We start from the raw sequence: 57,671 nt of genomic DNA, 5'->3' as shown, positions 1-57,671 counted from the left end.
GCCGTACAGCATGACGCCGCGCAGCTCGGCGTAGTCGTCGCCGTCCTCGATCAGGCAGGTCACCCGCGGGTCGCGTTCGATGTTGCGGGTCTTCTGGGCCTTGCCGTACGTCCAGAACGCGATTTTCCCGCCGACCAGGCCGTAGAACATGGTCACCATGTGGGGGGTGCCGTCGGGGTTGATGGTGCCGAGCTGGAGCTTGCGGGCTTCGCCGAGGAGTCCCGCGACCTCCTCGTCGGACATCGCGATCCGGGAGCGCTGGTTCACGCTGCAAAGTAGAACACGTTCCATCATGCCGGACAAGGGGACTCCCGAACCTTGTTCCGGTCGTTGTGGGCTAGGCTCCCTGGCTTGCAGGCGACAGCCGTACATGAAGGACGAACCATGCGGAAGGTGGCCGACCGGTGAACACCGTCACGATGCCCGCGGATATGCGATACGCGGCAGAGCGCGCCAAGGGGTTCATGCCGCCGGAGGAGGGTCTCGTTCTCTTCGAGCTCGCCCACGCGTACGGCTCGCGCGGCCCCATCTGCGAGATCGGGACGTACTGCGGCAAGTCGGCGGTCTATCTCGGCGCCGGCGCTCGCGCGGCCGGGTCGGTCGTCTTCACGGTGGACCACCACCGTGGCTCCGAGGAGATCCAGCCGGGCTGGGCCCACCACGACCCCACGCTGATGGACCCATGCTTCGGGAAGATGGACTCGCTGCCGTTCTTCCGCCGCACCATCGCCACGGCCGGCCTGGAGGACGAGGTCGTCGCCGTCGTGGGCGCCTCCGAGACCGTGGCCCGGCACTGGAACACCCCGCTGGCCATGCTCTTCATCGACGGCGGCCACTCCGAAGAGCCCGTGACCCGGGACTACGAGGGATGGGCGCCGCATGTGATCGAAGGCGGCGCGCTGGTCTTCCACGACATCTATCCCGACCCCGCGGCCGGAGGGCAGGCGCCGTACCGGGTCTATCTGCGCGCCCTCGCCTCGGGCGCCTTCACCGAGGTCCGCGCCGAAGGCTCGCTGCGCGTCCTCGAACGCGTCGCCCCGGGCATCTGACGCCCGGACACGACCCTAGGCGCGGGCGTGCTCGCAGCCGCAGTCGCCGGTGAGGTGGACGTCGTACGCGCCCGCGTCGCGGAAGATCGAGGCCCCCGCCGTGGCTTCGGACAGCGCGTCGGCCGCGAGGATCACCGCGGCCGCCGTGTAGGCGGAGCGCTCGTGCGGGAAGTGCCTCTCGTTCACGAACTGCCAGCCCGTCCAGTACGAGCCGTCCTCGTGGCGCAGGTGCTGCATGTCCGCGAAGACGCGCAGGGCCCGCTCACGGTCGCCCATCGCGTCCAGGGCCAGCACCAGCTCGCAGGACTCGGCGCCGGTCACCCAGGGCTGGTCGGAGACGCAGCGCACGCCCAGCCCCGGCACGACGAAGGTGTCCCACTCCTCGGCGAGGCGCTTGTCGCCACCCGGTCCCCGTACGGCGCCGCCGAGGACCGGGTAGTACCAGTCCATCGAGAAGCGGCTCTTGTCGGCGAACGCCTCGGGATGCGTGGCGAGCGCGTGCCCCAGCTGGTCGGCGGCCAGCTCCCAGTCGGGCTGCGGGTCGCCGAGCCGCTCGCCCAGCAGGACGCCGCAGCGCAGCCCCTGGTAGATCGACGACGAGCCGGTGAGCAGCGCGTACGCCGCGGGAACGCCGTGCGCGTCGCGTTCCCACACGATCTCGCCGCGGGCCGTCTGCAGCTCGACGACGAAGGTGAGCGCCCGGCTGACCATCGGCCACGCGGAGGCCGCGAACGCCTCGTCGCCGGTCACGAGCAGGTCGTGCCAGACCCCGACGGCGACGTAGGCCGCGTGGTTGGACTCGCCGCCCCTCTCGACCGCCTCTCCGTTCACGACCTTCATCGGCCAGGAGCCGTCCCGCCGCTGGTGGCGGGCGAGCCAGCCGTACCCCCGGCGGGCCTCGTCGCGCAGCCCGGCCGCCGTCATGGCCATCAGGCACTCGACGTGGTTCCACGCGTCGATGTGGCCCTCGGGCCACGGCACGCCGCCCTCGTCGTCCTGGACCGCCGCGATGCTGCGCGCGGTGGCCACCACCTGATCCGCCGATATCACTCCCGGGACGGCGGGGACGCTCATACGGGCTTCCGGACGTAGACGACCACGCTCTTGCCGATCAGCGGATTGAGCAGGGACTCCGCGATCCGGGTGGCGGCGGGACGCTTCATGATGTCCCACACGAGAAGCTCGTGGTACGCCTTCGCCAGCGGGTGGTCGTCGTTGTTCACCCCCACCGCGCATTTGATCCACCAGTACGGCGAGTGCAGGCCGTGCGCGTGGTGGTGGGAGCCGACCTCCAGCCCGGACGCCTTGAGCTTGGCCTGCAGCTCCGCCAGCGTGTAGATCCTGATGTGCCCGCCGGGCGCGGTGTGGTAGTCCTCCGACAGCGCCCAGCAGATGCGCTCGGGCAGGAAGCTCGGTACGGTGATGGCGGCCTGTCCGCCGGGCTTGAGCACGCGGACGATCTCCCGCATGGCGGCCGTGTCGTCCGGGATGTGCTCCAGCACCTCGGCCGCGATGACCCGGTCGAAGGACGCGTCGGGGAACGGCATGGCGAGCGCGTCGCCGACCACGGTCTCGCCGGAGGCACCCGGGGGGATCTGCCCCTCCTTGTCCATCGCGGAGAACATCGCGGCGACGCTTTCGAGCTCGGCCGCGTCCATGTCGAACGCCACCACGTCGGCGCCCCGGCGGAGCACCTCGAAGGCGTGCCGGCCGCCGCCGGCGCCGAGGTCGAGAACGCGGTCGCCAGGCCCGACGGGCAGCCGGTCGAAGTCGACGGTCAGCACTCCTGCCTACCTTTCCTGATCATGGGGGCATCCGGTCCGGCTTCGGGAACAGGCGCGGGCACGGAACGGGGGACGGGGACGGTTGCGCGCGGCGTGGTCCTAGGACGCGACGGCCGTACGGGCGGCGATGGCCTCGCGGTAGGCGTCGACGGTGCGCTGGGCGACGACCGGCCACGCGTAGCGCTCCATCACGCGGTCGTAGCCCTTGTGGCCGACCTCGGCGCGTTCCTCCGGCGAGTCGAGCAGGCGGCGCAGCACGGCGGCCAGCTCCTCGGGGTCGCCCGGTGTCACCTGGACGGCGGCGTCCCCGACGACCTCGGGCAGCGCTCCGGTCCTGGAGGCGACCAGGGGCGTGCCGCAGGCCATGTGCTCCACCGCCGGGAGGGAGAAGCCCTCGTACAGCGAGGGCACGACCGCGACCTCGGAGGTGGCGATCAGCTCGGCCAGCTCCTCGTCCGAGATGCCGTGCAGGAACCGGACCCGGTCGTGCAGGGAGAGCTCGGCGACCAGCTTCTCGGTCGGCCCGCCGGGGGTGGGCTTGCTGACCACGGTCAGGTTCACCTCGCGCTCGGTGGCGAGCTTGGCGACCGCGCGCAGCAGCGTCGAGACGCCCTTCATGGGGGAGTCGGCGCTGGCGACGGCCACGATCGAGCCGGGCCGCTTCGGCAGGTGGGGGCGGGGGTGGAAGAAGCGGGTGTCCACGCCGAGCGGGATCAGCCGCATGTTGGACTGCGGCACGTTGAAGTCGCGGTGGATGTCCGCGAGGGACGACTCGCTGACGGTGAGGATCGGGCTGAGCCGGGGGGCGACGATGCTCTGCATACGGACGAATCCGTACCAGCGGCGCATGGAGAGCTTCTTCCAGCCTTTGGCGGCCTGCAGCTCGATGCGCCGGTCCACGCTGATCGGGTGGTGGATGGTGCCGACGACGGGGAAGAGCTTCTGGATCCCGAGCAGGCCGTAGCCGAGGGTCTGGTTGTCCTGGACGACGTCGAAGTCGCCCTGGCGCTTCTTGAGCTCGCGGTAGGCCCGCAGGGTGAAGGTGAGCGGCTCGGGGAAGCCGGCCGTCCACATCGTGGCCACTTCGAGCGCGTCGATCCAGTCGCGGTACTCGTGGAGCTTCGGCGTGCGGAACGGGTCGGCGTCGTCGTAGAGGTCGAGGCTGGGGACCTTGTTGAGGATGACGCCCTCGTCGAGCTCGGGATACGGCTGACCGGAGAAGACCTCGACGTGGTGCCCGAGGGCGACCAGCTCGCGGCTGATGTGGCGCAGGTACACCCCCTGACCGCCGCAGGTGGGCTTGCTGCGGTAGGACAGCAGCGCGACTCGCAGGCTCTCCGCCAAGGGGCACCCCTCTCCAGCTGTGCCCCCCTTGGGGCTGCCATAAAGATGACCTTAACCTCCGGACCCTACCAAGGGGGAGTGGAGGTGAAATTGGTCTCTCTTCGCGACTTCACCGGGCGCGAAGTGCGCAGTTAGCTTACCCGAATGCGGTTCGGTGGAACAGGTTCTAGTCTGCTGTCCGTGTCGCGACTGCGCTCAGATGGGGTCAGAGCGGTACATTCGCCTCTCATAGCTGCTTTCTCCGCTATCTCTGCGGACTTCGGAGAATTCGGGTGCCCCCCGATGCGAGGAGGATCCTTGGCCAGGCGTGCGCTGATCACTGGCATCACCGGCCAGGACGGCTCTTATCTCGCTGAACACCTGCTGCATGAGGGATACGAGGTCTGGGGGCTGGTGCGCGGCCAGGCGAACCCGAGGGTCTCGCGGGTGCGCCAGCTGCTGCAGGACGTCAAGCTCGTACGCGGTGACCTGCTGGACCAGGGGTCGTTGATCTCGGCCGTGGAGAAGGTCCGGCCCGACGAGGTGTACAACCTGGGCGCGATCTCGTTCGTCCCGATGTCATGGGAGCAGGCGGAGCTGACCGCCGAGGTCACCGGGATGGGCGTGCTCCGCGTGCTGGAGGCCATCCGGGTCTGCTCGGGGATCACCGCGGCCCGTGGCGCCGGATCCGGCCAGATCCGCTTTTATCAGGCTTCGTCCTCAGAGATGTTCGGCCAGGTGCGCGAGACTCCACAGAACGAGCGCACCCCGTTCCATCCCCGCTCGCCGTACGGCGTGGCCAAGGCGTACGGGCACTTCCTCACCCAGAACTACCGCGAGTCGTACGGCATGTACGCCGTGTCGGGCATCCTGTTCAACCACGAGTCGCCGAGGCGCGGAGCCGAGTTCGTGACCCGCAAGGTCAGCCTCGGCGTCGCGCGGATCAAGCTCGGCCTGGCCGGCGAACTGCGGCTCGGCAACATGGAGGCGCGCCGCGACTGGGGATTCGCCGGCGACTACGCCCGCGCCATGCACATGATGCTCCAGGCGGCCGAGCCCGAGGACTACGTGATCGGCACCGGCCGTACGCACTCGGTGCGGGAGCTGGTCGAGGCGGCCTTCGGCGCGGCGGGCCTGGACTGGGAGCAGTACGTCGTGTGCGACCAGGCCCTGCACCGCCCGGCCGAGGTGGACCTGCTCTGTGCCGACCCGAAGAAGGCCAGGACGCAGCTCGGCTGGGAGCCGACGGTCTCGTTCGAGGAGCTCGTGGCCATGATGGTGGAGGCCGACGTCGCCCTCCTCGCCGGAGGCGGCGACCCCCACCAGGACTCCTCCTGGCCCTGATCTCGGGGGATGACCCGGCGCTCCCGCCCCTGAGGAGCGCCGGGCCCGCTGTCAGCGCAGGTGGACCGGCAGCGACTTGATGCCGTTGATGAAGTTGGACCTGAGCCGGGCCGCCTCGCCCGCCTGGCCGATCTTCGGGAGTCGCTCGGACAGGACCTCGAACAGCACCCGGAGTTCCAGCTTGGCCAGGTGGTTGCCGAGACAGAAGTGCGCTCCGCCGCCGCCGAACCCGATCTGCGGGTTGGGGTCCCGCCCGATGTCGAAGACGTCCGGGTCGGCGAAGACGCCGGCGTCGCGGTTGGCCGAGGCGTAGAAGATCACCACCTTGTCGCCCTCGGCGATCCTCTGCCCGCGGATCTCGGTGTCCGCGGTGGCCGTACGGCGGAACAGGTTCACGGGGGACACCCAGCGGACGATCTCGTCGGCCGCGGTCCGGGCCATCGCCCGGTCGGCCACCAGCCGGGCCCACTGCTCCGGATGCTGGAAGAACGTGAGCATCCCGCCGGTCGCCGCGTTGCGGGTCGTCTCGTTGCCCGCGACGATGAGCAGCAGGACGAACAGGTTGAACTCGTCCTCGGTCAGCACCTCGCCGCCCTCGTTCGGCTGGATGAGCCGGGTGACGATGTCGTCGCGCGGATCCTCCCTGCGGGCCGCCGCCAGGCTCCCGGCGTACGCGTAGACCTCGGCCGCGGCGGCCTGCCCCTCCTCGGGCGTGGTCGCGTAGTCGGGGTCCTCGGCCCCGATGAGCCGGTTGGACCACTCGAAGATCTTGTCCCGGTCCTCGACCGGCGCGCCGAGGAGCTCGCAGATCACGTACAGCGGCAGCGGTGCGGAGATGTCCGTGACGAAGTCCAGGTCGGACTTGCCCTCGGCCTCGTCGACCAGACGGTGGCAGATGTCGCGGATGTGCTCTTCCAGCAGGGAGATCACGCGGGGCGTGAAGCCGCGGTTGACGAGGGAGCGCCGGCGAGTGTGCTCCGGCGGGTCCTGGTTGAGCATCATCATCCGCTGGAGTTCCCGCTCCTCCTCCGGCAGCTCGTTGAAGAGCGCCAGGCGGCGTGCCGAGGAGAAGAGGTCGGAGTGCCGGGAGACGTGCACGACATCCTCGTGCTTGGTCACCGCCCAGAAGCCCGGCCAGCCGAGTTCGGCGTCACCCTCGTGCCAGAACACCGGGGCGTTGTCCCGCAGCCATTTGAGCTGCTCGTGCGGCACGCCGTGCCGCGCGTAGTAGTCCTGGTCGACGACGTTGATTTGCACAGGAGTCACCTACTGGGGAGATATGGCCTGGAGGTCGGGGGCCGTGTCGGCGGGGGTGCGATCGGCCGCGCGCATCATGGGAGTTCACTCCCAATCAAACGCTTGGCAGATTTCCTTTCTGGAACGTGTTCTATTACGCGGTGCTCTGCCCGTCAAGGAAGGGCGCCAACCGCGACGCCCGTACCGGCAGGCCGTACGGCTACGGAGATCTGATGGTTCGGCAAGGCGGGCCGGAGTGGGAAGGGCGAGCTGAACGCTTCCGCGTGGTGATCGGACGCGCGATCGCCTGGCGGCGCTATGTGATCTCCACCGTATATACGGCTTCGGTTAAGCCGGGTGTAAACGGCAGGGAACTTCGGGTCGGGTATCCCAAAATCGCCGCCGGTCGAGGTGTGTCCGGACGATATCGCACCCGTTCCCCGTGGTCCGATGCTCGCGGTCGGCGGCGGCATCGGCACGCCGACCGGTCTCATGCCGATCACCGCTTCCCGTGGTCGCGCGTCGGCGCGCCGGAGAAGCGGTCCCACCTTCTGGGAGACATTCTGTGATCAAACGTCCTGTTCGCGCCATCATGGCCGCGGCAGGGGTCTTCGTCGCCACCGCGGTGACCCCGCCCCTGCTCGAAGGGCAAGCCGAAGCCGCCCGCCAGGCCGTTCTATTCGAGGAGCCCTTCACCGGCGCGACCGCCGATCCGCGTTTCGTCGCCTTCGGGTCGGCATGTCTGACCGGGGCACCGCGTAACGGGGTTCCTCCCATCGGCGCGCACGACCTGGTCGGTTGCCGTTCCGACCCGCATGGACCGGTGCCACCGGGCAACGCGGCGCCGTTCGGGTTCCTGCAACTGACCGACGCGCACCTCGACCAGCGCGGTGGCGTCATCTTCGATGCGCCCATCCCGTCCAGGGACGGGCTGGACCTGACCTTCGAGCAGTGGCAGTACGGGAGCGACACCCTCGTGCCGGCCGACGGCATCGGGTTCTTCCTGGCCGAGGCCGGGCGGCAGATCGCGCCCGGTGGCTTCGGCGGCAGCCTCGGATACGCGCAGCTTCTCCCGGACGACAATCCCGCCAACCCGTTCCTTCCGGGGGTGCCCGGGGGATACCTCGGCGTCGGGCTCGATGTGCTGGGCAACTATTTCGGAGACTGGGAGCATCGCGGGAACGGATGCCCCCCCGGGGAACGCTCACCGGCCGGCACGATCTTCCGAGTCCCCGCGCCCGGCCTGAACATGGTCACGGTGCGCGGCCCCGGCGAGGGAGTCGAAGGATACTGCTTCCTGACCGCCACGACCTCGAACTTCTCCGACGTCGGACCGTGGCCGTCCACCCTGCCCGGTAACCTGCAGGGGCCGACGACCGCGGTCTCGAACAACCCGCAGCAGGCGGTGGAGGATCTGGAGCCGAGCCGGCGTACGGTGCACATCCGCATCACCCCGTCGCCCGACCCGGTCGTGACGGTGGCCATCGACTTCAACGACGGCAACGGCTTCCAGCCGGTCCTCGCCTTCGACGCTCCGGAGCCGGTTCCCGCGAACTACTCCTTCGGCTTCACCGCCTCCACCGGGCTGTTCAACGACGTGCATCTGATCAGGAACCTCCGGATCGCCACCGTGGTGCCGCCGGAGCCCGAGCCGGAGCCCGAGCCCGAGCCGGAGCCAACGCGGCCGCCGAGGCCGCCGCTGACGCCGGAGGAGAAGGCAGCGGCCGCCGCCGCTGCCGCTGCCGCTGCCGCGGCAAATCGTCCGAGGCACAGGCCGGTTCAGACCCGGGCCAAGCAGTCCCAGCACCAGTCGCACCGGGCATCCGGGCGACAGAACCAGCACAACCGGAACTCCTCCAGGAGCCGGTCACGCGGCTGAGGTAGACACCGAGGTCATAGGGCGGACGCGGCCGGTATCCGGCGGCGTTCGCCCGCGCCGTCTCTCCCCGCGCCTCGTGAGGGAGAAGGCCGACCGGGCGGGTTTTCCACATCCCTCTGGATATCCCCAGAACCACTTTCGGTCTCCTGCGGCCGGGCCGTCGGCTCCGATGCTGGGTCTCGATGTCGATCGGACCCAGGAGGAGCACATGATCCCCGTCATGCTCGCCGTCAAGCTCGGCACCGCGGCCATCGCTGGAGTGACCGTCACCGGCCCGGCGACGGAGACCGCGAAGGTTTCTGCGCGTGACACGGCGGTCCCGAGCCTCTGCGGTCCACCCGGGCTGCCACGTGGGCCCGAGAGCGGCGCCCGGTCGCCGGAGGGCGCGACCGGCCGATCGCGGTCCGGCGCTCGCGGGCGACGGCCGGAAGAAACCGACGGCCGGCGCGGAGGCGACATCCGGACGGAGACCGCTTGGGCGGCAGGCGCCGGGGTCGCGGGCGTGGTCGGCATACGAACCGCGGTGCCGATCTGGCGCTCAACCGGCGACGGGCCTCTCGTCGGCGGTTGGCCCCCGATCGGAGCGAGCGGTGAAGCCCTTGTTCGTTGGATCGAGCGCTGGGTGGCCCTGGCCCACACGGAGGTGTGGACACGGCAGGCGCAGCACTCCGCGGCTCTGCCCGCAGACGCGAGGACGGCCGTCGGGGAACAGCGGGCGGAGGGGGAGGGGGCGCTCCTCGGTGTCGCCGGCTCCCCCCGTCCGGACCAGTTCGAGGACTGTGTGGAGACCGCCGGTGAGGCAGCGGCAGACGGCACGGCGGCATCGGGAGCTCCGCCCGTGAAGGCCGGAGAGCTCGGTCCGAAGGCGACCGGCACCCAGGGCGAACCGGCGTTGGCGACACGTGGTGACGTCGCGGTCAAGGCGGCGGAGAGCTGGCTCGGCACGCCATACACGTGGGGTGGCGGAGCGGCCGGTGGCCCGAGCAAGGGAGTCGGCAGAGGTGCGGCGCGGGTCGGGTTCGACTGCTCCGGCCTTGTGATGGCGGCATGGGCCAAAGCAGGGGTCGAACTCGGCCACTACACGGGCACGCAGTTCCGGCAGGGCCACAGGGTCGCTCTCGATGAGGTGCGCCCGGGCGATCTCATGTTCTTCGGAGGGAGCCGGGGCGACCCGACTCACGTGGGCTTGTACGCCGGGGGCGGCGCGATGATCCACGCCCCGAAGACGGGTGACGTCGTCAAGAAGGTGGACGTTCTCGGCTCCCGTCACTACATGACGACTTTTCGCGGCGCGGTCCGCCCCGTCTGACGCCCTGCCCGGGAAGCCGGTGCCCTGAGCGGAACGAGAGCCAGGGCACCGGAAACCCGGACCAGGAGTCAGGAACCGGGGGTGGGGAGGAAGGGGGCCGGAAGCGTGGAGGTCGAGGTCGGAAATGGAGCGGCGAGGGCCGGAAGCGGAGACGTTGGGGATGTCACAGACGTTCGATGATCGTGGCGGTGGCGAGCGCGCCTCCGGCGCACATGGAGACCAACGCGGTGGACGAGTCGGACCGCTCCAGCTCGTGCAGCGCGGTGGTGATCAGTCGGGAGCCGGTGGCGCCGACCGGATGCCCCAGCGCGATCGCACCGCCGTTGACGTTGACGCGGTCCATGTCGGGTCCGTGTACGGACGCCCACGACAGGACGACGGAGGCGAACGCCTCGTTCACCTCGAACAGGTCGATGTCGCTCGCCGTCATCCCCGTCTGCGCGAACACCTTGGCTGTCGCGTCCACCGGCCCGTCCAGGTGGTAGTAGGGCTCGCTGCCGACGAGTGCCTGGGCCAGGATCCGCGCCCGCGGACGCAGGCCCTGCCGTGCGGCGGCCTCCTCGCTCATGAGCAGCACGGCCGCCGCGCCGTCGGAGATCTGCGACGACGTGCCGGCCGTGTGCAGCCCCTCCTCGCCCAACACCGGGCGGAGCCGGGCGAGCCCCTCGACCGTGGTCTCGCGCAGCCCCTGGTCCCTGATGACGGTCTGGTTCTCGCCGGTCGGCTGGCCGTCCCCGTCGAGCACGGGCGCGACCACCGGGAGGATTTCGCGCTCGAACCGGTTGTCGGCCCATGCCTTGGCGGCCAGCCGCTGCGACCGGGCGCCGAAGGCGTCCAGACGTTCACGGGTGATGCCGCGCCGCTGCGCGATCCGCTCCGCGGCCTGGAACTGGTTGGGAAGGTCGACCGACCAGTCGTCGGGCCGGGGCCGGGCGGGCTGCACGTTGCTCATCAACGGCTGCCGGCTCATCACCTCGACGCCGCAGGCGATGCCCACCTCGATGACGCCGGCCTGGATCATCGCGGCCACGAGGTGAACCGCCTGCTGGGACGATCCGCACTGGGCGTCGATCGTCGTCACGCCGGTCTGGTACGGCAGGCCGGCGTAGAGCCAGGCGTGTCGGCCGATGTGCCCGCCCTGCTCGCCCGCCTGGGTCACACAGCCCGCGAAGACCTGGCCGACGATCGCGGGGTCGATGCCGGACTTCTCGACCAGCCCCTTGAGAGTGGTCGCCAGCACGGCCTGCGGTTTCAGGCCGGCGAGCCAACCGTTCCGCTTCCCGATCGGAGTGCGTACCGCCTCGACAATCACCGGCGTGCCCACGGGGACCTCCTCCGTTTCAGAACCTTGTTCCAGTTCGGGACTGTAACTGGTTCCACATTTCGGTGGAAGGTCGGGGCCGGTTCGGTGGGCGGCCCGTGCCGAGCGGCGGACGTACGGCGCCGGCCGCGGAACGATCTCCGCGGGTCACCGGCCGTTTCGGGCGGGAGGGGGAGTGGGCTAGAAGTCCATCAGCAGGCGAGCGGAGACGATTTCGAGCCGATGCTGGATCTGCTCGTAGGTCCGAAGCCCCCGGAGCATTTCGAGCAGCTCGTGGACCCACACGCTGGCGAGCGAGTTCGCGAGGGTGAGCTGGTCCTCCGTGGCCAGCTCGACGGTAAGTCCCTCTCCGGCGACGCGGAGCAGGAGTCTGGCCATCCGGTCGCCGAACGGCGTCTCCACCTCGGTCATGATCAGCGACCGGAGCAGCGCGTCGGCGAGCTCCGGCTCGCGCATCAGTCCCCGGGTGGCGCGCATCAGGACGTCGACGGCGCGCCCCGAGGCGGTCGGCGCGCTTGGCGGTCGGCGCTGGATGCTCGACTCCAGCAGATCGATCTCCTCGCCCACGACGGCCACGACGAGATCCATCTTGGACGGGAAGTAGCGATAGAGCGTGCCAAGCGCGACGCCCGCCCGCTCGGCGACGGTCCGCATCTGCATGGCCTCGACGCCGCCGCGTGATGCGAGGGCGGCCGCGGCCTGCACGATGCGCTTGCGCCGCTGGAGCTGACTACGGGTGCGGGCGCCGGGGGTGGTCGCGGCGGACGGGTGGTTCTCCACGCTGGCTGCCCCTTCCGGGACCGGCGTCGCGGCCTCGATGACGGCATGCGGACTACGCATAAGAACACGTTATCTGACTTCTTCCCCCTCCTGGACGGTTACTCACCAGTCACAACGAAGCTCGGTCTTGCATGCCTTTCTTGGCTCCGTCGGATGCCCTGACAGATCAGAAAGAGTGTGCTCTGGACACGGATTAGAGCGTGTTCTACTTTGCGGGGGAGTGGCTGTGGAGGAGGCGGCGGCCGGAGAGGTCCAGACAACCGCGCTCGGACAGCACCACCCACCATGATCCGGTTCGCTGACACGTTCGCCATCCGACGACCCCTGGAGATCCGATGGACTTCAATCTGGACGAGACGCAGACGGAGTTGCGCACCCTCGCGGCGGACGTCCTCGACCGCGCCGCGACCCACGCCGAAATCGAGGCGCACGAGGCGTCCGGCCTGCCGTACGACTCGAAGATCTGGGCGGCGATGGCGCAGGCCGGACTGCTGGGCGTGTGTCTGCCGGAGGAGGCGGGCGGCGCGGGGCTCGGCCCGATCGAGATGGCGGTGATCCTCCGGGAGGTCGGCGCGCACGTCGCTCCGGTGCCGGCGCTGTCCAGCCTGGTCGCCGCGCTCACCATCGGCCGGTACGGAACCGCCGCGCAGAAGGAGGCCCTCGCCCCCTTGGCCGAGGGAACGGCGGTGCTGACGGTCGGGCTGCGCGAACCCGGCGCGGGCTTCGCGGAGCCACCCGCGACGTCCGCCAGGGACGGTCGCATCACCGGGCGGATGAGCATGGTGTCCCAGGCCGCCGCCGCGTCACGGATCCTGGTGCCCGCCCACGTGGAGGGGGCGGGTGTCGGGTTGTTCCTGGTCGATCCGGCCGCGGTCGCCGTACAGGACATGCCGTTGTCCACGGGAGAGCCGGGTGCGGTGATCGCCATGGACGATGTGCCCGGCGAGCCCGTGGGAGAGGCGGACGGCCGCGCCTACGAGGCGCTCCGGCTGCACGCCCTCGCCGGGATCACGGCGACCGCCTCCGGGGTCCTCGCGGGCGCGCTCAAACTCACCACCGACTACATCAGGACCCGCAGGCAGTTCGACCGGGCTCTGGCCGAGTTCCAGGCCGTGAGCATGCAGATCGCCGACGTCTACATCGCGGCACGGACCGTCGACGTGGCCGTCTGGTCGGGGGTGTGGCGGCTGGCCGAGGGGCTGCCCGCCGAGGAGGACCTGGCGATCGCCGCGTACACCGCGTCGGACAGCGTGGTGCGGGCCCTGTACACCTGCCAGCACCTGCACGGAGGCATGGGGCTGGACGTGACCTACCCGCTGCACCGTTACTTCGCCTGGAGCAAACACGCCGCCAACCTGCTCGGTGGCGCGGAGGCCCAGCTCGACCTGATCGGAGCCCTGGTCTGATGTTCATCGAACTCACACGGGAACAACGCCGGATCCGCGACGAGCTGCGCGAATACTTCGCGGGCTGCATCACCCCGGATGACCGCGAGAAGATCTCGAAAGATCCGTTCGGGCCCGCGTACATGGAGCACTGCAGAAACCTCGGCCGGGACGGCAAGCTGGGCCTCGGGTGGCCCAAGGAGTACGGCGGAGGCGGCTACGGCCCGCTGGAACAGCAGATCTTCGCGAACGAGATCGCCCTCGCCGAGGTGCCATATCCGATCATCACGGTCGGCACCGTGGGCCCGACCCTCATGCAGTACGGCACGGCCGAGCAGAAGGAGTTCTTCCTCCCCCGCATCCTGGCGGGCGAGTGCCACTTCGCGGTCGGATACAGCGAGCCGGAGGCGGGCACCGACCTCGCCTCGCTGCGGACCACGGCGGTCAGGGATGGCGACCACTATGTGGTGAACGGGCAGAAGATCTTCACCTCGGGGGCGCACCATGCGCAGTACGTCTGGCTCGCCGCCCGTACCGACCCCGCCGCGAAGAAGCACCGGGGGATCACCATGATGATCGCCGACTGCGCCGACCCCGGCTTCTCCTGGACACCGATCATCACGATGGACGGACGGCACCATACGAACGCGACGTACTACAGCGACGTCCGCGTCCCGGTGGACATGGTGGTCGGGGAGGTCAACAAGGGCTGGGACCTGATCGTCAACCAGCTGAACCACGAGCGGGTCACGCTCGGCCCGGCGGGGCACATCGGTCACACGTACGTGCGGTTCCTCCGGTGGGCCAAGGAGAAGTCCGGCCGCGACGGCAGGCCCCTGATCGAGAACCCGGCGGTACGGCGGGCGGTCGCCCAGGTGTACGCGTACTTCCGGACCAATGAGCTGCTGAACTGGCAGGTGGCGGCCAACATGGACCTCGGGTGGCTGGGCGCTCCCGACGCCTCCGCCACCAAGATCTACTCCTCTGAGCGGATCCAGGAAGCCGGCCGCATCGTCGGCGACACCCTCGCCCGGTACGGCGATCCGGGCGACGAGGAGACACGCGACCTGATCGAACGTGTCGACCGCGGTGTGAAGGGCGGCCTCGTCCTCACCTTCGGCGGCGGGGTCAACGAGGTGCAGCGGGAGCTCATCGCGATGCTCGGCCTCCAGCTCCCCAAGCCGCCCCGCTGAGCGCCCCGTCGTCCGGCCTCTCCGCCCGCCCCTCGGGCACGGAGGCCGTCTACAAGATCTACGCCGAGCCCTTCAGGGGGGCCGGCCACCTGGCCCCGGTCCAGGAGGAGGCCAGGGCCGGGGTCAACGCCGTGCTCGCCTGACGTCACATCTTGTGCAGGAAGGCGGTCCACTGCTGCCAGAACAGGGAGTTGCTCGTGGTCACGAACGCGTCCCTCTGCAGCTTGAGGCGGTACAGCGTGTCGAAGAGCGCGTCGCTGCCCTGCATGTTGCCGAAGCTCCGCCTCGTCACCAGGCCCAGGTAGACCTTGAGCGCGGTCGCGTGGCCCTTGGCCTCGGCGATGAACTGGAACACCGACCAGCCCAGCGAGTAGTTGAACGAGCGGTACTTGTCATCGTAGAAGTGCTCGTTGTTGGGCAGGTCCGCGCGTAGCAGGCCCTTGGTGAGGCCGTCACGGATCACCCATCTGTCGGCGGCCGCCGGGGTCCCGCGGAGCTCGATGTAGCGGGCGAAGCCCTCGATGGCCCACCGGGGCGCGGACAGGCTCAGCCCCGTGCCAGTGGCGCCGCGCACCGGGCCGAGCTCGATGTCGACCGGCTGCACCGTCACGGTGATCGCGTGGGTGATCTCGTGCTTCATCACCAGCAGCGGAGTGTCCGACTTGATGGCGGACTCCATGTTGACCACGATGCGGGACCCCGCGTAGTGGCCGGTGGCATCGACCTTGTCGGCGGTGGCGCCGCGCAGGGGGATCTCCACGCCCTCCGACCAGGTGGGCGTGCCCGCGCCGAACCACTTCTTGTAGCTGGCGGGCTTGGCGGTCAGGAACAGGACGAAGCCGCCGGGCGCCGGGTTGCCCAGCCAGTCGCGGCGCACCTCGGCGCTGGCCCGGGCGGCGTCCTTGGCGTAGGAGGCGAAATCGGGCACCGACCCGTCCGTGGCCAGCACCACGTCCCCGCGCTTGGCGACGGTCAGCCGGGTCAGCTCCCACGGCGAGTCGTAGGTCAGCTCGTAGTTGTCGGTGACGGGCCCGATGTCGACCATCGTGTACTTCCCGTTCATCATCGCGAACAGGTAGATGAAATCGCTGGCGCTGCTGGTCCGGTCGATGCCGGCCATCTTGGAGACCAGGCGGACCTTGAAGCCGTCGACGTTTTGCGGCAGCGTCTTGGTGTGGCGCTGGGGCTCGGCGACCAGCGGGCCGCTGCCAGGTCCGCTGGACAGCTGCAGGGTCTCCCACTTGAACTTGCGCAGGTTCGCGAAGTGCAGCTTCTGGCTCGCCATCAGTGCGGCGTTGGACGTGTCGACGTCCGCGAGCCAGGCCTGCTCGTCACCGGAGCGCAGCGCGGCGTTGCGGCGTTCGATGAAGCGCTTGACGTCGGCCTGCATGTCCGTGGCGTCGCGCGTCTTCTCCACCCCGGTCAGTACGCCGGGTAAGCGGCACCCGCCCAGCAGGAACACCGATCCGGTGAGCGTGAACAGGGCACGACGACGTGTCAGCACGTAGACCTTCCTCCATGGACGCCGATGGTCGGGCAGCAAATCAGGCAGTGGAGATCTACGGCTGCACTCGAACGAGGTGAAGATTAGCTGAGTGATCCGCGGCCGCGCCACCGAGTTGGAGTCACCAATGGCGCCTTCCGTGCCGTGGCGTCGTAGGCGTCGGTGGTCGTGCTGTGCCGTACCGCCGGCTCTCGCGGCGGTTTTTCGCGGGTCAGGGAGTGACGAAGGTCTGCATGGAGAAGAAGACGAGCATAGCGATCGCCACGCAGATCACGAACCCGATGACTTCCCAGGCCCAGTCATAGTGACGCTCGCGGCGCCTGTGCGCCTTCCTCCTGGTCCGGTTCGCCTTGGCCGCTGCTTTGGCCGCGGCCTTGGCCGCCTTGGGCGTCGCCGCGGTGGCGTCCTCGGTCTCCGAGTCGTCCTTCGCTATGGACGGGGCTGCCGGGGTCGTCGTCTCGGCCGCGCTCTCCGCGGCCTTGGCCGCCTGCTCGGCGGCGCGCCGCTTGGCCCGCCTGCCGCGCGGAGCCGCCGTTCCGCCGTCGATCGTCGTGGCGATCTCGGCCGGCTCGGTGAGCTGGGCCGGGGCGGGCTTCCGCTCCGCGACACCGCTCGCGGCGGTGACCACCACCTCGGCCTCGGGCATCGGGGAGCCGGACGGAGCCGGGAGGGCCGACGTGGTGGACGTCTCCTCGGCGGAGCGGAACGCGGCGAACTGCAGCGTTTCGGCCGACATGACGGATCCCGCCGTGCTGGACGCCGGAGAAGTCGCCTCGGGCCGTACCGGAAGCGGTGCCTCCGCCGGAGACGGGACCATCGGCTCAAGCTGAGCCGGGAGCCGGGACTCGGTCCGTGCCGGAAACGCCGGCTCGGCGGTAACAGGGGGCGCGGTCTCGATCGGCGCCGGGAGCACGGCCCCGGACGCCGGAGTCGAGCCGGAAGCGGCCGCCGGGTCCGGTGCCGCTGAGGTTCGGGGTGAGTCCCAGATCGAGCCGGAAACGGGCGTCGGGTCCGGCTCGGTTGAGGCGCGGCGTGAATCCCAGATCGAGCCGGAAACGGCTGCCGGATCCGGGGCCGAAACCGCCTCCGTCCCCTGATCCATAGGAGTGTCCGCGTCCGGAGGGGCGTCGGCGGGCTGGGGCGAGACGGCGCGGCGCTTGCGCTCGGTGAACGCCGCCAGCAGCGAGGGACGCAGCCGGGGCATCGGCTCGGTCGTCGCCTCGTGCTTCGACCGGCGCCCCGGCGTCGGCGGTACGAGCGCCTCGGCGGGGAGCACGCAGGTGTTGGTCACCTGGTTGGGGTCGGTGAGCGGCAGCGGCCAGGCGGGCGTGGTGGGCCACAGCTTCCGCGTCGGCAGCGTCGTCGTCGGGGTGGCGGCGGTCTCGTCGACCTCCTCCACCGGCAGGGAGGAGAGAACCCGGGCGCGCATCGCGGCGGCCGGGCGACGCCAGGGCAGCCGGGCCAGGACGTCCTCGATCGGCGAGACGACGATCGCGTCGTAGACCTCGGCGACGCCCACCGGCACGTACGGGGCCGACCGGGCCGCGGTCGTCGCGGTGATGAGAGTCTGGGAAAAGCGGCGGCGCGCGCTGAGCGTGAGCTCGGCCGCGGTGTCGGTGGCGACCTCGAACACCCAGGAGAGCTCACTGGTGGTCAGGCCGCAGACGGCGGACAGCAGGAGGACTTCCCGCTGGTGGGGACGGATGTCCCGGAAGACCCGCTCGATCAGCGCGGTGGCCGGGTCGGCGACCGAGTCGACGGCCGGGAGCGCGTAGCTGACGTCCCGGCGGTAGATCTCGCGCCGGGCCAGCGCGTACAGCGCGGCGCGGGCGGGGGAGGGGTCGGTCGGCACGCCCGTGAAGATGGACACGACGGCGTCGGCGGCGGAGCTGGTCTCGCCGAGCTGGTCGTGGCAGTAGGCGAACAGCCCGGCAGCGTGACGCTCGTAGAGCTCGGCGATCAGCTCACTGCGGGAGCGCTGATCAGTGAGCGGTGTTGTCACTGCCGGTTCCTCTGAGGTTGGTGCGAGTGCGGAGAGTGTAGTCAATCATGCCAAGACGTCACGGGGCCACCGCGGCATTCCCAAGGCCCTTTGATAGATATTTAGTAAGTAATTTAAGAGATCATTCATCGGTTCCATTTCCTCCAGAGATGGGACATGGCGGGCGAGATGTCCCGCATAAGCTGGCTGAGGGGGATCATGTGGCTGAGCAGAGCTCAGGGGAACGGTAGGGGCCTCGGGGTTGTTGACGTGATCGCAAACTTCCGGAGGACGAGGTTCCTGTGATCACATTTGAAGGCGTCACCAAACGCTACGACGACGGGACGGTCGCCGTGGACGACCTCAGTCTTGAGGCGCCCACAGGAGCGATCACGGTGTTCGTCGGGCCGTCGGGATGTGGCAAGACGACCTCGTTGCGGATGATCAACCGGATGATCGACGCCACGGGCGGCCGGATCCTCCTTGACGGCCAGGACGTGCGGCAGATCGACCCGCCCACGCTGCGCCGGGGCATCGGATACGTCATCCAGCAGGCGGGCCTGTTCCCGCACCGCAAGATCGTGGACAACGTCGCGACCGTGCCGTACCTGCTCGGGTGGGACAAGAAGCGGGCCCGCGCCCGCGCGATGGAGCTGCTCGAACGAGTCGGCCTGGACGCCGGACTCGCCCGGCGGTACCCCTTCCAGCTCTCGGGAGGCCAGCAGCAGCGGGTGGGCGTGGCCCGGGCCCTCGCCGCGGATCCGCCGGTGCTGCTGATGGACGAGCCGTTCAGCGCCGTCGATCCGGTCGTCCGGACGAGCCTGCAGGACGAGTTGCTCCGCCTGCAGTCCGACCTGCAGAAGACGATCGTGTTCGTCACCCACGACATCGACGAGGCGATCAAGCTGGGCGACACGGTCGCCGTCATGCGCGTCGGCGGCCGTCTGGCCCAGATGGCCGGGCCCGCGACGCTGCTCACCGAGCCCGCGGACGACTTCGTCCGTGAGTTCCTCGGCCGTGATCGGGGCATCCGCCGGCTGTCGTTCATCCCCGCCAAGGACGTCCGGCTGGCCGCGGTCCCCGCCGACCTCGCGCTGGACGCCTCCGGCCGCCCGCTCGGCTGGCGGACCACGGGCGGGCTCCTGCCGTACGGGACGTTCAATCCGGAGCGGGACTCGCTGCGCGCCGCGCTGGACGCGGCCCTGCTCGCGGTCAACGGCACGGCGGTCGCGGTCGACGAGGACGGCCGGGTGATCGGCGTCGCCACGCGGGAGGCGCTGGACGAGGTGCTCGGCCAGTACGCCGCGCGCCACACGAGTCCGGCCCCGAGAGACCCGCGGCCGGAGGAGGCGCACCGGACGTCGGCGGCTGCCGCGCCGGGATCGGCCCCGGAGGTGCCGGCGGAGGCGTCGGGTCCCGACGGGCACGCGCCACCGGATCCCGGGCCGGGCAATCACACCGACGGGGAGGGTCCGCGTGGGTGACGAACCCCTGGTGCGCTGGGACTGGATCTGGCGCAACTGGGACACCGGCCGGCCGGACAGCATCCTCGCGCTGCTGGAGTCGCACGTTGTCATGGCGTTCCTGCCCGTGCTCTTCGGGCTGATGCTGGCGGTGCCCCTCGGCCTGGCGTGCGCCCGCTGGCGGTGGCTCTATCAGCCCACGGTGAGCGTGATGAACGTGGTCTACTCGCTGCCGTCGATCGCGATCTTCATCGTGATGCTCGCGATCACCGGCCTCGGGCAGGCGACGGTCATCGTGCCGCTGACGTTCTATTCGCTGGCGATCCTCATCCCGGCCGTGGTGGACGGGCTCACCTCGATCCCGGACCACGTGCGGAAATCCGCGGTCGCCATGGGGTTCACCCCGCTGCGCCGGCTGGTGGGGGTCGAGCTGCCCCTGGCCGTACCGGTCGTGCTCGCGGGCCTGCGGGTCGCCACCGTCTCCAGCATCAGCCTGGTCAGCGTGGGCGCGCTCATCGGCCAGGGCGGGCTCGGCTACCTGTTCATCGACGGGTGGCAGCGCCAGTTCACCACGCCGATCGTGGTCGGCATCGTGGCGACGGTCCTGCTCGCGGTCATCGCGGACGGCCTGCTCGTGCTGGCGCAGCGGCTGCTGACCCCGTGGAGGCGGGCGTGAACTGGCTGATCGACTTCTTCTCGAACCCGACGAACTGGTCGGGGCCGGGAGGCATCCCCGCGCGCCTGCTTGAGCACCTGGAGTTCTCCGTGGTCGCGCTGCTGCTGGCGGCGGCTGTGGCGATCCCGCTCGGGCTCTGGGTCGGGCACACCGGCCGCGGCTCGTTCGTCGTCGTGGTCAGCGCGAACGCCGCCCGGGCGCTGCCCACCCTCGGCATCCTCGTGCTGGTCGTGCTGCTCGTGGGGGTGGGCAGCACGTGGCCGGTGCTCATCCCGCTGGTCCTGCTCGCCGTCCCGCCCATCCTGGTCAACACGTACGAGGGCGTGCGGGGCGTGGACCCCGATCTGCGGGACGCCGCGTACGGCATGGGCCTGCGCGGGCCGCAGGTCCTCTTCAAGGTGCTCGTGCCGGTCGCGCTGCCGCTGATCCTGCTGGGCCTGCGCCTCGCGGCGATCCAGGTCGTGGCGACGGCCACGGTGGCGGCCTACGTGGGACTGGGCGGGCTCGGCCGCTTCATCATGGACGGCCTCGCGACCAAGAACTACACGATCACGATCGGCGGCGCTTTCCTCGTCGTCGCGCTGGCCCTGGCGGCCCAGGCCGGGTTCACGCTGCTCTCGCGAGTAGCGGTCTCACCCGGCGTCCGGCGGGTCCGGTAATCTATACTTTACCCCCCAATTGTGAAGGGAATAGTGATGAAACGCCTTTTCAGTACCGTCGCGGTCGTGGTGACCGCGGCGCTCGCCTTGACCGCCTGCGGTGGCGGGTCTGACCCCCTGTCCTCCGCCACCGCGTCCGCGACTCCGGGAGAGGCGAAGAAGGTGGTCGTGGGCTCCTTCAACTTCCCCGAGAGCGTGCTCCTCGCGTCGATCTACGCCCAGGGGCTCCAGGCCAAGGGCGTCACCGTCGAGGAGAAGCCCAACATCGGCAGCCGCGAGATCGTGTACGGCCAGATCAAGACCGGCGGCCTGACCGTGCTGCCTGAGTACATCGGATCGCTGCTCGCGTTCGTGGACAAGAACAGCACGGCCAAGACCAAGGACGACATTCTTGCCGGGCTGAAGACGGCGCTTCCCGCGGAGTTGGAGGTCCTGCAGCCCGCCGCCGCCGAGGACAACAACTCGCTGACGGTCACCAAGGAGACCGCGACGAAGCACAACCTGACCACGATTGAGGACCTGGCCAAGGTGTCCAAGGACTTCGTCGTCGGCGGCCCGCCGGAGTTCAAGGAGCGCCAGGAGAAGAACTTCGCGGACGTCTACGGCCTGGAGTTCAAGGAGTGGAAGCCCACAGGTGACGCGACCGCCGACGCGATCAAGAGCGGCGCCGTCCAGGTGGGCAACGTCTTCACCACCGACCCCAAGATCCTGCTGAACGACCTCGTCTCGCTGCAGGACACCAAGAACGCCTTCGGCGCGGACAACATCGCGCCCCTCGTCTACAAGCCGGGCGTGAACGACACCGTCACCTCCACGCTCGACGCCATCTCCGCCAAGCTCGACACCGCCACCCTCGTGACGCTGATGAAGCGGATCTCCGTCGACAAGGACGACCCGCCGGTCGTCGCCAAGGACTGGCTCTCCCAGAACGGCCTGGTCTGACCCAGGGCGCTCTCCCGTGGCGGCCGCCCGCGCTCCCGGTCCACCGGCGACGCGGGCGCGCCCGCCGGGGAGATCGGCCGGAGGCATAGGCTCTGACCGCAACGATCGGACGAGGTCGCGGGAGCGCGTGGTGGGCGAGTTCGTCGAGGCGATGGGGCAACTGGCCGCCGGCGTCTCGGTGGTCACCGTACGAGAGGGCAGGGACGACGTGGGGGCCACGGTCTCCACGCTGATGTCGGTGTCGCTCGATCCGCCCCTCGTCCTGGTGAGCCTCGCCTCCGAGAGCTATCTCACCGAGATGCTGCTGCGCCGGGACCGCTGGGCGGTCACCGTCCTCGCCGACGGGCAGCAGGCGATCGCCTCCCGCTTCGCCACGCCGGGCCGTCCGAGCGCCCGGCTGCTGCTGGCCGGCGCGCCCCACCACCGCGGGCCGCACAGTGAGGCGCTGATCGTGGACGGCGGTGTAGCCGCGTTGGAGGCGGAGACGTCCCAGGCGGTTCCGGCCGGGGATCACATGCTCTTCATCGCCTCCGTGGTGGCGGTCGACTATATCCATCCCGGGAAGGCCCCGTTCGTACGGCTCCGCGCGCGCTATCGGCCGGTGTCCTGATCTCGCCCACCCACCCCGGGCGTGACCTGCCCGTTTGGCGATGAATGCCACTTTGGTCCGGATCGCTGTGGCATGATCGAACGTCGATCGACGTCCCACTTTTCAATCGACGACACGCTTTTCAATGGATGGTGCCACGGTGACGACAGCCAATCCTCCGGTCATCGTTGGCCGTTATCGGTTGATCCGTCCCCTTGGCCAGGGCGGCATGGGAGCCGTCTGGGAGGGACACGACACCGTCCTGGACCGGCCGATCGCGGTCAAGGAGGTCATCCTCCCGCCCGGAGTCGGCGACGAGCAGCGCGCCGAGCTGATCGAGCGCGCCACGCGCGAGGCGCGGACCGCCGCGCGGCTCAACCACCGGGGCATCATCGCCATCTACGACGCCGTCCAGCACGACGACCGCCCGTGGATCGTCATGGAACTCGTCCCGTCGCGGTCGCTGGACGACATCGTCACCGAGGACGGTCCCCTGCCCGCCGCCCGGGTCGCCGAGATCGGGCGCGAGGTGCTCTCCGCGCTCACCTGCGCCCACGCGGCCGGCGTCATCCACCGTGACGTCAAGCCCGCCAACATCCTGGTCGGGCGGGACGGCCGGATCGTCCTCACCGACTTCGGCATCGCCACGTTCGAGGAAGACGCGTCGCTCACCAGGACCGGGATGGTCACCGGGTCGCCCAGCTTCATCGCCCCCGAGAGAGTCACCGGGACGCAGGCCGGGCCCGCCTCCGACCTCTGGTCGCTCGGCGCGACGCTGTACGCGCTGCTGACCGGCAGGTCGCCCTTCCACCGGGACAGCGCGATGGCGGTGCTCGGGGCCCTCATCAGCAACGAGCAGGCCGACCTCGGCCAGGTGCCGCCCGAGGTCCGCCCCGCCCTCGCCGGGCTGCTGGTCAAGGACCCGGCGTATCGCGTCGGCGCGGAGGAGGCGGACCGGCTGCTGGCCGCGGTCGCCGGCCCGATGCCGGGCGGTCCGATGCCCGGCCCCGCGCCCGGTGGCGGGCACGGTGGTGGGCACGGTGGCGCGGTGCCCGGCGGCTTCGGGCCGTACGGCGGTGTGCCGGGTGACCGTGCTTCCGGTCCCTCGGCGCCGGGGATCCCCGTCCCCGGCGGCGCGATGCCGGGAGGTCACGCCCCACGCGGCGCCATGCCCGGCGACCGCATCTCGGGCCAGTCCATGCCCGGGCTCGCCGTGCCGGGCGGTCCCGCGGCCGGAGGCTTCGCGCCCAACGGCGGTGTGCCGGGCGATCGCGTTTCGGGGCCCTCGATGACCGGGCTTCCGATGCCCGGCGGCCCCGGGCCGGGCCGTACCCTGCCGGGAGGGCAGATGCCCGGCGCCGGGCGCGACGGAGCCTGGCCAGGGGGCGCGCACCCGCAGCACGCGCCTTCCGGATCCGGACCGAGGCCGCACCCCATGGGGTCGCCGACGCATCCGGCGTGGCGCGCGCGGACGTCCGGGTGGGGCCCGGGCCACTGGGCGCTGCTGGCCGCGGCCGTCGCCGTGGTGCTGGCCGTGGTGACGATCGGCGCCTGGACGCTTCTTCGCGAGACGGTGGACGGCGGGGTGGGCAACGATAATGCGTCGGCCTCGACGTCCACGCGACCGTTGCCCCTCCAGCCGTTCTCCTCCGACCAGGGGTGGAGCGCCCGCGTGCCCAAGTCCTGGAAGAACGACCACAGCGATAACGGCGGGCAGTGGTGGTCGGACCCGAAGGGCCGCGCGGTCCTCACTGTGCAGGTGGTCGGCGGTGGTAGCGACCCCATGGCGTACCTCGGCAAGGTGGAGCAGACCCTCAAGGCCAAAAGCGGCAACAAATACCGGCGGATCGAGATGCGCGAGTTGCCCCTGGCGGCCGGTCAGGCGGCCGAGTTGGAGTTCACCGCCTTCACCGCCAATCCCTCCCCTGAGACCATGGAGCTCAAGGGCGGCTATCGCGAGGTCGTGCGGGTGGTCTCCACCGGGTCGTCGCTCTCCTACCTCCGCTGGCAGGTACGCGTGAAGAACTGGGACGCCTTCCAGCCGACGATGCAGTCCGTCTTCAAGTCGTTCACCGCCCCCGCCTGAGCGGGCGCGTCTCCACTCGATGTCGTCGACGGGAGGTGAACCGCTCCGCGCATGAGCCGATGGCCGCCGTCAGCCGACGGCGAGAACGCATCGGCGGCTGAAGGACAAGTACGGGTGTGAGGTCCCGATCGCGCGCCGCCGTACCGGCTTGTGTCGGGACACCGCTCCGCTGACCGCGCATCGCGGACGGCCGTCCCGATCTGATTCTGTGAGGTGGAAGTGCGCGTTTTCCTCGCCGTGGTGAGCAAGGTCACGGCTCCGACGGGGCTCCTCGACCAGGTGATCCGACACGCGGAGAGCCTGGTCGACCAATTCTTCCCGGTGCCGCCGGACACCGTCGCCGCCGTGGAGCGGCGATTTCCGGGGGCCGTGTTGCTCGGCTGGGGGAACGAGGGGGAGAGCGGCACCCGGCCGCCCCTGATCACGGCGACGGATTCCCGGGCGATCGGCGTCACCGGAACCCTGCTTGAGTGGGGCGCCACGCGGGATCTCCTCGACGCGTCGTCGATGGGGGACACCGCCCACCGGACGCGGGGATGCTTCGCGGCGCTTCGCGTCGGGCCCGGGGAGATGACGGCGGTCACCGACATCACGCGGGCGTGCGGAATCTTCTACGCCGAGACCCCGGAACTGCACGTCGTGGGGACCCGCGCGCTGCTGGTGCACCTGATCGCACGCGGCGGCCGGCCGGTCAGGTGGGATGCGCCGGCCCTCCAGTCGATGGTGCGGCAGGGCTACTTCCTGTCCGACGAGACGCCCTTCGAAGGGGTACGCGCGCTGCCGCCGGCGACGACGCTGGAGATCCGCGACGGGGTCCGGACGGTCACCTCGGTCCCGTTGCCCGAGCCGGGACCCGTACCGTCGTCCCGCCGGGCCATGCGGGGGGCGATCGAGGGGCTCGCCGAAGCGCTGCTGGAGACGGTCCGGCCGCTCACCGACCAGGTGAATCTCGCGCTCACCGGGGGACGGGACAGCCGGCTCATGGCGGCCCTGCTCCACGCGGCCAAGGTCCCGTTCCGGGTGACGACCAACGGTCTGGACGACCACCCCGATGTGGTGATCGCGCGGCAGATCGCCGCGAAACTCGGGGTCGAGCACACGGTGATCCCGCCGAAGCGCACGGAGCAGCGGGACGCGGTGCTGGTGGAGCACCCACTCCGCCGTACGTTCGAGGTGCTGCGCACGTGTGAAGGCATGACCTCCGCCTACGAGACCATCGTCGAGTACCTGCCGTACAGCTCCCGGCTGACCATGTCCGGGCAGAGCGGCGAGATCCTGCGCGGCGGGTTCCTCTACAGCCAGGGCAATCCCGCGCCTCAGGCGATGCGCCGCAGAGTGGACGCCTTCTTCCTGAAGGACGAGCACCTTTTCACGGAGGAGGCCAACGCGCACGCCCGGGACCTCGCCGCGCCCTGGCAGGAGCGGGCCGCGGCCGACCCCGCGCGGGTTCTCGACCACTTGTACGTCACCTATCGGGTGGGCAGGTGGCACGCGGCGGCACGTGCGGGATCCCTGAGGAGGGGAGACGCCGTGCAGCCCTTCCTCGACAACCGGGTGGTGGCCGCCGCGCTCGCGCTCGATCCGATGTGGCGCCGCTCGGAGGAGGTCGTGCACGAGCTGATCGGCATGTTCGCCCCGGAACTGCGGCGGATTCCGATCGAGGGCGCCGAATGGAGGTTCAGGGCCGAGCGTGCTCCCTCCCGGTGGGAGTCCCTGCTCGCCCGGCGGCGGCCACCCGCCCCGGCGACGCAGAAGGGCGCGGCGGTGCAGAAGGGCGCGACGAAGAAGAAGGGGGCGGCCGGCTGGAACTGGCGGACCAGCCCCGGCGAGCGGCTCACCGCGGTCCTGCGCGAGGGCGTGCTGGACGGCGACGTCCTCTGGGACATCGTCAGGAAGGACGCCGTCGAGGAGATGTTCGCCGCGTCGGCGGTCAAGCAGCCCGCCCTCGCCTGGAACCTCTACACGGTCGGCGCGATGCTGTCCGAGCTGTACCCCGGCAGCGCGCCGGACGGCCTGGACCCCGTCGAGGTGCTCATCCCCCGGTAGGGCGCATTGCCGGCGGGCCGGGGACGGCCGGCCCCGGCCCCGGCGGCGTCAGCGGATGGTCCACCCGCCGGGGAGCATGAGCGGGCCGTACGCCGGGAGGCCGAGCTCGGCGGCCACACGGGCCATCGGCCCCCACGCCTCCAGGCGGATGCTGGCGGCGGCCGACCGGTCCTCGCTCGACTCCGGCGGGCGCAGCCGCTCAAGAGGGTGCATCCGCGGATATGTCCTGACCGGCGCGTCCACGGCGAGCCCGGCCTTCTTCCTGGCCAGGGCGAGGGCGTCCTCCAGGCCGCCGAGCTCGTCCACCAGGCGGCCCTCAAGCGCGTCGGCCCCGGTCCAGACACGTCCCCTGGCCAGCTCGTGCGCCCGGTCCCGGTCCAGCCCGCGTCCCTGCGCCACCTTGCCCACGAAGTCCTCATAGATGCGGTCGAGCCAGGCGTTGACCCGGTCCCACTGCTGCCCGGAGAACTCGCGCGTGGGGGAGAACATGCCGGCGTTGGCCCCCTCGACCACCGTCTCCGTGACCACGCCGATCTTGTTCAGCAGGTCCTCGACGACCGGCTTGCCGCCGAACACGCCGATGGAGCCGGTGAGCGTGCCGGGCTGGGCCACGATCACGTCGGCGGCCATCGACACGAAGTACCCGCCGGAGGCGGCGAGGTCGCCCATCGAGACGACGACCGGCTTGCCCGCCTTGCGCGCCAGCACCACCTCGCGCCAGATCGCGTCCGAGGCGACGTACGACCCGCCGGGGCTGTCCACCCGGAACACGATCGCCTTCACCCTGTCGTCCCGGCGGGCCGAGCGCAGCGCGGCGCAGATCGTGTCGGAGCCCATCGAGGTCCCGCCGCCGAGCGGGGAACGGCCGCTGCGCCCCAGGCGGATCGCGCCGAGGCCGTGGACCAGGGCGACGACGGGCTCGCCCGGGTGCGGGAGCTTCTTGGGCAGCGGGCCCCTCGCGTACCGGGCGACGTAGAGCAGGTGGGCGTCCCCGACCGTCTCGGTGTACACCTCGTCCCGATATTTCAGGGCATCGACGAGACCCGCCTCCAGTGCCTCAGCCCCGACGAACGGTCCCTGGTCGATCAGCTCGCGGACCCGCTCAGGGGTGAGGGAACGCGCGTCGGCGATGCCCTTCACGATCTGCTCGGTCACCGACTCGGCGATCCGGGTCACGGACTCGCGGTGCGCGTCGGTCATGTGGTTCTTGGTGAACATGTTGGCCGCGGTCTTGTACTCGTACCGCTGGCCGAGCTGGTACTCCACGCCGGCCTTGGCCAGCGCGTCCCGTACGAACCGCTGCTCCAGCGAGATGCCCGTCAGCCCGAGGTCGCCGGACGGCTGCAGGTAGACCCGCTCGCACGCGCTGGCCAGGTAGTACGGCACGGTGCCGGCGGCGAACTCCCCGAAGGTCTCGGCGAACGCGACGGTCAGCTTCCCGGCGGCGCGCAGGTGAAGGAGGGCGGTCCGCAGCTCCTGGACCATGGCCAGCCCGAGCGGGTGTCCGCCGATCTTGACGATGACCGCGCGTACCCGGGAGTCCTGGCGGGCCCGCTTCAGCCCGGAGAGCACGTCGGCCAGCCGCGCCTTGCGCATGGACAGGATCGCGCCCAGCGGATCGACCGGCGGCCCTTCGGTGAGGCCCTCGGTCAGGTCGAGTTCGAGGACCAGCGGTGCGGTGCGGCGCTGCCGCAGCCGGTCGACCGTATCGAAGATCGCTTTCGTCGCGTCCATAGTGCCACCATAAGTGACGGTTCTGGAGATCCGGCGGGGCCTTGTCCCGTTCCTTAGGGTTTGCTCAGCTCTCCTCGTCCTCCCCGGTACGGCGCAGCCAGACGGTCGCCAGCGGGGGCATGCGGAGCCGCGCCGAGCAGGGGAGGCCGTGGTGCGGCTCCTCGACCGCCTCCACCGCGCCCATGTTGCCGACGCCGCTCCCCGCGTAGTCGTACGCGTCGGTGTTGACGACCTCCTCCCACCTCCCGGGCGTGGGCAGGCCGAGGCGGTAGTCCTCGTGCGGCGCCCCCGAGAAGTTGGACACGCAGGCCAGCACCGAGCCCGACCCGTCGTACCGCAGGAAGGAGAACACGTTCCCCTGGGCGTCGTCGGCGTCGATCCACCGGAAGCCGGCGGGGTCGCTGTCCAGCGCGTACAGGGCGGGCGTGTCGCGATAGGCCCGGTTGAGGTCGCGGACCAGCCGCCGCACCCCCTGGTGGAAGTCGAAGTCGAGCACCCACCAGTCGAGCCCCTTCGACTCCGACCACTCCGACCCCTGGCCGAACTCGCCGCCCATGAACAGCAGTTGCTTGCCCGGATGCGCCCACATGAAGCCGTACAGCGCGCGGAGGTTGGCGAAACGCTGCCACTCGTCGCCCGGCATCTTGCCGAGCAGCGACCCCTTCATGTGGACCACCTCGTCGTGCGACAGCGGCAGCACGAAGTTCTCCGAGTACGCGTACATCAGCGAGAACGTCATCTGATGGTGGTGGTACTGCCGGAAGATCGGCTCATGCGCGAGGTAGGCCAGCGTGTCGTGCATCCAGCCCATGTTCCACTTGAAGCCGAAGCCGAGACCGCCCAGGTGGACGGGACGCGAGACGCCCGGCCAGGCGGTGGACTCCTCGGCGATCGTCACGATGCCGGGGACCTCGCGGTAGCTGACCTCGTTCATCTCCTTGAGGAACTCGATCGCGTCCAGGTTCTCCCGGCCGCCGTAGATGTTCGGCGTCCACTCGCCCTCGCGCCGCGAGTAGTCGAGGTACAGCATCGAGGCCACGGCGTCGACCCGCAGCCCGTCCACGTGGAACTCCCTGAGCCAGTAGAGCGCGTTGGCCACCAGGAAGTTGCGCACCTCGTTCCGCCCGAAGTCGAACACATAGGTGCCCCAGTCCGGGTGCTCGCCGCGGTGCGGGTCCGCGTGCTCGTACAGCGGGGTGCCGTCGAAGCGGGCCAGCGCCCACTCGTCCATCGGGAAGTGCGCGGGCACCCAGTCGACGATCACGCCGATGTCCGCGCGGTGCAGCTCGTCCACGAGGTGACGGAAATCGTCGGGCGTGCCGAAACGCGACGTCGGCGCGTAGTAGGAGGTGACCTGGTACCCCCACGAGCCGCCGAACGGATGCTCCGCCACCGGCATGAACTCCACGTGCGTGAAGCCCATCTCCTTGACGTACGCGACCAGCTCGGAGGCGAGGTCGCGATAGGAGAGGCCGGGCCGCCACGAGCCGAGATGCACCTCGTAGACGCTCATCGGCTCGGCCACCGCGGTGCGCCCGGCCCGCTCCGCCAGCCACGCGTCGTCCCGCCACTCGTACGCGGACGTCTCGACGATCGAGGCGGTCGCCGGAGGGATCTCGGTGTGGCGGGCCATGGGGTCGGCCTTCTCACGCCACACCCCGTCCACGCCGAGGACCGCGAACTTGTAGTGGGTGCCCGCGCCGATCTCCGGGACGAACAACTCCCACACGCCGGAGCGGCCGAGCGAGCGCATGGGATGCCCGGCGCCGTCCCAGTGGTTGAAATCGCCGATCACCCGGACGCCGAGCGCGTTCGGCGCCCAGACGGCGAACGCGGTGCCGTCGGTGTCCTCGTGGCGCAGCACGCGCGCCCCGAGCACCTCCCACAGCCGCTCGTGCCGTCCCTCGGCGATCAGGTGCAGGTCCACCTCGCCCAATGTCGGCCAGTGCCGGTAGGGGTCCGCCGTCTCGTGCGGCGGAGCCCCCGGATAGGTGATCCGCAGCAGATAGTCCGGGATCTTGTCCAGGCCCGGGACGGTCACCTCGAACACACCCGAGGCGACGTGGCGCATCTCGTACGCTCTGCCGTCCACGAGGGCCTCGACCTTCTCGGCGAGGGGGCGCAGCGTCCGGATCGTGACGCCGTCAGGCTCCGGGTGCGCGCCGAGGATGGAATGTGGGTCGTGATGTGCGCCGCCGGCCAACCGCTCGAGATCCATTCTCTAACCCTGCCCCGCACCGCGCCGGACACCCATCCCCACGCGTGAAAGATCCGTGTTCTGTGCGCCCCGGTGACCCCACGGTCCTGTACGACGAGCTCTCCACCCGCCGCGCCTACAACATCCATGTCCGGATATACGGCGAGGACGTGGTCAAGCCGGAGCACCGGCTCTCGTTCGGGCATGCCGCCGTATGCGCGACGGAACGGAACTGGCCCGTGCTCACCTCGGACGACGCGTCGTGGGGGTTCGCCGGACGCGAGGTCTCCCTGCTCATCGTGGAGACCTGAAGGCGGCGAGGGGGATCGGGAGCCAGGACGGGCGGTTGCGCGCCTCGTAGACCACCTCGTAGACGGCTTTGGACAGCTCCAGCGCGCGCAGCAGCACGGCGTCGTCGGCGGTGATCCGGCCCCCGCCCTCGGAATAGCCGGCGAGGAAGGCGGCCCGGTTGCGCGCCGACCACTCGTCGGCCCGCTCCTGCAGCGCCGCGCCCTCCGGGTGCCCGGCGAGCAGGTGGCGCGCCGCGTAGTCGAACGAGCGGAGCATCCCCGCCACGTCCCGCAGGGGCGAGTCCAGCCCGCGCCGCTCCGAGAGGGGCTGGCCCGGCTCGCCCTCGAAGTCCAGGACGACCCAGTCGCTCGGCGTCCGCATCACCTGGCCCAGGTGGTAGTCGCCGTGGACCCGCTGCACGGCCACCGTCCGCCCCAGATCGGCCAGCCTGTCGTACGCCGCGTGCGCCACCGACGCGTGCGCGGCGAGCTGGGGCACCTCGGCCACCGCCTCGTCCAGACGGCGGCGCAGCCGCTCGGCCATCCGCTTGACCTCGGGCGTCTCGATCACGCCGGTCGGGAACGCCGTCCCCAGCTCCCGGTGGACCTCCGCGGTGGCGATCCCCAGCCGGGACGCCTCGGCGGCGAAGTCGCCGCCCGCCTCCTCGGCGCTCACCTCGGGCGCGGACGCGTACAGGTCGCGGACGCTGGTCAGGGCCATCGCCCAGCCCTCGTTGGCGTTGGCGAGGAACTCCTGCATGATCGCCAGCGTGGTGGTCTCGCCGTCCAGCTCCGTGTCGATCCAGCCGTACGGCCGGGCGACGTGCGTGGAGCCGGCCGCGGCGAGCGCGCCGACCACCTCCAGCTCGGGGTTGACCCCCGGGGTGATCTGCCGGAACAGCTTGAGGATGTACCGGTCGCCGTAGACGAGCGAGGTGTTCGACTGCTCCGCGGTCAGCACCAGGCTGCGCAGGGAGGCGTCGATCTCGACGTCGGGGACGCGGTGGAAGGCGAGTTCCTCCTCCCGGCGGAAGGACTCCATCGCCTCCAGCAGGATCCGGGTCAGCTCCGCGTCGTGCGCCGCGTCGTAGGCGGCGCACTCGTCGCCGTCCCGATCCCATGGCCCGATCAGCGCGTGTTTGAGCCGGTCGGGCAGGTTCGACCGCAGGCCGACGAGGACCTGGTACCGGGTTCGCCGCTCGCCCTGCCGTACGGACAGGATGAGGTGCAGCAGGCCCGGATCGCCCGTCACGATGTCGGTGCGGTGCTCGATGGACAGGTCGTCGATCGCGCGCCCCTTGCCGGCGAACCACCGCTGCCCGGTGATCCAGCCGGCGAGGAGCTCCTGGAGCGAAGTCGTCATGCCTCCTTGGTGCCGACCGCGTCCTTCTGGGCCGCGTCGGGGGGTACCGGAAGGGTGAACCAGTAGAACCCATGCCCAGGAAGCGTCAGAAGATACGGGAGTTCGCCGACTGCCGGGAACGGGACGCCGCCCATGCACTCCACCGGCGTGGATCCCTCGAACCTGCGCAGGTCCAGCTCGACCGGCTGCGGGAAGCGGGACAGGTTGTTGACGCACAGCACCCGGTCGTTGCCCAGCTCCCTGATGAACGCGAGGACGCTGGGGTTGGAGGAGTTCAGCTCGGTGAACTCGCCGAGGCCGAACACCGCATGGCGCTTGCGGATCTCGATCATGCGCTTGGTGAAATGCAGCAGCGAGCTGGGGCTCTTCTGCTGCGCTTCGACGTTGATCGCCTGGTATCCGTAGATCGGGTCCATGATCAGCGGCAGGTAGAGGCGGCCGGGGTCGCAGGTCGAGAAGCCGGCGTTGCGGTCGGGCGTCCACTGCATGGGCGTGCGTACGCCGTCCCGGTCGCCCAGCCAGATGTTGTCGCCCATGCCGATCTCGTCGCCGTAGTAGAGGACGGGGGAGCCCGGCAGGCTGAGCAGCAGCGCGGTGAACAGCTCGATCTGGTTCCTGTCGTTGTCGAGCAGCGGCGCGAGGCGGCGCCGGATGCCCACGTTGGCGCGCATCCGGGGGTCCTTGGCGTACTCGGAGTACATGTAGTCGCGCTCTTCGTCGGTGACCATCTCGAGCGTCAGCTCGTCGTGGTTGCGCAGGAAGATGCCCCACTGGCAGTTCTCCGGGATCTTCGGCGTCTGGGCGAGGATCTCGGAGATGGGATAGCGCGACTCCCGCCTGACCGCCATGAAGATGCGCGGCATCAGCGGGAAGTGGAAGGCCATGTGGCACTCGTCGCCGCCGGTCACCGGGTCGCCGAAGTACTCGACCACGTCGGCGGGCCATTGGTTGGCCTCGGCGAGCAGCACCCGGTCCGGGTAGAGCCGGTCCACCTCGGCTCGCACCCGCTTGAGGTACGCGTGGGTCTGCGGCAGGTTCTCGCAGTTTGTCTCGTTCTGCTCGAAGAGGTACGGGATGGCGTCCATGCGGAAGCCGTCGATGCCGAGGTCGAGCCAGAAGCGCAGGACCTCCAGCATGGCCTCCTGCACGGCCGGGTTGTCGTAGTTGAGGTCCGGCTGGTGGTGGAAGAAGCGGTGCCAGTAGTACTGGCCGCGCACCGGGTCGTACGTCCAGTTGGACGACTCGGTGTCCACGAAGATGATCCGGGCGTCCGGGTACTCCTCGTCGGTGTCGTGCCAGACGTAGAAGTCGCCGAACGGGCCCTCCGGGTCGTGCCGCGACGCCTGGAACCACGGGTGCTGGTCGCTCGTGTGGTTCATGACGAGGTCGGCGATGACGCGGATGCCGCGCTTGTGCGCCTCGTCCACCAGCCGGATGAAGTCCCCGAGGTCGCCGAAGTCGGGCAGGATCTTCATGAAGTCGGCGATGTCGTACCCGCCGTCCCGCAGCGGCGACTCGTACAGCGGCAGCAGCCAGAGGCAGTCGACCCCGAGCCACTGCAGGTAGTCGAGCTTCTCGATCAGGCCGCGGATGTCGCCGGTGCCGTCCCCGTTGGAGTCGGCGAAGCCGCGGATCAGCACCTCGTAGAAGACCGCGCGCATGTACCAGTACTGGTCGCGCGGCTTCTCCGGGGAGAAGGTGTTCGGGATCGGCTCGCCCAGGACGGGCACCGAGCCGGCGGCGGGCGGTTCCACCGGCTCCTCTCTTGTCGTGGGGTCGCTTCGCTCAGTCAACTGTTGACTCCCCGGATGTGCGTCGCCGCGCTCATGGACGGTGAGGGGGCCCGCTGCGCAGCGTGAAGATGTGGGCAGGATGGACATGCGGGTCGAGCCGCACGTAGTTGGACTGCCGCCAGCGATACGACTCGCCCGACAGCTCGTCGTCCACGACGAACTCGGCTTGCCAGTCGAGACCGAGGGCCGGCATGTCCAGGTGGACCGTGGCCTCGTGCGTGTTTTGCGGATCCAAATTGACGACGACCAGGACGACATCGCCTATTCCGTGCCGTCGTGTGGCCGTGTCATAGGCGCCGGGCAGTCGCTTTGAGAAGCAGATCAGCGCCGGCTGGTCGACGTTGTGAAACCGTAGGTTACGCAACTCCTGGAGTGCCGGGTGGGCTCTTCTCAACAAATTGAGCCGCGTGATGAGCGGCGCGAGGCTGCGCCCCTCTCGCTCGGCGCCCACCCAGTCGCGAGGCTTGTACTGATATTTCTCGCTATCGAGGTATTCCTCGCTGCCGGGGCGGACCGGGGTGTTCTCGGCGAGTTCGTAGCCCGCGTAGACACCCCAGGTCGGCGACATCAGCGCCGCCAGGACCGCCCTGATCTTGAACGCCGGAACGCCGCCGTGCTGCAGGTATTCATGCAGGATATCCGGCGTGTTGACGAACAGGTTGGGACGCAGGAAGTGCGCCGTCTCCTGGGACAGCTCGGTGAGGTACTCCTCGATCTCGGGCTTGGTGTTCCGCCAGGTGAAGTAGGTGTACGACTGGTGGAACCCGACCTTGGCCAGCGTCTGCATCATCGGCGGGCGGGTGAACGCCTCGGCGAGGAACAGCACGTCGGGGTCGGTGCTCGCGATGTCGGCGAGCAGCCGCTCCCAGAAGTTCACCGGCTTGGTGTGCGGGTTGTCCACCCGGAAGATCCGCACCCCGTGATCCATCCAGTGCCGGACCACCCGCTTGACCTCGGCGTAGAGCCCCTCGGGATCCTGGTCGAAGTTCAGCGGATAGATGTCCTGGTACTTCTTCGGCGGGTTCTCCGCGTACGCGATGGATCCGTCGGCCCTGATGTTGAACCACTCCGGGTGCTCCTTCACCCAGGGGTGGTCGGGGGAGCACTGCAGGGCCAGGTCGAGCGCGATCTCCATGCCCAGCTCGCGCGCCCTGGCGACGAAGTCGTCGAAGTCCTCCAGGGTGCCGAGGTCGGGGTGGATCGCGTCGTGCCCGCCCTCCTCCGAGCCGATCGCCCAGGGTGACCCCGGCTCGTACGGCTCGGGCGTGAGGGTGTTGTTGCGGCCCTTGCGGTATTGGTGGCCGATCGGGTGGATGGGCGGCAGGTAGACGACGTCGAACCCCATCCGGGCGATGGCCGGCAGCCGATTCCCCGCGGTCTTGAAATTTCCGGATTTGGGGGTGGCGCCCTCCGTGACGACCGCTCCCTCCGACCGGGGGAAGAGCTCGTACCACGATCCGAAAAGCGCCCGGCGCCGGTCCACGATCACCCGGTTCCTGCCGGATCTGGTGACCAGGGCCCGCAGCGGGTGCGACGCGATCAGCGCCGCCGTCTCCGGAAGCTGGACGACCGAAAACCTGGCCCGCGGGTCCAGGTTGTCGTCGCGGAGCCGCGCCGCGATCGCGAGGAACGCCGCGCGGTGGCCGCACGTCCCGCCGTCGTCCACGCCCGGGCACTCGGCCGGCCGTACGCCGCGGGCGGCCCGGTCGAACAGCCGGGCGCCCTCCTCGCACATCAGCTCGGCGTCCATGTTGCGCGGGATCTTGATGCCGGCGTCGTGCAGCCAGGTGGCGATCGGATCGCCCCACGCCTCGACGCGGAACTGCCACATGCCCTCGTCGGGGAGCTGCACCTCCACGACCCAGCGGTCGGTGCCCGGCGCCGGCTCGCGCATGGGCAGCAGCCGGCCGGGGTTCCCGTCGGGGTCGATCAGGACGACCCCGGCGGCCACGGCGTCGTGCCCCTCGCGGAACACGGTGGCGCTGATCTCGAAGGTTTCGCCCGCGGCCGCCTTGGCGGGCCAGCGCCCGCAGTCGACGACGGGGTGGATGTCCAGGATTGGGATTCGTCCGATCATCGTCATTCACGTTAGCGACGGCACACCCGGTGCCGCCGGAGTTCCAAGGCAAGCGTCGATCTGTGGTTCTTCAAGGTGTTCTGTGTCATTCGGTGCATCACGGTGGGAGTAGCCGGAGGGGCCGCTCCTACAGGGGGGTGCCCCAATGGCCCCCTTTTACCCGCGGGGAGGAGAGATCGCACCCGGTGTTCGTTCCTTTACCCGTGGTGCCTCGATTCCGGACAGGCCCGCCGCACGCTCACAACGGAGATCACCGGCAGACTGGCGACTTGGTGATGTTTGAGGCGGTTTCTTAATGGTGAGAGCGGTAAGGGAGTGCCGGGCGGGCGTGGCGCGTGGCGCCGCCGATCCGCCGGGCACGACCAAGTGTTATGGCGCCCCCGCACCCGGGAGGCGCTTTCGTGGACACGAGTGTTTTGGTCGCGCGCCGTGGCGCTGAGTAACTAGGGTCTGGCCCCGTGAGAGCAATCCGCAGGTTCACCGTCCGCACCGTCCTCCCTCCCGAGCTCGAGCCGCTGGGCGAGCTGGTCCACAATCTGCGCTGGTCATGGCACCCGGAGACGATGGATCTGTTCGCCGAGGTGGATCCCGAGGTCTGGGAGCGGGTCGGTCACGACCCCGTCGCGCTGCTCGGCGCGGTCGAGGCCGACCGGCTGCGCGCCCTCGCCCAGGACCGGCGGTTCCTCCGCCGGCTGGCCGACGCCTCGGACGACCTCCGCGAGTACATGACCGCCCCGCGCTGGTACCAGTCGCAGGACGGCGCGCCCGCCGCCATCGGCTACTTCTCGCCCGAGTACGGCATCGCCGCCGCGCTCCCGCAGTACTCCGGCGGCCTCGGCATCCTGGCGGGCGACCACCTGAAGGCCGCGAGCGACCTCGGCGTGCCGATCCTGGCCGTGGGGCTGCTCTACCGGCACGGCTACTTCTCGCAGTCGCTCTCACCCGAAGGCTGGCAGCTGGAGCACTACCCGTCGCTCGATCCCGGCGGCCTGCCGCTCACCCTCCTCAAGAACCGGGACGGCTCCCCGGCCAGAATCAGGCTCGGCCTGCCCGGCCCGCGCACCCTGCACGCCCAGATCTGGGTGGCCCAGGTCGGGCGGGTGCCGCTGCTCCTGCTCGACTCCGACGTCGCCGACAACGACGCCGCGGCCAGGGACGTGACCGACCGCCTCTACGGCGGCGGCGGCGACCACCGCCTGGTGCAGGAGCTGCTCCTCGGCATCGGAGGCGTCCGCGCCCTGCGGGCGTACTGCCGCATCACCGGGCATCCGGAGCCCGAGGTCTTCCACACCAACGAGGGGCACGCGGGCTTCCTCGGCCTCGAACGCATCCGCGAGCTCACCGAGGCCCGGCTCTCCTTCGAGGAGGCGCTCGAGGCGGTGCGCGCGGGCACCGTGTTCACCACGCACACGCCGGTTCCGGCGGGGATCGACCGGTTCCCGATGGAGATGATCGCCCGGCAGTTCGGCGGGGCCAACGCCTGGCCGACGGTGAACGTCGAGCGCATCCTGGAGCTCGGCGCCGAGCCGGACGCGGTGGACGGCGAGAAGGCCGTCTTCAACATGGCGGTCATGGGCATGCGGCTGGCCCAGCGGGTCAACGGCGTGTCGCTGCTGCACGGCGGGGTGAGCCGGGAGATGTTCCACGGCCTGTGGCCCGGGTTCGACATCGACGAGATCCCGATCGGCTCGATCACCAACGGTGTGCACGCCCCGACGTGGGTCGGCCGCGAGGTGATGGAGCTGGCCGACCGGGAGCTGCCGGGGGTGGTCGAGACGGGCCAGGGCTGGGACGCGGTACAGAAGCTCTCCGACCACGAGATCTGGGACATCCGCGGGCGGCTGCGGGCCCGGCTCGTCGGGGAGGCGCGCACGCGCATCAGGCGCTCCTGGCGCGAGCGCGGCGCGTCGGACGCCGAGCTGGGCTGGACCGACGAGGCGCTCGACCCGGGCGTGCTGACGATGGGCTTCGCCCGGCGCGTGCCGTCCTACAAGCGCCTGACGCTCATGCTGCGCGACCCCGACCGGCTGCGCGCGCTGCTGCTGGACCCCGAGAAGCCGGTGCAGATCGTGATCGCTGGCAAGGCCCACCCCGCCGACGAGGGGGGCAAGAAGCTCATCCAGCAGATCGTGAAGTTCGCCGACGAGGAGGACGTGCGGCACCGCATCGTCTTCCTGCCCGACTACGACATGGCGCTGGCCCAGTTCATGGTCACCGGCTGCGACGTCTGGATGAACAACCCGCTGCGTCCCCTGGAGGCGTGCGGCACCTCGGGCATGAAGGCGGCGCTCAACGGGGGTCTCAACCTGTCCATCCGGGACGGCTGGTGGGAGGAGTGGTACGACGGCAACAACGGCTGGGCCATCCCGACCGCCGACGGCGTCACCGACCCCGAGCGCAGGGACGAGCTGGAGGCGACCGCGCTGTACGACCTGATCGAGCGCGAGGTCGCGGACCGGTTCTACGACCGGGCCGCGGACGGGCTGCCGCGGCGCTGGATGGAGATGGTCAAGCACACGCTGACCTCGCTCGGGCCGAAGGTTCTGGCCGGGCGGATGCTGCGCGACTACGTCGTCGATCTCTACACCCCGGCCGCCGGTTCGGCGCGGACCCTGTCCGAGGACGGCTTCCGGGACGCCAAGGCGTTCGCGGCCTGGAAGCTGCGGGTCACCCGCGCCTGGCCGGGTGTCCGGGTGGAGCACGTCGAGGCGTCCGGCATCGGCGACACCCCCGAGCTCGGCGCGACGCTCGAACTGCGCGCCACGGTCGCGCTGGGCGAGCTGTCGCCGGACGACGTGGCGGTCCAGGCGGCGTACGGCCGGGTCGGGGCGCACGACGAGCTGATCGACCCCGCGTACGTCACGCTGGCGCTGGAGTCGGTGGGCGACGACGGCCGGGCGCACTGCGTCGGCACGCTGCCGCTGGACCGGACGGGCGCCTTCGGCTACACGGTGCGGGTCGTGCCGCACCACCCGCTCATGGTCTCGCCGGCCGAGCTCGGCCTGATCGCCGTGCCGGAGGAGCCCGTGGGCATGACCAACGGCACCCTGCGCTGACCTCCCCTGACCGGTACGGCCGGCATCCGGGGCGTCCCCGCGGGCTCCGCGCCCGCAGGAGGCAAACTGGATGAATCGAACGAACCGGTCCTGGGGGGATCATGAACGGTTGGACGTTCGAGGGGCAGCCGTCCGCGCTGGGGGGCGCGGCGGTGACGCTGGTCGAGGGCAGCTCGTTCTGCGTGTCCGACCGGAACGGCGACATCGTGCCGGGTGGCGCCCAGGGCGTCTACCACGCCGACACCCGGCTGCTCTGCCGGTGGGAGCTCCGGGTGGACGAGGCTCCGATCGAGCCGTTGCAGGTGTTGCCGGCCGAGCCGTACCACGCGGTGTTCCTCGGCCGGACCCGGCCGCGTCCCGGCCGCGCGGAGAGCAGCCTGCTGGTGCTGCGCGACCGGTACGTCGGCGGCGGGCTGCGCGAGGACATCACACTGCGCAACCTCTCCGACGAGGCGGCCGGGTGCGTGGTCGAGCTGCACGTCGCCTCGGACGTGGCCGATCTGTTCGAGGTCAAGACCGACCGGGTTCACCACGTCCCCGACATCGACGTCACGACCAGCCCGGACGGCGTGCGGATCTACTCCCTGAGCCGGGGCAGGGGGGTGGCGGTCCTCTCCGCGGGTGTGCTGGCCGTACCCGGCCTGCTGACCTTCCGGGTCGTCGTGCCCGCGCGGGGCGAGTGGCTCGCCGCGGTCCACGTGAACCCGATCATCGAGGAGGAGGAGTCGCAGGCCTGGTTCGCCGCCCTCGAACGGGCGGAACCTGCCGTACGGCGGGCCGACTGGGAGCGGCAGGTCCCGGAGGTCGTGACGTCGGACGCCTTCCTCGCCCAGGCGGTGCGCGCCGCGCGGGAGGACCTCGGGTCGCTCCGGCTGTTCGAGGCCGAATATCCGGAGGATCCGCCGTCGATCGCGGCGGGCGCCCCCTGGTTCATGACCCTGTTCGGGCGTGACTCGCTGCTGGCCTCGTGGTTCGCGCTGACGCTGGACCGGTCGCTCGCGCTCGGCACGCTGCGCCGGCTGGCCCGGCTGCAGGGCACGCGGGTGAACCCGCTGACGGAGGAGGAGCCGGGCAAGATCCTGCACGAGCTGCGGTTCGGCGTGGCGACGCCCACCTCGCCGCTCGGCGGGAACGCCTACTACGGTTCGGTCGACGCGACGCCGCTGTTCGTGATGCTCCTCGGCGAGCTGCGCCGCTGGGGGCTGCACCGGCAGGAGGTCGAGGAGCTGCTGCCGCCCGCCGACGCCGCCCTCGCCTGGATCGAGAACTACGGCGGCACGGACGAGTTCCTCTGGTACTGCCGCAAGACCGACCAGGGCCTGATCCACCAGGGGTGGAAGGACTCCTTCGACGGGGTCAACTTCGCCGACGGCACGCTGGCCCGGCCGCCCATCGCGCTCGCCGAGGTGCAGGGGTACGTGTATTCCGCCTACATCGCGCGCGGCCACTTCGCCCACGAGGCGGGCGACACCGAGACGGAGCGGCGGTGCAAGGAGCGCGCGCAGCGCATCCGCGCGGCGTTCAACGAGCGGTTCTGGCTGCCGGACCGCGGCTACTACGCGATCGGGCTCGACCGCAGCGGCGTGCCCATCGACAGCCTCGCCTCCAACATGGGCCACTGCCTGTGGACCGGCATCGTCGCGCCGGAGCGGGCCCGGATCGTGGCCGGCCACCTGATGTCGGACGCGATGTTCAGCGGGTTCGGCGTCAGGACGCTCTCCACGGACATGGCCGCGTACAACCCGATGAGCTATCACAACGGGTCGGTCTGGCCGCACGACAACGCCATCGTGGCGGGCGGGCTGATGCGCTACGGCTTCGTCGCGGAGTCCCAGCGGGTCATCACGGCCGTCCTCGACGCGGCCAAGGCGTTCGGGGGGCGGTTACCCGAGCTCTACTGCGGGTTCGACCGCCGGGACTTCCCCGTGCCGGTGCCGTACCCGACGTCGTGCTCGCCGCAGGCATGGGCCGCGGCGACGCCCATCCACATGTTGCGGACCCTGCTGCGGTTCGACCCGTGGGTGCCGTACCGGAAGCTGTGGATCGACCCGGCGCTGCCGGAGGGGTTCGGGGCGCTCGGCGTCATCGGCCTGCGCATCGCGGGGACGCGGGTCGACATCGAGGTCGGCGAGGAGGGCGTCGCCCGGATCACCGGCCTCCCGGAGGGCATCGAGATCATGCGCGAGGCGCGCTCCCCGATCAGCGCGATGGTCGTGAACGCCTGACAGCGAACGGAGGCGGGAGATGGAAGCGTGCAGTCCACAGCGGAGGGGACACAGATCCGCCCCTCTCCGGATCGCCATGATCGCGCCGCCCTGGTACGAGGTCCCGCCGCGCGGTTACGGGGGCATCGAGTCGATGGTCGCCGACCTGGTCGCCGGGCTCGTACGGCACGGCCACCAGGTGACCCTGATCGGCGCGGGGCGGGGAGTGGACCTGCGCACGTACGAGCAGCCGCCGTCGCAGCGGATCGGGGACGCGATACCGGAGGTGCTGCACGCGGCCAAGGTGGAACGGATGCTGGAGGACCTCGTGGTCGACGTGGTCCACGACCACTCGCTGGCCGGCCCGCTCGGTGCGGGGAGCCGGGCCGCGCCGACGGTGGTCACCTGCCACAGCACGGTCATCGGCGAGATGGGCGACTACTACCGGGCGCTCGACCCGAGGGTCGCGCTGGTCGCCATCTCCGCGGCGCAGCGCGCCCGCGGCGCGCACCTCGACTGGGTGGGCCGGGTGCACAACGCGGTCGACGTCGAGTCCTTCCCGTTCCGCGATCTCAAGGAGGACTGGGTCCTCTGGCTCGGCCGGTTCAACCCGGACAAGGGGCCGCATCTCGCGATCGAGGTCGCCCGCGCCGTGGGCCGCCGCATCATCCTGGCGGGCAAGCGCTCGGAGGAGATCGAGCACTCCTATTTCGAGGCGTACGTCAAGCCGCGGCTCGGCCAGGGGGTGCAGTACGTCGGTGAGGCGGACGCCGAGCTGAAGCGCGAGCTGCTGTCCAAGGCCCGCTGCCTGCTCTTCCCCCTCCAGTGGGAGGAGCCGTTCGGCATGACGATGATCGAGGCGATGGCCTGCGGCACGCCGGTCGTGGCGCTCGGCCGGGGGGCGGTCCCGGAGATCGTGGTGGACGGGGTGACCGGGTTCGTCCGGGGCCGGCTGACCGAGCTGCCCGCGGCGGTCGAGGCGGCGGAGAGTCTGGACCCGGGGGCCTGCCGCGCCCACGCCGCCCGCCACTTCGACGTCCCCGTCATGGTCAGGGGGTACGAGCACGTCTACCGGCGGGTCGTCCGGGGCTGCCGGGCCGGATCACCCCGCGATCTTCCGTTGGCCCGGTCGTAGGGTGGTCACGCCACGGGAACGTGTGGCGATGCGTGTCGGCTAACCGAAGGGACGACGGTGTCATGGGCGAGTTCGTCAGCGTTGAGATCAGCGACCAGATCGCGACCATCCGGCTCGACCGGCCCAAGATGAACGCCCTGAACCGGCAGGTCCAGGAGGAGATCGCCGAGTGCGCCCGGGTCGTGGACGCGGATCCGATGGTCGCCGCGGTGATCATCTACGGTGGCGAGCGGGTGTTCGCGGCCGGCGCCGACATCAAGGAGATGGGCGGCATGTCCTACGCCGACATGGCGCTGCACTCCAGGGCGTTGCAGTCCTGCTTCACCGCCGTTGCCGCGATCGGCAAGCCCGTCGTCGCGGCGATCACCGGGTACGCCCTGGGAGGCGGTTGTGAGCTGGCCCTCTGCGCCGACTTCCGGGTGGCGGGGGAGAGCGCCAAGCTGGGCCAGCCGGAGATCACGCTGGGCATCATCCCCGGAGCGGGCGGCACCCAGCGGCTGCCCCGGCTCGTCGGCCCGGCCAAGGCCAAGGACCTGATCTACACCGGCAGGCACGTGGACGCGGCCGAGGCGCTGGCGATCGGCCTGGTGGATCGGGTGGTCCCGGACGACGAGGTCTACACCGCCGCGCTTGAGCTGGCCGCGACCTTCGTGGGCGGCCCCGCCGTGGCGATCCGCGCCGCGAAGCAGGCCATCGACCAGGGCCTGGAGACCGACCTCGACACCGGCCTGGAGATCGAGCGGCTGCAGTTCTCCGGTCTGTTCGCCACCGAGGACGCCAAGGAGGGCATGGGGGCGTTCGCGGAGAAGCGCCGCCCGAAGTTCACCGGCCGCTGACCGGAAAGCCGGGACCGCGCCCGTTCGCCTGATAGGGGAGCGGGCGCGGAACCGCGCGAAAAATGGCGAGATAGTCGGCGCGGGCCGGCAAATAAATAGACTCCGAAAATTGCCAGACTTTGCCGCTATGGTGTCGGTTTATGCGGTTCATACGCGCACTGATCCCTGCCCGGCTCCGACGGGCGGCGCGCTCCCGGATAGACGCGCGGTACGTCACCAAGACAGAGCATCGCAAAGACGTGAAGGACGCTCTGTGGGAGGTCCAGCTGCTGCGCAAGGAGGTCGCGGCGCTGCGCGGAGAGGTCGACCAGATGAGGCAGGCGATCATCACCCCGCCCAAGGCCCCCACGCCCGATCCCAGGGGCGCCGACGCGCACCGGCTGGCGACCGAGACCGCCGACGCCCTCGACCGCCTGCTGCAGAACGAGATGCTCGTGTGGCAGGCGATCGACGCGCTCCGGGCTGAGCTGCGGACCGAGTCGCGGGCCCGGGAGACCGTGGCCGCGGACGTGGAGTAGCCGGTGCGTGTCACCTGGACGGCCGAGGAGCCGGCGCGGGACGGCGCGGGCGGATCGGACGGCGGCGGGGGCGAGCGCGTCTGGCGGCTCACCTTCCTGCTCGACCCCGAGGACGCCACCACCGGCGCCTGCACCGACGGCCAGCGGATGGAACTGCGCACCAACTCCTGCCACGTACGGCTCCCGCCCGCCGGCCCCGCCGCGCCGTACACGGGCCGTGGTGAGCCGTACGTGCACCCGGACCTGCTCGCGGTGGCGGCCTGGACGATGGCGGCGCCGTGGACGCGGCGGCGGGTGACCTTCGACCGGGCGATCTCCCCGGAGCTCGCCGAGGCCATTTCCGACGGCTGGGGCATCGAGGCCGGGCCGGTCGGCGAGCGGCCGAGGACGGGGAGCCGGCTGGCGATCTCCTACAGCGGCGGCGCGGACTCCGTCGCGGTGGCCGCGATCCTGCCCGACGCCCCGCTGGTTCACTTCCGGCGCATCAGCCACCCCCGCGTCCCGAACCGGTGGACGCACTATCGCTCCGACGTGCTCGCCCGGCTCGCCGCGCGGACCGGGCGCGAGCTGACTGTCGTACGATCCGACCTGGAGTTCCTGCTCGCCAGTCCCCGGCCGGGCTATCCGGAGCATCACGCGGTCGCGGCGGGCGCGCTCCTTCTCGCCGACGAACTGGATCTGGGCGGCATCGCCATGGGCTACGAGCTGGGGTCCCGCTGGCTGGGCGGCGACAGATACCTGTGCAGGTACACCCCCGACAATCCGATGTGGGCGCCGGAAGGGAGATGGGGCCGGGTGTTCGCCGCCGCCGGGCTGCCGGTCGTGCTGCCGGTCGGCGGCGTCAGCGAGGCCGTGACCATGCGCGTCGCGCTCGAATCCGAGCTCCGCGACCTGGTGCGCTGGTGCCTGCGCGGCTCCGGCGACGGGCCCTGCGGCACCTGCGGCAAGTGCCTGTACAAGGAGCTGATCCAGGCCGCCGTCGAGCGTCGCCCGCTCGCGACCACGGTCACCGCGAAGAGCGCCGTCGCCCGGAAGTGGCAGGAGTCGCCGCCGTACGGCGGGCAGGAGATGATCGAGTACGGCTGCGCGCGGGTGCCCGGGATCGAGAGCACGCCGTTCGCCCGCGCCGCCGAGCTCCTTGGCGCGACGGAGGAGTCCACCCGCTGGCTGGACCACTGCTACCCGCCCGCGATCGAGGAGATCCCGGAGCCCTGGCGTGAGCGGGTCGCCGCTTACATGGAGGGTGTGGGACTGATGACCCCGGACGAGAGCGCCCGGGTGGAGAACTGGGGGATCGGGTGAAGATCTATCTGTCCGTCGACATGGAGGGCGTGACCGGGCTGACGGACCCGGAGGAGATGCACGCGGGCGGCCGCGGATACGAGCGCGGCTGCGAGCTGATGACCGGCGACGCCAACGCCGTCGTCGCGGGCGCCTTCGACGCCGGAGCCGAGTCCGTGCTGATCAACGACGCCCACGGCTCGACCAAGAACCTGCGGATCGACCTGATCGACCCGAGGGCGACGCTCATCCGGGGGCCGGGCAAGCCGCACCGGATGGGGCAGGGCCTCACGCCCGACTTCGCCGCCGCCTGCTTCGCCGGGTACCACGCGCGGGCGGGCGTCCAGCACGGCGTGCTCAACCACACCTGGATGGGCAAGGAGATCCAGAACGTCTACCTGAACGGCGAGATCTGCGGGGAGACCCGGCTGGTCGCGGGGTTCGCCGGGTCGCTGGGCGTCCCCGTCGCGCTGATCACCGGTGACGAGGCGGTGTGCGAGGAGGCGCGCGAGCTGCTCGGCGACGTCGAGACCGTGGCCGTCAAGAAGGGCGTGGACCGCTTCTCCGCCGAGCTGCTGCCGCCCACGGTCGCCCAGGCCCGCATCAAGGAGGCGGCGACGCGGGCGATCGGCAGGCTGGCCGACTTCCGGCCGTACGTCGTGGCTCCGCCGTACACGCTGGGGGTCGAGTGGAACTCGACCGCGATCGCCGCGGGCTGCGGGCTGGTGCCCGGCACCCGGCAGGTCGGTCCCCGGCACACCGAGTTCAGCACGGACGACTACCGCGAGATCATGGCGCTCTTCGGCATCTTCGCCATGATCGCCGGATCGGTCGCGTGCGGCAGCGGCATCTACGGCTGAGGCAGGCGGCGTGACGACGACGGACGGCGGCGTTCCGGACGGGGATTCGATCGGCGCGGCCGGCGGCACGCCGAACGGCCCGGACGGCGGTTCGCCGGGCGGATCGGGCGGCGGCTTACCCGGCGGGCCGGGTAAAGGGTCGCCGGGCGGCTTACCGGGCCGCTTACCGGGCCGCGGGGGGAGGGGCCGCACCCTCACCCGGCGCGGGCTCCTCGTCGGTCTCGGCGCGGCCGGCGGCGCGGGCGCGATGTACGCCGCGATGGGCGCGCTCGGCCTCGCCCCCGACCGGCAGACCAGGGACTACACCCCGCCCCGAAAGTCCGACTTCACCTTGAACGGCCGGGCCGGGGCCACGGTCGTGATCCTCGGCGCGGGCGTCGCCGGGCTCGCCTGCGCGTACGAGCTGGGCAAGGCGGGCTACGACTGCACGATCCTGGAAGCGCGCGACCAGGTCGGCGGGCGCAACCTCACGCTCCGGCACGGCGACCGGCTTCCCGAGATCTCCGGGAAGACCCAGGAGGCGGCGTTCGGCGAGGGCGTCTACTTCAACGCGGGCCCCGGCCGCATCGCCCAATGGATGATCACCCTCGACTACTGCCGGGAGCTGGGCGTCCCGATCGAGGTGTTCGTCAACGAGAACCCCAGCGCCTACGTCTACACGAGCGGGATGCGGGCCCCGCTCCGGGCGCGCACCGCCCGCGCGGACACCTACGGCTACATCAGCGAGCTGCTGGCCAAGGCGACCCACACCGGCGCGCTCGACCGGCGGCTGACCGCGCAGGACAAGGAGCTGCTGCTCGATTTCCTCTCCGCCTTCGGCGACATCGGCGACCGGTACGCGTACACGGGGACCGAGCGCAGGGGCGAGCCCGCGGGCGCGCCGCCGTCCCTGAGTGAGGTGCTCGGCTACCGGATCGGGCGGTCGGTGAGTTTCGGGCTCGCCTATGACCAGGCCATGCCGATGCTCCAGCCGGTGGGCGGCATGGACGCGATCGTCACCGGGCTCGTCAAAGCGGTCGGGGCGGGCCGGATCCGCACCTCGGCCCCGGCCACCCGGATCACCAATCGCCCCGACGGCGTCGAGGTCGCGTACAAGGGCGGGTCGATCCGGGCGGACTACTGCGTCGCCGCGCTGCCGCCGCACATCCTCGCGCGGATCCCCGGCAACCTCGACCGCCGCACCGTGGACGCGCTGTCCACGCCGAAGCCGCTGCCCTCGGGCAAGATCGGCCTGGAGTACCGGACCCGCTGGTGGGAGGAGCAGGACCACATCTACGGCGGCGTCACCGAGACCGACCTCGACATCCAGCACATCTGGTACCCGTCGTACGGCTTCCACGGCCGGAGCGGCCTGATCGTCGGCTACTACAACACCGGAGCCGCCGCCGAGCTCTACGGAGGGCTCGCCCACCCCGAGCGGGAGCGGCGCGCGCTCGCCCAGGGCGCGAAGATCCACGGCGGCACGTACGGCCACGGGCTCCGCTCCAGCGTCTCCATCGCCTGGCATCGGCAGCCGCACATCGAGGGCGGCTGGGTCGGCTGGCCGTCGTACGAGGGCGGGTTCGCGCACCTGCAGAAACCCGACGGCAGGGTCTACTTCGCCGGGGACTGGCTCACCCATCTCGTCGCATGGCAGGCCGGATCGTTCGAGTCGGCCCGTAATGTGGTCACCCAACTGCACGACCGTGTGTTGAAGGAGTCGTAGATGCTCGACTGGGTGCCCGCCGCCGACCGCGTTGATCTGCTCGCCGCCCCCGTGGCGAAGACGGCGCCGCAGACCGGCGTGGAGCTGAAGGTCGCCGAGATCGATCCCGAGCTCTCCGACACCGCCGCGTTCTGCGAGCGGTACGGCGTGGCCCTTGAGGACTCGGCCAACTGCGTCATCGTCGCGGGCAAGCGCGGCGGCGAGGTCCGGTACGCCGCCGTCATGATCCTCGCCGACGACCGGGCGGACGTGAACGGCGTGGTGCGCCGCCACCTCGACGTCCGCAAGGTCTCCTTCGCCCCGCAGGCGGAGGCGGTCGAGCTGACCGGCATGGAGTACGGCGGCATCACCCCGATCGGCCTCCCCGCGGACTGGCCGGTGCTGGTGGACGAGAAGGTGACTCAGCGGGACTTCATCGTGATCGGCAGCGGCGTGCGGCGCTCCAAGCTGGCGTTGTCCGGCAAGGCGCTGGTCGAGGCGACCGGCGCGGAGGTGCTCCCCATCGCCCTCTGACCGTTCCCGCGCGGATTTTGTGCCGGCGCGGGAAACCTGATGCCGCCGCCATACGTTGTCATGACCAGGAATGTGGCGCGTTGGTTCAGTCATGGACGGTGCTTTAGTCGGTATGGTGCTTACGCCATGAATCAGGACGACCGACTGGGCCCCTACCGGCTGCTACGGCGGCTCGGTGAAGGCGGCATGGGCGTGGTCCATCTCGCCCTGGATCCGCACGGGAGGCAGGTGGCCATCAAGGTCCTGCGCCCGGAGGTCACCCAGGACGACCTCGCGCGCAGGAGGCTCTCGCGCGAGGTCGAGACCATGCGGCGGGTGCGCAGCCCGCACATCGCGGAGGTCCTCGACGCCGACGTGACCGGCCGCCGGCCGTACATCGTGACCCGCTACGTGCCGGGCCGCCCGCTCGACGAGCTCGTCAAGCAGGACGGTCCGCTCCCCGTGGACGCCCTGCTGCGGGTGGGAGCCGGTGTGGCCGAGGCGCTCGCCGCCGTCCACGGGGCCGGGGTGATCCACCGCGACCTCAAGCCGGGCAACGTCCTCATGCTCGACGGCCGTCCGGTCCTGATCGACTTCGGCATCGCCCAGGGCGTCGACGCGACCCGGCTCACCCAGACCGGGATGTTCATCGGCACGCCCGGCTACCTCGCGCCCGAGATCATCGAAGGGCACGAGGCCGGGCCCGAGGTGGACGTGCACGCCTGGGGCGGCACGCTCCTCTACGCCGCCACCGGCCTGCCGCCCTTCGGCAAGGGCACGCTCGAGATGATCTTCTACAACATCACCTCCGGCAAGGCCAACGTGAGCGCGGCCCCCGCGCTGATCCAGCCGGTGCTGCGCGCGGCGCTCCAGCGCAACCCGGCCAGGCGGCCGACCGCGGTCGACCTGAGCCGGCAGGTCACCCAGCTCATGCCGCGCGCCGGCAGGGTGCGCGTGCCCGACGAGATCTCCACGGTGCCGAACGTCGACGAGACGACCGGCCGTTCGATGCCCGTCACAGGTGCCGCCATGCGGCCGGCGCGCCCCGCGGAGGCCCGGCCCGCGCCGTCCGCCGACCCGGTGGAGACCCAGCCCGCGCCGCCCGCGAATCCTGGGCAGCCGACGCCCGCCCAGCCGCCCGCGGAGGAGTTCGTCTCGCTGCTCGACCAGGGCGCGTCGCCCGGCGGGGCCGGCGACCCGTTCCCGACCGTGCGGGTGACCGGCGACGACCTGCGCCGGGCCGGCCTGTCCGCGACCGGCGCGACCGGCGCGCCTGCCGCGGACGACGCGCCCACGCGGTACGCGCCGCCGACGGGCTCGGCCACGACTCCGCCTCCCGCGGCGGCGAACCCGGCGAGCCCGGCGGCCCCGCCGTCCGGGACACCCTGGGCGCCCGCGCCCGCGACCGGCGAGACCGACGTGCCCACCCGCCGCGTGCGGCCCGAGGAGCTGCGCGGCGCGCACGGCCCGCACGCGCTCTTCGAGCAGGCGCCCGAGATCTACGAGCAGACGCCGCAGGTCGGACAGCCGCATCCCCCGCCCTTCCAGCCGACCATGCGCGTGCCGCCGCCTCCGGTGGCCGCCGCCGGCTCCGCGCCCGCCACGCCGCTCCAGCGCTCCAAGGCGTACGGCGTGGCCGCCGCGATGCTGCTCCTCCTGGTGGTCGCCCTCACGGTGATCGCGCCGCTGCTCGTCACGGTGCTCGTGCTGCCGATCACGATCCTGCTCCGCGCCGCCGACATCGCGCAGCCCCAGCTGAACGCGCACAGGCCGCCCGCGGCCGCGGCGACGGACGTGGTGCGCGTGCTCGGCCGGCCCGACGCGTTGCTCAAGTCGGTCGGCATCACGATCGCGCTGGTGCCGTACGCGCTGATCCTCGGTCTTCCGGTGACGCTGCTGCTCACCGTGCTCGCCACCAAGATGTCCACGCTCGACGCGCTCAGCTGGGGGATCGCGGTGGCACTCTGGACGGTATGCGCGGGGCCGGGAGTGGAGGGTCCGAGCAGGCAGGTGCGACGCACGATCGCGTCGCTGCTGCCGACGAGAAGCGCGGCGACGGCGCTGGCCTGGGGGGCCGGAGCGGTCGCCGCGGCGGTGACGGCGATTGCGCTCACCGGGCTGATGGGTAAACAGACAGGGGGACACTTCATGGGTCCCGTCAACGTGCCCTCGGTGGTGCAGGACCTGAACCAGTTGCGTAACAAAGCAGGGAATCAGTGACGGGGGACGGACATGTCGGCGACTGAGGCTCCGGAGCGGATCGGCCCTTACCGGCTGCTTCGCCAGCTCGGCGAGGGCGGCATGGGGGTGGTCCACCTTGGCTTGGACGAGGAGGGGCGTCAGGTCGCGGTCAAGGTGCTGCACCAGCATGTCGCGTCCGACCTCAAGGCGCGCGACCGGCTCACCCGCGAGGTCGAGACCATGCGGCGGGTGCGCAGCCCCCGCGTGGCCGAGGTTCTCGACGCGGACCTGATCAGCGACACGCCCTACATCGTGACGCGGTACGCCCCCGGGCGCACGCTGGAGCAGGCCGTCCTCGAAGACGGCCCGCTGCCGGATGACGACGTCATCCGGCTGGCCCGCGGCCTGTGCGAGGCGCTGGTCGCCATCCACGCCGCCGACGTCATCCACCGGGACCTCAAGCCGGCGAACGTGATGCTCGTGGCCGGCGAGCCGCTGGTGATCGACTTCGGCATCGCCCACCTGGTGAACGCCACCCGGCTGACCCAGACGGGCATGTTCGTCGGCACCCCCGGCTACCTCGCGCCCGAGATCATCAGAGACACCGAGATCACCCAGGCGGCCGACGTCCACGCGCTGGCCGCCACCGTCTTCTTCGCGGTCTCCGGCAAGCCGCCGTTCGGGTCGGGCACGTTCGAGTCGGTCTGCTACAACATCCTCGAAGGCAAGGCGCAGATCGATCTCGCGCCGCCGTGGCTGCACGACTGGATGCAGAAGGCGCTGGCCACCGACGCCACCACCCGTCCCACGGCCTCGTCGCTCCTGCGGCTGTCCCGGGCCCTCGACCCGTCCGTCACGGTTCTGCGCGAGGTCGCCCGCGACGGCGGCACCAAGATCCTCGACGCGTCCGCGCTCAACGGGAAAACGCCGGTGGACGGCACCCGGATGCTGGACGACGCCGCCGTCTCGGCCGCACAGGGCAGGCCGTCCGCGGGACGGGACGACGACAGCTACTCCGACCTGCTGCCCCCGGTGAACTACGTCGAGCCGGAGCGGACGCGCAGGGAGCCGCGTCAGCCGAGGCAGGCCCCCGCCGTCGTCCCGCCGCCCCTCAACGGGTACCCGCCGGGGCAGCCGCCGCCGTACCAGCCGGGGCCGTCCTACCCGCCGCCGTTCCCGGACCAGAGGGTCGCCGGCTATCCGCCGCCTCCCGCCACGGGCGCCGGGCCGCAGGTCGCCCCGCCTCCGCACGTCGCGCCGCCCGCCACCCAGACCGCGCCTCCCGTCCCGACCGGCCCGTCCGCGCAGGCCCGGCCGTACGCGCCGGAGCAGGAGCGGCCGCGTTACCGCACCGGGCACCCGATCCTGGCCGGGCTGCTGCTCACCGTCCTGGTGGCGCTGGCGTGCGTCCTGCCGGTGACCGTGAGCCTGTTCGCGATCGTGGCCGCGCTCTGCCTTCGGGTGGCGCATTATCTGCTCGGCGACCTCGCCGCGCGCCGGTCGGTACGCGGCAGCAGCGGGGCCGACCCGATCCTCGCCGTGCTGGGCACCCCGTGGGCGCTGATCAAGTCGGCCTTCGCGACACTCGTGCAGGTGCCGCTCGCCGCGATGTTCGGCATGTGTGTGTGGGGCGTTCTGGTCTACATGGGCAAGATGGGCACGGATCCGGCCGCGGCCTACGCGGCCGGCGCCTTTGTGGCCGGACTGTTCGTGCTCCCCGGCGGAGGCGCGCCGCGCAAGGCGGTCGCCCGCGCGCTGACCGGCGCGATCCGCAGCCCCGGCGCGGGCATGGTGGTCGCCCTCGTCGTCGGCACGGTGGCGTTCTTCGCGGTCATGACGGCGCTCTCCGCCGGCCCGTCCTGGGTCCCGTGGCGCCCGCCGTCCGTGGCCATCGACGACGTCGTCGGCAGCCTGAAGGCGAGGGGCCAGGACACCGTCGTCAACTTGATCGGCGGACTGATCGGGGACATCACGAAGAGGATCGGTGGGGCAGTTCTCCCTTTCTAGACCTAACCAGTCCTTAGAGAGTCCTTTGGGACCGGCCGGGCACCATGGAATGGGGGGGCGAAGGGAGCGGGATGGGGTCGCCGAACGGTGGACAGCTCGGGCCGTATCGCCTGCTATCCCAACTCGGGGCGGGCGGCTTCGGCGAGGTTCACCTGGCGCTCGACACCGAGGGAAGGACCGTCGCCGTCAAGGTCCTCCACCCGCACGTCGCGGCCGACTCGCTCGCCCTCACCCGGCTGGCCCGCGAGGTCGAGACCATGCGCCGGGTGCGCGGGCCGCACATCGCCGAGGTTCTCGACGCCTCCCTGAGCGGGCAATATCCGTACATTGTGACGCGGTACGTCCAGGGCCGCCCGCTGAGCTCGGTGCTCGCCTCACACGGCCCGATCCAGGGTGAGGACCTGCTGCGGCTCGCGCGCGGCCTCGCCGAGGCGCTGGAGTCGATCCACCGGGCCGGCGTGGTCCACCGCGACCTCAAGCCGGCCAACGTGATCCTCGCCGACCACGAACCCTTCGTGATCGACTTCGGCATCGCCTGCGCCCAGGACGCGGCCTCGGTGACCGCGTCCGGTGCCGTGGTCGGCACCCCCGGCTACCTGTCCCCCGAGGTGCTGGAAGGCGCGGAGGCGGGGCCGGAGGCCGACGTGTTCGCCTGGGCCGCGACGCTCGCCTTCGCCGCCTCGGGGCGGCAGCCGTACGGGAGCGGACCGCCGGCGGCCGTCGCGTACCGCGTGGTGCACCACGAGCCGGACCTGTCGGGCGTGCCGGACTGGCTCGCCCCCCTGCTGCGGGAGGGCCTTCAGGAAGACCCGGGATCCCGGCCGGTCGCCGCCGAACTGGTGGCGCGGCTCGACTCGATCGCCCCCTCGGTCGCGGACGCCGCGCCGCCCACCCCGGCGCCGCTGCTGGCCGCCCCCATACCCCACGACAGGGGGCCGGACAGGTACGACGGGAGGCCGTCGCGCAGGCATCACGCCGACCACGTCAGGGACAGGGACGCCGTGCCGACCGCGATCTCCGGCGAGACGACCCGGGAGTGGAAGCCGCGGCGGGTGAACAACCGGCTCAGATCGGTGGAGGAGGCACGCGCCCGCCACCGGGAGCGGATCCGCAGACGCTGGGTGATCGGCACCGGCGTCTTCGCCGGGCTGATCGCCGCCTCGGCGAGCCAGTACTTCCCCGAGGTCTCCCTCCTGATCCTCGTGCTGTACGGCCTGGGCGTGCTGATCGACGCCGGGTTCGGGCTGCTGGCGAAGTCGCGGACGCGAGTGCTCGTCGATCTCGCCGGCGGGGCGGGCGTGGTCGCGCTGTGGGCGGTGCTGAGCAGCGTCTTCAGCCCGCTCACCCTGCTGCTCGCGGTGGGCGGCGTCCTATTCCTGCTCACGATCATCGCGCTCGCGAGTTGATTTGCGCTCGCTGCGCTCGCGCGGGCTCGGGGCGCCTAAGGGTCGTGGAACAAAGTTCGGTAGGGTGAGAGAGCGGGTCGTCTGGTGATGAAGAGCACACCGGGCGGAGCCGTACATCCTGGAGGTTTGCAGCGAAACTACCCGCGGGTAACATGTGGGAGCATCGGGCGCCCCGCTCGCGCCCGAAGCACCCGATGTAATCCAGCTCACGGGTACCTGGCAGTCTGAGCGGGGACGCGCATACCCCATGCGCGGCCAGCGTAGAGCCGTACGGAAACGGGAGGTCGGCCACCGGCCATGAACATCGTCGTCTGCGTGAAGCAGGTCCCCGACACTGCGACCGAGCGTAAGTTGAGGCCCGATGACAAGACGCTCGACCGGGACGCCGTCGACGGCGTCGTGAACGAGCTCGACGAGTACGCGGTCGAGGAGGCGCTGCGGCTCAAGGAGGCTCACGGTGGTGAGGTGACCGTTCTCACCATGGGTCCCGCCAAGGCCACCGAGACCATCCGCAAGGCGCTCGCGATGGGGGCCGACAAGGCCGTCCACCTGAGCGACGACGCGCTGCACGGCTCGGACGCCCTGTCCACCTCGTACGCCATGGCCCAGGCCCTGAAGAAGATCGGGTTCGACCTGGTCATCCTCGGCTCTGAGTCCACCGACGCCCGCACCGGCGTGCTGGCGGCGATGCTCGCCGAGCGGCTGGGCGCCCCGCAGCTCACGCTGGCGCGCAAGGTCGAGGTCAACGGCTCCGCCATCGCCATCGAGCGGATCACCGACTACGGCTACGACAAGGTCGAGGCCACGCTCCCCGCCGTCGTCTCGGTCGTGGAGAAGATCAACGAGCCGCGATACCCGTCCTTCAAGGGCATCATGGCCGCCAAGAAGAAGCCGGTCGAGGCGCTCGGCATCGCTGATGCCTCCGTCGACGCCTCCGCCGTCGGCCTGGCCGCCGCCTACAGCGAGGTGGCCGAGTTCGCCGCCGCCCCGCCGCGCGCCGCGGGCACGATTGTCAAGGATGAGGGCGACGGCGGGGTCAAGGCCGCCGACTTCCTCGCGTCGAAGAAGTTCATCTGAGGGGCCCCGAGATGAGTGAGATCCTGGTTCTCGTCGAGCACGTCGACGGAGAGATCAAGAAGGTCACCCTCGAGTTGCTGACCCTGGCCCGCACGCTGGGCGAGCCGTCGGCGGTGTGGGCCGGCCCCGGCTGCGGTGACGCCGCCAAGGCCAAGCTGGCCGAGTACGGCGCGGACAAGATCTACGTCGCCGACAGCGACGAGGTCGTGAACTACGTGGTTGCCCCCAAGGCCGAGCTGCTGGCCCGGCTGGTGGCGGACAAGTCGCCCGCCGCCGTCCTCGTGGCCTCCACCATCGAGGGCAAGGAGGTCGCCGGCCGGCTCGCCGTCAAGACGGACTCCGGTGTGATCACCGACGCCGTCGGCCTCGGTGAGGGCTTCGTCGCCGACCAGTCGATCTTCGGTGGCGGCGTCAACGTCCGCAGCCGCGTGACCAAGGGCACCCCGATCGTGGCGGTGCGTCCCAACTCCACCGCTCCCGTCGCCGCCGCCGGCGCGGGCGCCGAGGAGAAGGTCGAGGTCGCCCCGTCCGAGGCCGCCCGTGCCGCGAAGATCGTGGAGCGGGTGAAGGAGGAGAAGGGCGCGCGTCCGGAGCTCACCGAGGCCGCGATCGTGGTCTCCGGTGGCCGTGGCGTCGGCTCCGCCGAGAACTTCGCCATCATCGAGAAGCTGGCCGACTCCCTCGGCGCGGCGGTCGGCGCCTCGCGTGCCGCCACGGACGCCAAGTGGTACCCGCACCAGTTCCAGGTCGGTCAGACCGGCAAGACGGTGTCGCCGCAGCTCTACATCGCGGCCGGCATCTCCGGCGCCATCCAGCACCGGGCCGGCATGCAGACCTCGAAGACGATCATCGTGGTCAACAAGGACCCCGAGGCCCCGATCTTCGAGATCGCCGACTTCGGCGTGGTGGGCGACCTCTTCCAGGTCGTGCCGCAGCTCACCGAAGAGATTGAGAAGCGCAAGTAAGCTCCACGAGATCTACGGGCTCGACGGAACGGCGCCGCACGCATCGCGTGCGGCGCCGTCGCCGTAATGGCCCCGTTCGTTCCGTGTTCCACTGCCGCACGCCGGGATCCCGGCAGGGTGTCGAGCGCGCGGGACCTCAGCGGGCGGAGCGCGGGGCGGCTCCCAGGACGCCCGCGACGACGCCCGCCATGGCCGCGCCGCCGAGGAGGGCCGGGCCGTGCAGGTTCGCCAGTACGGCGAGCACGAGCCCCGTCGCCACGACGATCGCGGGAAACACCGGGAGCGGCAGCCGGTTCCGATGGGCGATCAGTTGCGTTCCCGCCGCGCCGATGACCGCCGTGGCGACGATCACGGTGACGGAGCCGGTGAAGATCCCGCCGACCAGGAGCAGGGCGTAGAAGGCCGCCACGGATCCGGCGAACCGGTCCGCCCGCCCGAGCGCGACGGCCACGGCCAGCCCACCGGCCAGGCCGCACACCCCGATGGAGTTGCCCGCGTCCACCAGGCCGAGCCACGTGCCCGCGGCCTGTCCCGCGGCCGCGCCCGCCAGATAGCAGGCGATCCAGCGGACGGGCCCGAGGGCGCGTTCGGCGATGACGCCGAGCACCAGGAGCGAGACGAGGTTGAAGGCGGCGCCGACCGGGCCGCCGCCCTGGACCAGGAGCGAGGTCCCGAGCCGCCACCACTCGCCGTCCGCGATGCGGGCGGGATCGCGCCGCAGCGCGGTCTCCAGCGAAGGGAGAGCGAACTGCAGCAGGCTCGGGACTGCGGTGACGGCGAACGCGGCCGCCGTGGCGGCGGGGAACTTCTTCACGCCCGAAAGCGTGTCAAAGTCCCCGCGGATCCGGCAGGGGGAGATGCAGTCATCTCCCCGGGACAAATGTCACATCAGGCCGCGACCGGCAGCCTCTCCTCGGTCTCCACGCGGAGCTCGGCGGGAGCCGTACGGGCCCTGGAGAGGAAACGGGTCGCGACGGCGATCAGGATGCCGAGGACGACCGCGGTCACCATCGCCACGCGCAGGGACGTCGCGCCGGACAGGAAGCCGATCACCACGGGGCCGAGCAGCAGTCCGGCGTATCCCATGGCCCCGGCCTGCGCGATCGCCGGGCCGGGGGTGTCGGTGACGGTCCCCGCCAGCGACATGGCCATCGGGGAGATCGTCGCCACGGCGATGCCGACGAAGAGCATCGCGGACAGGGCGACGACCGCCGACGGAGCGATGACGACCACGGTGAAGGTCGCCGCAGTGGCCAGCCCGGAGAAGCCCATCAAGCCCGCCGCGCCGAACCGCATCCTGAGCCGGTCACCGGACAGGCGGCCGAGCAGCATGCCCGCCTCGAAGATCGGGTAGCCGAGCGCGGCCAGGGACTCGGGCGCCATGAGGGTGTCCCGCAGGAACAGGCCGTTCCAGTCCGCGACCACGCCCTCGACCATGAACGCGCCGAAGGTGATCGCGCCGAGCAGGTAGACGATCCTCGGCATCCGGCGGCGCGGCCCCTGCGCCTCCTCGGCGGTGACCCGGTCGGCCAGGTACGTACGGCTCAGCGCCACGGACACGGGCAGCGCCAGCGCGGCGACGATCGCCAGGTGCGCGGTCAGGGACAGGCCCGCCGCGATGGCGGCGGTGCCGACCAGACCGGCCGAGATCGCCCCCACGCACCAGCCCGCGTGCATGCCGCTCATCAGCGGCCTGCCGTACGCGCGTTCGACGGTCGACCCCTGGGCGTTCATGGCGATGTCGACCGCGCCGAAGGCCATGCCGAACATGAAGGCGGCCCCGACGAGCAGGGGGAAGGACGGCGCGAGCCCGACCAGCAGCAGCGTCGCCGCGCACAGGGGAGCGGCGACGCGCAGTACGCCTCCGCTGCCCGCTCTGGCCATGATCCCGCGCATTGACTGCATGGCCAGCAGCGCGCCGAGACCCCACGCGAGGAGCGCGAGG

At 70.9% G+C, this 57,671-nt stretch carries 45 protein-coding genes (2 of these 45 running past the window's edge); 29 read left to right on the top strand and 16 right to left on the bottom strand.

Going from position 1 to position 57,671, the window contains the following annotated elements; genetic code table 11:
• On the bottom strand, window positions 1-267 hold the 5' portion of the coding sequence (locus AWQ71_RS02480) for a pyridoxamine 5'-phosphate oxidase family protein (RefSeq protein WP_067125756.1). It extends 210 nt beyond the left edge of the window; 267 of the gene's 477 nt are visible here — the first part of the coding sequence; it begins with the start codon at window positions 265-267; its stop codon lies beyond the left edge, outside the window.
• 152 nt (window positions 268-419) lie between these two features.
• Here AWQ71_RS02480 and AWQ71_RS02475 point away from each other — a divergent pair, with 152 nt between their 5' ends.
• Entirely contained in the window at window positions 420-1,049 is a 630-nt protein-coding gene (locus AWQ71_RS02475; RefSeq protein WP_067126182.1) for a class I SAM-dependent methyltransferase, read from the top strand.
• Between the two features lie 15 nt (window positions 1,050-1,064).
• Here AWQ71_RS02475 and AWQ71_RS02470 read toward each other — a convergent pair whose 3' ends face one another.
• The 3 genes from AWQ71_RS02470 to AWQ71_RS02460 all read right to left on the bottom strand — a co-directional run bounded on the left by AWQ71_RS02470 (window position 1,065) and on the right by AWQ71_RS02460 (window position 4,177).
• The gene (locus tag AWQ71_RS02470) at window positions 1,065-2,123 is read right to left on the bottom strand and encodes a prenyltransferase (protein ID WP_067125754.1); all 1,059 of its coding nucleotides are present in this window, start codon (window positions 2,121-2,123) and stop codon (window positions 1,065-1,067) included.
• Complete coding sequence (locus AWQ71_RS02465; RefSeq protein ID WP_067125752.1) at window positions 2,120-2,833, bottom strand: class I SAM-dependent methyltransferase; 714 nt, start codon at window positions 2,831-2,833, stop codon at window positions 2,120-2,122. The genes AWQ71_RS02470 and AWQ71_RS02465 overlap by 4 nt, the downstream gene beginning before the upstream one ends.
• Before the next feature lie 99 nt (window positions 2,834-2,932).
• Window positions 2,933-4,177 (bottom strand): glycosyltransferase family 4 protein, encoded by a 1,245-nt coding sequence (locus AWQ71_RS02460; protein WP_067125750.1) that lies wholly within the window; start codon window positions 4,175-4,177, stop codon window positions 2,933-2,935.
• A gap of 297 nt (window positions 4,178-4,474) precedes the next feature.
• On the opposite strand from AWQ71_RS02460, the gene AWQ71_RS02455 reads away from it, so the two are divergent.
• Entirely contained in the window at window positions 4,475-5,500 is a 1,026-nt protein-coding gene (locus AWQ71_RS02455; RefSeq protein ID WP_067125748.1) for a GDP-mannose 4,6-dehydratase, read from the top strand.
• 51 nt (window positions 5,501-5,551) lie between these two features.
• On the opposite strand, the gene AWQ71_RS02450 is transcribed toward AWQ71_RS02455, so the two are convergent.
• On the bottom strand, window positions 5,552-6,757 hold the full coding sequence (locus AWQ71_RS02450; protein ID WP_218001604.1) for a cytochrome P450: 1,206 nt from the start codon (window positions 6,755-6,757) through the stop codon (window positions 5,552-5,554).
• 125 nt (window positions 6,758-6,882) lie between these two features.
• Between AWQ71_RS02450 and AWQ71_RS41255 the strand changes: the two genes are divergently transcribed.
• From AWQ71_RS41255 to AWQ71_RS42500, 3 genes are all read left to right on the top strand, one after another.
• Entirely contained in the window at window positions 6,883-7,305 is a 423-nt protein-coding gene (locus tag AWQ71_RS41255) for a hypothetical protein (RefSeq protein WP_157570135.1), read from the top strand.
• Complete coding sequence (locus tag AWQ71_RS02445; RefSeq protein WP_157570134.1) at window positions 7,302-8,615, top strand: L-type lectin family protein; 1,314 nt, start codon at window positions 7,302-7,304, stop codon at window positions 8,613-8,615. Before AWQ71_RS41255 ends, AWQ71_RS02445 begins: the two co-directional genes overlap by 4 nt.
• A gap of 838 nt (window positions 8,616-9,453) precedes the next feature.
• Window positions 9,454-9,924: a C40 family peptidase gene (locus AWQ71_RS42500; RefSeq protein ID WP_169806500.1), complete on the top strand. Its 471-nt coding sequence runs from the start codon at window positions 9,454-9,456 to the stop codon at window positions 9,922-9,924.
• 163 nt (window positions 9,925-10,087) lie between these two features.
• Here the strand turns inward: AWQ71_RS42500 and AWQ71_RS02435 are convergent, their stop codons facing one another.
• The gene (locus AWQ71_RS02435) at window positions 10,088-11,248 is read right to left on the bottom strand and encodes a steroid 3-ketoacyl-CoA thiolase (RefSeq protein WP_067125720.1); all 1,161 of its coding nucleotides are present in this window, start codon (window positions 11,246-11,248) and stop codon (window positions 10,088-10,090) included.
• 177 nt (window positions 11,249-11,425) lie between these two features.
• A complete protein-coding gene (locus AWQ71_RS02430; RefSeq protein ID WP_174550660.1) occupies window positions 11,426-12,085 on the bottom strand; it encodes a TetR family transcriptional regulator in 660 nt (219 codons plus the stop codon).
• Between the two features lie 275 nt (window positions 12,086-12,360).
• Here AWQ71_RS02430 and AWQ71_RS02425 point away from each other — a divergent pair, with 275 nt between their 5' ends.
• Together AWQ71_RS02425 and AWQ71_RS02420 are read left to right on the top strand one after the other, a co-directional pair.
• On the top strand, window positions 12,361-13,431 hold the full coding sequence (locus AWQ71_RS02425) for an acyl-CoA dehydrogenase family protein (RefSeq protein ID WP_067125712.1): 1,071 nt from the start codon (window positions 12,361-12,363) through the stop codon (window positions 13,429-13,431).
• Entirely contained in the window at window positions 13,431-14,603 is a 1,173-nt protein-coding gene (locus tag AWQ71_RS02420; RefSeq protein ID WP_067125699.1) for an acyl-CoA dehydrogenase family protein, read from the top strand. Before AWQ71_RS02425 ends, AWQ71_RS02420 begins: the two co-directional genes overlap by 1 nt.
• A 145-nt stretch (window positions 14,604-14,748) precedes the next feature.
• On the opposite strand, the gene AWQ71_RS02415 is transcribed toward AWQ71_RS02420, so the two are convergent.
• Together AWQ71_RS02415 and AWQ71_RS02410 are read right to left on the bottom strand one after the other, a co-directional pair.
• Window positions 14,749-16,107, bottom strand: a complete 1,359-nt coding sequence (locus tag AWQ71_RS02415) for a hypothetical protein (protein WP_067125692.1) — start codon at window positions 16,105-16,107, stop codon at window positions 14,749-14,751.
• Window positions 16,108-16,318: 211 nt separating this feature from the next.
• Complete coding sequence (locus AWQ71_RS02410) at window positions 16,319-18,109, bottom strand: hypothetical protein (protein ID WP_067125678.1); 1,791 nt, start codon at window positions 18,107-18,109, stop codon at window positions 16,319-16,321.
• A 281-nt stretch (window positions 18,110-18,390) separates the two neighbouring features.
• Here AWQ71_RS02410 and AWQ71_RS02405 point away from each other — a divergent pair, with 281 nt between their 5' ends.
• The 7 genes from AWQ71_RS02405 (at window position 18,391) to AWQ71_RS02375 (ending at window position 26,549) form a co-directional block, all read left to right on the top strand.
• Complete coding sequence (locus AWQ71_RS02405) at window positions 18,391-19,572, top strand: ABC transporter ATP-binding protein (RefSeq protein WP_084258356.1); 1,182 nt, start codon at window positions 18,391-18,393, stop codon at window positions 19,570-19,572.
• Window positions 19,565-20,227 (top strand): ABC transporter permease, encoded by a 663-nt coding sequence (locus AWQ71_RS02400; protein ID WP_067125661.1) that lies wholly within the window; start codon window positions 19,565-19,567, stop codon window positions 20,225-20,227. The genes AWQ71_RS02405 and AWQ71_RS02400 overlap by 8 nt, the downstream gene beginning before the upstream one ends.
• Window positions 20,224-20,886 carry an ABC transporter permease gene (locus tag AWQ71_RS02395; RefSeq protein ID WP_067126175.1) on the top strand — a complete coding sequence of 221 codons (663 nt, stop codon included), beginning with the start codon at window positions 20,224-20,226 and terminating at the stop codon, window positions 20,884-20,886. Before AWQ71_RS02400 ends, AWQ71_RS02395 begins: the two co-directional genes overlap by 4 nt.
• A gap of 36 nt (window positions 20,887-20,922) precedes the next feature.
• Window positions 20,923-21,828 (top strand): ABC transporter substrate-binding protein, encoded by a 906-nt coding sequence (locus tag AWQ71_RS02390; protein WP_067125651.1) that lies wholly within the window; start codon window positions 20,923-20,925, stop codon window positions 21,826-21,828.
• Window positions 21,829-21,958: 130 nt separating this feature from the next.
• Window positions 21,959-22,438, top strand: coding sequence for a flavin reductase family protein (locus tag AWQ71_RS02385; protein ID WP_245658070.1), 480 nt, complete (start codon window positions 21,959-21,961; stop codon window positions 22,436-22,438).
• A gap of 139 nt (window positions 22,439-22,577) precedes the next feature.
• On the top strand, window positions 22,578-24,503 hold the full coding sequence (locus AWQ71_RS02380; RefSeq protein WP_169806499.1) for a serine/threonine-protein kinase: 1,926 nt from the start codon (window positions 22,578-22,580) through the stop codon (window positions 24,501-24,503).
• Window positions 24,504-24,716: 213 nt separating this feature from the next.
• Window positions 24,717-26,549 carry an asparagine synthase-related protein gene (locus AWQ71_RS02375; RefSeq protein WP_245658069.1) on the top strand — a complete coding sequence of 611 codons (1,833 nt, stop codon included), beginning with the start codon at window positions 24,717-24,719 and terminating at the stop codon, window positions 26,547-26,549.
• 48 nt (window positions 26,550-26,597) lie between these two features.
• Here AWQ71_RS02375 and sppA read toward each other — a convergent pair whose 3' ends face one another.
• Both sppA and glgB read right to left on the bottom strand, forming a co-directional pair.
• On the bottom strand, window positions 26,598-28,283 hold the full coding sequence (gene sppA, locus AWQ71_RS02370) for a signal peptide peptidase SppA (protein WP_067125642.1): 1,686 nt from the start codon (window positions 28,281-28,283) through the stop codon (window positions 26,598-26,600).
• Between the two features lie 64 nt (window positions 28,284-28,347).
• A complete protein-coding gene (gene glgB / locus AWQ71_RS02365) occupies window positions 28,348-30,501 on the bottom strand; it encodes a 1,4-alpha-glucan branching protein GlgB (RefSeq protein WP_067125640.1) in 2,154 nt (717 codons plus the stop codon).
• 62 nt (window positions 30,502-30,563) lie between these two features.
• Between glgB and AWQ71_RS02360 the strand changes: the two genes are divergently transcribed.
• Complete coding sequence (locus AWQ71_RS02360; protein ID WP_067125638.1) at window positions 30,564-30,791, top strand: hypothetical protein; 228 nt, start codon at window positions 30,564-30,566, stop codon at window positions 30,789-30,791.
• On the opposite strand, the gene AWQ71_RS02355 is transcribed toward AWQ71_RS02360, so the two are convergent.
• From AWQ71_RS02355 to AWQ71_RS02345, 3 genes are all read right to left on the bottom strand, one after another.
• A complete protein-coding gene (locus AWQ71_RS02355) occupies window positions 30,775-32,133 on the bottom strand; it encodes a maltokinase N-terminal cap-like domain-containing protein (RefSeq protein ID WP_067125635.1) in 1,359 nt (452 codons plus the stop codon). The genes AWQ71_RS02360 and AWQ71_RS02355 overlap by 17 nt on opposite strands.
• On the bottom strand, window positions 32,130-33,854 hold the full coding sequence (treS, locus tag AWQ71_RS02350) for a maltose alpha-D-glucosyltransferase (RefSeq protein ID WP_439650350.1): 1,725 nt from the start codon (window positions 33,852-33,854) through the stop codon (window positions 32,130-32,132). Before treS ends, AWQ71_RS02355 begins: the two co-directional genes overlap by 4 nt.
• Before the next feature lie 103 nt (window positions 33,855-33,957).
• Window positions 33,958-36,003: an alpha-1,4-glucan--maltose-1-phosphate maltosyltransferase gene (locus AWQ71_RS02345; protein WP_067125610.1), complete on the bottom strand. Its 2,046-nt coding sequence runs from the start codon at window positions 36,001-36,003 to the stop codon at window positions 33,958-33,960.
• A 458-nt stretch (window positions 36,004-36,461) separates the two neighbouring features.
• Between AWQ71_RS02345 and glgP the strand changes: the two genes are divergently transcribed.
• The 14 genes from glgP (at window position 36,462) to AWQ71_RS02275 (ending at window position 55,726) form a co-directional block, all read left to right on the top strand.
• Window positions 36,462-39,059 carry an alpha-glucan family phosphorylase gene (gene glgP, locus AWQ71_RS02340; protein ID WP_067125607.1) on the top strand — a complete coding sequence of 866 codons (2,598 nt, stop codon included), beginning with the start codon at window positions 36,462-36,464 and terminating at the stop codon, window positions 39,057-39,059.
• Between the two features lie 101 nt (window positions 39,060-39,160).
• On the top strand, window positions 39,161-41,284 hold the full coding sequence (locus tag AWQ71_RS02335) for an amylo-alpha-1,6-glucosidase (protein WP_067125604.1): 2,124 nt from the start codon (window positions 39,161-39,163) through the stop codon (window positions 41,282-41,284).
• Window positions 41,285-41,360: 76 nt separating this feature from the next.
• Complete coding sequence (locus AWQ71_RS02330) at window positions 41,361-42,398, top strand: glycosyltransferase family 4 protein (protein ID WP_245658068.1); 1,038 nt, start codon at window positions 41,361-41,363, stop codon at window positions 42,396-42,398.
• A gap of 62 nt (window positions 42,399-42,460) precedes the next feature.
• On the top strand, window positions 42,461-43,234 hold the full coding sequence (locus AWQ71_RS02325; RefSeq protein WP_067125598.1) for an enoyl-CoA hydratase/isomerase family protein: 774 nt from the start codon (window positions 42,461-42,463) through the stop codon (window positions 43,232-43,234).
• A 239-nt stretch (window positions 43,235-43,473) separates the two neighbouring features.
• Complete coding sequence (locus AWQ71_RS02320) at window positions 43,474-43,752, top strand: hypothetical protein (RefSeq protein ID WP_245658067.1); 279 nt, start codon at window positions 43,474-43,476, stop codon at window positions 43,750-43,752.
• A 3-nt stretch (window positions 43,753-43,755) separates the two neighbouring features.
• Entirely contained in the window at window positions 43,756-45,054 is a 1,299-nt protein-coding gene (locus tag AWQ71_RS02315) for a DUF6395 domain-containing protein (protein WP_245658066.1), read from the top strand.
• Window positions 45,051-45,893: a M55 family metallopeptidase gene (locus tag AWQ71_RS02310; protein WP_067125591.1), complete on the top strand. Its 843-nt coding sequence runs from the start codon at window positions 45,051-45,053 to the stop codon at window positions 45,891-45,893. The genes AWQ71_RS02315 and AWQ71_RS02310 overlap by 4 nt, the downstream gene beginning before the upstream one ends.
• A gap of 10 nt (window positions 45,894-45,903) precedes the next feature.
• Window positions 45,904-47,598: a flavin monoamine oxidase family protein gene (locus AWQ71_RS02305; protein ID WP_369407181.1), complete on the top strand. Its 1,695-nt coding sequence runs from the start codon at window positions 45,904-45,906 to the stop codon at window positions 47,596-47,598.
• Window positions 47,599-48,111, top strand: coding sequence for a YbaK/EbsC family protein (locus tag AWQ71_RS02300; RefSeq protein ID WP_067125588.1), 513 nt, complete (start codon window positions 47,599-47,601; stop codon window positions 48,109-48,111).
• 126 nt (window positions 48,112-48,237) lie between these two features.
• Window positions 48,238-50,310, top strand: a complete 2,073-nt coding sequence (locus AWQ71_RS02295; RefSeq protein WP_067125585.1) for a serine/threonine-protein kinase — start codon at window positions 48,238-48,240, stop codon at window positions 50,308-50,310.
• Between the two features lie 12 nt (window positions 50,311-50,322).
• Window positions 50,323-52,278: a serine/threonine-protein kinase gene (locus AWQ71_RS02290; protein ID WP_067125582.1), complete on the top strand. Its 1,956-nt coding sequence runs from the start codon at window positions 50,323-50,325 to the stop codon at window positions 52,276-52,278.
• A 71-nt stretch (window positions 52,279-52,349) separates the two neighbouring features.
• Window positions 52,350-53,684, top strand: coding sequence for a serine/threonine-protein kinase (locus AWQ71_RS02285; RefSeq protein WP_067125579.1), 1,335 nt, complete (start codon window positions 52,350-52,352; stop codon window positions 53,682-53,684).
• Between the two features lie 297 nt (window positions 53,685-53,981).
• Window positions 53,982-54,761, top strand: coding sequence for an electron transfer flavoprotein subunit beta/FixA family protein (locus tag AWQ71_RS02280; RefSeq protein WP_067125576.1), 780 nt, complete (start codon window positions 53,982-53,984; stop codon window positions 54,759-54,761).
• An 11-nt stretch (window positions 54,762-54,772) separates the two neighbouring features.
• Window positions 54,773-55,726 (top strand): electron transfer flavoprotein subunit alpha/FixB family protein, encoded by a 954-nt coding sequence (locus AWQ71_RS02275; protein ID WP_067125573.1) that lies wholly within the window; start codon window positions 54,773-54,775, stop codon window positions 55,724-55,726.
• A gap of 136 nt (window positions 55,727-55,862) precedes the next feature.
• On the opposite strand, the gene AWQ71_RS02270 is transcribed toward AWQ71_RS02275, so the two are convergent.
• Together AWQ71_RS02270 and AWQ71_RS02265 are read right to left on the bottom strand one after the other, a co-directional pair.
• A complete protein-coding gene (locus AWQ71_RS02270; protein WP_067125570.1) occupies window positions 55,863-56,540 on the bottom strand; it encodes a rhomboid family intramembrane serine protease in 678 nt (225 codons plus the stop codon).
• A 74-nt stretch (window positions 56,541-56,614) separates the two neighbouring features.
• On the bottom strand, window positions 56,615-57,671 hold the 3' portion of the coding sequence (locus tag AWQ71_RS02265) for an MFS transporter (RefSeq protein WP_067125567.1). 134 nt of this gene lie beyond the right edge of the window; the window shows 1,057 of its 1,191 coding nt (coding positions 135-1,191); its start codon lies beyond the right edge, outside the window — the gene reads right to left on this strand; its stop codon occupies window positions 56,615-56,617.

The sequence above is a fragment of the Microtetraspora malaysiensis genome (genome assembly GCF_001528665.1).
Taxonomy (GTDB): Bacteria; Actinomycetota; Actinomycetes; order Streptosporangiales; family Streptosporangiaceae; genus Microtetraspora_A; species Microtetraspora_A malaysiensis.
This window is presented reverse-complemented; position numbering and strand designations above follow the sequence as displayed.

Excerpts from the sequence above, each read along its gene's own strand:
- sppA (WP_067125642.1), bottom strand. The coding sequence starts at position 28,283 with ATGGACGCGACGAAAGCGATCTTCGATACGGTCGACCGGCTGCGGCAG.
- AWQ71_RS02390 (WP_067125651.1), top strand. The coding sequence starts at position 20,923 with ATGAAACGCCTTTTCAGTACCGTCGCGGTCGTGGTGACCGCGGCGCTC.
- AWQ71_RS02345 (WP_067125610.1), bottom strand. The coding sequence starts at position 36,003 with ATGATCGGACGAATCCCAATCCTGGACATCCACCCCGTCGTCGACTGC.
- AWQ71_RS02355 (WP_067125635.1), bottom strand. The coding sequence starts at position 32,133 with ATGACGACTTCGCTCCAGGAGCTCCTCGCCGGCTGGATCACCGGGCAG.
- AWQ71_RS02470 (WP_067125754.1), bottom strand. The coding sequence starts at position 2,123 with ATGAGCGTCCCCGCCGTCCCGGGAGTGATATCGGCGGATCAGGTGGTG.
- AWQ71_RS02275 (WP_067125573.1), top strand. The coding sequence starts at position 54,773 with ATGAGTGAGATCCTGGTTCTCGTCGAGCACGTCGACGGAGAGATCAAG.
- AWQ71_RS02330 (WP_245658068.1), top strand. The coding sequence starts at position 41,361 with ATGATCGCGCCGCCCTGGTACGAGGTCCCGCCGCGCGGTTACGGGGGC.
- AWQ71_RS02420 (WP_067125699.1), top strand. The coding sequence starts at position 13,431 with ATGTTCATCGAACTCACACGGGAACAACGCCGGATCCGCGACGAGCTG.
- AWQ71_RS02285 (WP_067125579.1), top strand. The coding sequence starts at position 52,350 with ATGGGGTCGCCGAACGGTGGACAGCTCGGGCCGTATCGCCTGCTATCC.
- AWQ71_RS02335 (WP_067125604.1), top strand. The coding sequence starts at position 39,161 with ATGAACGGTTGGACGTTCGAGGGGCAGCCGTCCGCGCTGGGGGGCGCG.
- AWQ71_RS02430 (WP_174550660.1), bottom strand. The coding sequence starts at position 12,085 with ATGCGTAGTCCGCATGCCGTCATCGAGGCCGCGACGCCGGTCCCGGAA.
- AWQ71_RS02425 (WP_067125712.1), top strand. The coding sequence starts at position 12,361 with ATGGACTTCAATCTGGACGAGACGCAGACGGAGTTGCGCACCCTCGCG.
- AWQ71_RS02475 (WP_067126182.1), top strand. The coding sequence starts at position 420 with ATGCCCGCGGATATGCGATACGCGGCAGAGCGCGCCAAGGGGTTCATG.
- AWQ71_RS02300 (WP_067125588.1), top strand. The coding sequence starts at position 47,599 with ATGCTCGACTGGGTGCCCGCCGCCGACCGCGTTGATCTGCTCGCCGCC.
- AWQ71_RS02295 (WP_067125585.1), top strand. The coding sequence starts at position 48,238 with ATGAATCAGGACGACCGACTGGGCCCCTACCGGCTGCTACGGCGGCTC.
- AWQ71_RS02280 (WP_067125576.1), top strand. The coding sequence starts at position 53,982 with ATGAACATCGTCGTCTGCGTGAAGCAGGTCCCCGACACTGCGACCGAG.
- AWQ71_RS02325 (WP_067125598.1), top strand. The coding sequence starts at position 42,461 with ATGGGCGAGTTCGTCAGCGTTGAGATCAGCGACCAGATCGCGACCATC.
- glgB (WP_067125640.1), bottom strand. The coding sequence starts at position 30,501 with ATGGATCTCGAGCGGTTGGCCGGCGGCGCACATCACGACCCACATTCC.
- AWQ71_RS02290 (WP_067125582.1), top strand. The coding sequence starts at position 50,323 with ATGTCGGCGACTGAGGCTCCGGAGCGGATCGGCCCTTACCGGCTGCTT.